The organism is Streptomyces sp. NPDC001843 (genome assembly GCF_042891955.1).
Lineage (GTDB): Bacteria > Actinomycetota > Actinomycetes > Streptomycetales > Streptomycetaceae > Streptomyces.
Genome location: NZ_JBIATQ010000011.1, coordinates 224,259 through 281,929, shown reverse-complemented (window position 1 = coordinate 281,929; position 57,671 = coordinate 224,259). Strand labels below are relative to the sequence as shown.

Below are 57,671 nucleotides of genomic sequence, written 5' to 3'. Positions count from 1 at the left end.
GGCCAAGGCACTCCTGGACGGCATGTGGAACAACTACCAGGACAGCCTCGGGATCGCGGTGCCGGAGAACCGGGCGGACTACAACCGGTTCGGTGACAGCGTCTACATCCCCAGCAGCTTCAGTGGCGCGATGCCGAACGGGGACGCGATCAACTCCTCCTCGACCTTCGCCTCGCTGCGGTCCTTCTACAAGAGCGACCCGGCCTGGTCGAAGATCGAGGCCTATCTGAAGGGCGGCGCGGTGCCGTCGTTCACGTACCACCGGTTCTGGGCCCAGGCGGACATCGCCCTGGCCATGGGTTCGTACGCGGAACTCCTCGAGTAGCCCCCCGCTGAGACCGCGTGCGCGACCCCGTCACCCGGCGACGGGGTCACCGGCCGGGCGGCCCCTCCCCCTTGGGGCCGCCCGGTGCCTGGGCCCGACATCCGTCGAGCCCCATTCCGACCCGCACCACCGACCGCTTCAGGAATCACCTCAAGACACCAGAGCCGACCTCCTTGTCAGGAACATGATCCTCTCCTACAGTCCCAGCGAGCTCGCTTTGGGAGCGCTCCCAATTCCATGCAGAAGCCCTAGCTCCCCCCAACCGCCGCGGAGGACCCGCATGCAACCGTCACGTCACCAAGTCCGCAGGATGCGCGCGCTCTGCGGTGCGCTGCTGACCACGCTCGTCGCGCTGGCCGCGCTGCTCACCGGCGCTACGGCCTCTCAGGCCGACACGACGATCTGCGAGGAGTTCGGCAGCACCACGATCCAGGGCCGTTACGTCGTACAGAACAACCGCTGGGGCACGAGCGCCTCCCAGTGCATCTCCGTCACGAACTCGGGCTTCAGGATCACCCAGGCCGACGGCTCGGTCCCGACGAACGGGGCCCCGAAGTCGTACCCGTCCGTGTACAACGGCTGCCACTACACCAACTGCTCGCCGGGCACGAACCTCCCGGCCAAGCTCAGCTCCATCGCGAGCGCGCCCTCGGGCATCTCCTACAGCTACGTGAGCGGTGCGGCCTATGACGCCGCCTACGACATCTGGCTGGACCCGACACCCCGCACCGACGGCGTGAACCGCACCGAGATCATGATCTGGTTCAACCGCGTGGGATCCGTGCAGCCGGTGGGCTCGCCCGTCGGTTCCGCCACGGTGGCCGGACGCCAGTGGCAGGTGTGGTCGGGCAACAACGGCACCAACGACGTCCTGTCCTTCGTCGCCCCGTCGGCGATCGACAGCTGGAACTTCGACGTGATGGACTTCGTCCGGCAGGCCGTCTCCCGCGGACTCGCGCAGGACAGCTGGTACCTGACGAGCGTTCAGGCGGGTTTCGAGCCCTGGCAGAACGGCGCGGGCCTGGCCGTGAACTCCTTCTCCTCCACGGTGAACCTCGGGGGCAGCACCCCTGGCGGCCCCGGCACCCCCAGCGGTCCCGCCGCATGCAAGGTGGCCTACGGCACGAGCGTCTGGCAGGACGGCTTCACTGCCGACGTCACCGTGACCAACACCGGCTCCTCCCCGGTCAACGGCTGGAACCTCGCGTTCACGCTGCCCTCCGGTCAGAGGATCACCAACGCCTGGAATGCCACTGTCTCGTCGTCGACGGGGGCCATAACGGCCACGAACGCCGCGCACAACGGGTCCATCACACCAGGCGGACAGGTCTCCTTCGGGTTCCAAGGCACCTACAGTGGCAGCTTCGTCAAGCCGGCCGCCTTCAGCCTCAACGGAACGTCCTGCACCATCGCGTAACCCACGGGAGGGTTCTTCCGTCCGGGCTCGCCCAACCGCCCACATGCCGACAGGGCGGGCCTCGCTCCTCCCCTCCCTCCCGGAGCCCCTCCCCCTCCGGAGCTCCTCCGCTCCCGGAGCTCCTCGCCGTATCCGACGAAGAGCGCAGAGCAGACACTCCGCAACAAGCAGCAACCCCACATCCCCTTGGCTGACACGGCACGGGTTCCGCGCGGAAGGCGTGTGCCCGGTTCTTCCGGCCCGTAAGATCGGCTATCTCATGGGGGAGGTGGTCATGGGCACGCGACGCCCCGGCACGCCGACGCTGGAAGAGGTGGCCGCGCACGCAGGGGTGGGCCGGGGCACCGTCTCCCGCGTCATCAACAACGCGGCAGGCGTGAAGGCATCGACGCGCCGAGCCGTGCAGCAAGCCATCGAGGAACTGGGGTACGTCCCCAATCTCGCGGCCCGCTCCCTGGCCGGCCAGCGAAGCAATGCCGTCGCTCTCGTCCTGACCGAACCCGACTGGAGAGTGTTCGCGGAGCCCTTCTTCTCCGAGATCGTCCGTTCCCTCGGCGACGCGCTGGCGGACTTCGGGATGCAGCTGATGCTGACCCTGGTCCGCTCGGACGCCGATCGGAAGCGCTTCTTGGAATACGCGCGCGGCAGCCGAGTTGACGGAGTCCTGCTGCTGTCCGTGCGCGCCGGGGACCGGCTGCCGGACATGCTTGCCGAGGCGCGGTTGCCGACGGTGATGCTGGGTCGCCGCTCGGGCGACGAGTACGTCAGTTACGTGGACGCGGACAACGTGGGGGGCGCCCGCAGCGCCGTCTCCCACCTGGTCTCGCGGGGCCGCGCGACGATCGCCACCATCACCGGCCCACTGGACATGGACGCCGCCCAGTGCCGACTCCGCGGCTATCAGGACGCTCTGGCACTGGCCGGCCTGAACAGCGAGAAGTCCCTGGTGGCCGAAGGCGACTTCACCCAGGACAGCGGACGCCGCGCCATGACCGAACTACTCGCACGGCACCCGGAGATCGACGGCGTTCTCGCCGCGTCGGACACCACGGCCGCAGGGGCTCTCCAGGCGTTGCGCGGGGCAGGACGACGCGTGCCGCGGGACGTCGCCGTGATCGGCTTCGACGACTTCCCCCTGGCCCAGCGCACAAGGCCGCGGCTCACGACGGTGCGTCAACCGCTGGAGGAGATGGGCCGGGCCATGATCCGGCTGCTCCTGGAGGACATGGAGGAGCCGTCGGTGGCCTATCGCCATGTCATTCTCCGTACGGAGCTGGTCGTCCGCGAGTCGACCTGAGCCACACAGGCTGCCTGCACCGGACTTGACCGTCCGGTCTCGGAAGCGCTCCCGGTCTTCAGGCTCCCTCCTGCGCCCGACAGACGACCCTTGGGCCACGCAAAGTCGTCGGCAACCTTTTCGCTGTGGACGGCCACTGACCAGTGCACCATCGGCTCGATCCTGAACGGACAGGTAATGGCGACAACGAGGCAGGTCGCGCGGCAGCGCAGGCACAGACGCAGACTCGTACTGGGCGCCGCGGCGGCGCTGACCGCAGCGGGCGTTCTCGCCTACCTGGTCATGGCTCTGCTCCCCGGCCACAAGGTCGATGCAGGGCCGGCCGCGGCCTCCCCCCTGGTCACCACCCAACCGAAAGCCGCCGGCACCGCCGGCACCGCGTCTCCCAGCGCGACGCCCAGCCCGTCGTCGAGCCCGAGCGCAAGCGGCTCCGCCAGCCCGAAGACCACGGCCACACCCAAGGCCGCGAAGTCCCCGTCCAAGGGCGCCCAGAAGTCCTCGCGCGGGTCCACCACACCCCCATCGGCAGGGCGAATCCGGCCCCATACCCTGTATCAGGGCGTCGCCACCGCCTACCAGGCGGGTGCCGGGGACGGGGCCTGTCTGTTCGGTCCCAGTCCGGACATGATGATCGCGGCGATGAACACCACCGACTACGAAACCTCCAGAGCCTGCGGCGCTTACGTCCTCGTCCGCGCGGCCAACGGCAAGTCCGTCACGGTGCGGATCACCAACGAATGCCCCCTGCCCTGCGCACCCGGGCAGATCGACCTCAGCCAACAGGCCTTCGCCGAACTCGCCGACCTCAAGGTCGGCCGACTCCCCATCACCTGGAGCCTGGTGAGCCCCAGCTCCCTCGGCACGATGTCGATCAGGTACAAGACCGGATCCAGCGCCTACTGGTGCGGCATCCAGGTCGTCGGCCACCGCAACCCGGTCGTAAGGCTCGAGGTCAGCACCGGGAACGGCTGGCGCCAGTTGCCCCGTACCAGCTTCAACTACTTCATCTCCGCCGACGGCAACGGCTGCGGCAAGGCGATCAGAGTCACCGACATCTACGGCGAACAACTGACCGTCAGCGGACTCGCGGTGCTGCCGAACGTCCTGCAATCGACGCGGGTCCAGTTCGCCCGGCACTGACCCGTGTGAGCACCGCCCGGCACTGAGGCAAGCGCGGGTATTGAGGCGCCGACGGCTCCAGACATCGGGCCACCCGCGTTCCTCCTAGCTGGATTCCCGGGGTTCGTCCATGTCTTGCTCTCTGCTGGACGGTGAGGACGCCCCGGGCCGGCTCACGACGGGCAGTCTCCTGATTCACCACCCTGACGAACAGGGTGCGGCGCTTCGTGAAAGGTGAGGTTCAGGCCGGAGGTCGGCCCGGCAGCGTGGTAGCCCGGCAGGCGTCGATGCCCACAACAACCCCGTCGGCCGCGCCTGAGGCCGCTGGGACATCATCGTGTCCTCACGGCGCGACTGCGTCCAAGGGCTCGCCACCCAGGGTGCGGTTCGCCGGCATCGTAAGGTTCACGGTCACGGCCGCTCCGGGCGCTCAGTGCACGTACTTTGAGGCTGCCGACATCGCTCACACCCGGCCAGCCAAGTCCGGTTCACCCGTCGGCGATCTTCGTCTCGAAGCCGAACGACCGGCCCTGGAAGCCGGAAGCCTCGGCTCGGCCGGGTTCTCCCGCGCCAGCTGTACCTGCGCCCCATCCATCTGTTCCACCACGTCGATCCAGGAGGGCGCTCGCGGGGTCGCCACCCCAACCCTTACCTCTGCGATTTCATCCGGGACGCTACCGCAGGGGTTGTTCAATCAGCCTCGCCACCCTCCCCCAACAGCGGTTACGCATGTCGTCGCACAAGCAGGACCGACTCCGGCGATATCGGCAGTCGTGCGCTCGGCCATCTCGGCAACTGAAGAGACAGTCACTGCACGGGCCTTGACACCGTCTCGCGCGGCGGCAAAGAATTCCCGCTGCAAACACCGAAATGAAACGATTCAAACTCAACGTCCCCGCGACCGCACTCTCTTCCCGGTCGTCGAAATGCTTCCTCATCCGTAGCCCCACCGCACATCGACGGCAGGAGCCCTCATGTCCTCTGTAACGCGTCGGTCCGCCTTGCGCTCGGCCATAGCCGTGGCGCTCGCGTCCACTCTCGGCTCAGCGCTCCTGCCGGGACTCGCTGCCCCGGCGTCGGCCGCCGTTTCCTGGACCGCGAGGTGGATCTGGGCTCCGTCCAGCTCGACGAACCAGTGGGTGGCGTTCCGCAGATCGTTCACTGTGAGCACCGCTCCGTCGAAGGCGGTGACGCAGATCGCGGCGGACTCCAAGTACTGGCTGTGGGTCAACGGCACGCTCGTTGTCTTCGACGGTCAGCTCAAGCGCGGCCCCAACCGGACCGGCACCTACTACGACGAGATCGACTTGGCGCCGTACCTCACGAGCGGTCGCAACACGGTGGCGCTGCTGGTGTGGTATTTCGGCAAGCAGGGCTTCTCGCACAGCAGCAGCGGCAGCGGCGGTCTGCTGTTCCAGTCCGACATCACCACCGGTTCCACCACCACCCGGGTCGTCAGCGACACCAACTGGAAGCACACCGTCCACCCGGGCTACTCCAACAACACCACCGGCACGCAGGTCAACTTCCGCCTGCCCGAGTCGAACGTTTACTACGACGCCCGCAACGCCACCGCCATGACCGCCTGGGAGTCGGCCGGCTTCGACGACAGCTCGTGGAGCGCCCCCACGGACTTCGGAGCCGCAGGTACCGCGCCCTGGAACGATCTCGTCCGGCGGCCGGTCCCGCAGTTCCGGTACTCGGGCCTGAGGTCCTACGGCAACGCGTCGTCGCTGCCGTCCACGGGTCAGGGCGCCACCGCCATCACTGCCACCTTGCCCTCGAACCTCCAGGTCACGCCGTATCTGAAGGTGGACGCTCCGGCCGGCGCGGTGATCGGCATGCAGACCGACCACTACGCCGACGGCGACGGCCTGACCGGCTTGACACCCGGGGCGGAGAACAACATCCGCGCCACCTACGTCTGCATGGGCGGAGTCCAGGAGTTCGAGGCGCTGACCTGGATGAGCGGTACGGCGGTGAAGTACACGATCCCCGCCGGCGTCACCATTCTGGATCTGAAGTACCGGGAGTCAGGCTACGACACCGACTTCGCAGGATCGTTCAGCAGCAACGAGCCCTTCTTCGACGCCCTGTGGGGCAAGGCGGCGCGCACGATGTACGTCAACATGCGCGACAACTACATGGACTGCCCCACCCGCGAGCGCGCCCAGTGGTGGGGCGATGTGGTCAACCAGCTCAAAGAGGGCTTCTACACCTTCGACACCCGCTCCCACGCCCTCGGCGCCAAGGCCATCGCCCAGCTGACCGCCTGGCAGAAGCCCAGCGGCGTGCTCTACTCGCCGGTCCCGTCCACCATCTGGACCGCTGAACTGCCCGTCCAGATGCTCGCCTCGGTGTGGGCCTTCGGTACGTACCACCTCTACACGGGCAACTCCGACGCCGTCTCCGGCACCTACCCGGCGGTGAAGGCGTACCTGAACCTGTGGAGCCTGGACTCGGCCGGGCTGGTCAGCCACCGCGCCGGGGACTGGGACTGGGAGGACTGGGGCAGCAACATCGATGCCCGCGTCCTGGACAACTGCTGGTACTACCTGGCCCTCGGCACGGCCGTCACGCTGGCCGGCCTCAGCGGCAACAGCGGCGACGTCGCCGCATGGCAGGCCAAGCGCGACAGCATCAAGGCCAGCTTCGACCGGGTCCTGTGGGACACCTCCAGGAACGAGTACCGCTCACCCGGCTACACCGGCGACACCGATGACCGCGCCAACGGCCTCGCCGTCGTCGCCGGCCTCGCGGCCGCCTCCCGCTACCGGGCGATCACCGATGTCCTGCGCACCCACCTCAACGCCAGCCCCTACATGGAGTTCTACGTCCTCGAAGCGCTCTACCTCATGGGAGCGGCCACCATCGCCGAGGAGCGGATGCGCAACCGCTACGCCGCCCAGGTCGCCGACCCCACCTGCTACACACTGTGGGAGGTATGGGACAAGTCCGGTGGCACCGACAATCACGCCTGGAACGGCGGTCCCCTGTACACCCTGTCCGCCTATGCCGCCGGCGTCCGTCCCACCAAGCCCGGCTGGGAGACGTACGACGTCATTCCGCAGACCGGCACCCTCACGAAGATCAACACCGTCACGCCGACCGTCAAGGGCGACATCCGCTTCGGCATCACGCGCGACGGCGACCAGGTCACCCTGACCCTCACCTCCCCTGGTGCGACGACCGCGCGGGTGGGTGTCCCGACGTACCGCGGCTCCTCACCGGTCATCAAGACCAGCGGAACCACGGTTTTCACAGGCGGCGCCTCCACCGGCAGCGTCTCGGGCCTCAGCTACGCGAGCAAGGACTCCTCGTACGTCTACTTCACCCTCCAACCGGGCAACTGGACGTTCACGGTCACCGGCGCCGGCCGCCTCGACAACGTCGCCCTGGGCCGGCCCGTCACCAGCAACAGCAGCCTGGAGAACAGCGACTGGGGCAAGAACCGGCTCACCGACGGCAAGCTCACCAGCATGGCCGGCACCCAGGGCTACACCAGCATCGACTTCCCCTCCCCCGACGTCAGCGCGAACCCCGTCTGGGTAGAGATCGACCTCGGCACCGACACCGACCTCGACGCCGTACGGCTCTTCCCACGTACCGACACCCCGGCTGTCGGCGGCGGCACGGCGGGCTTCCCCGTGGACTTCACGATCCAGACCCGACCCGACGGATCCAGCACCTACACCACCGTTCGCACGGTCACCGCCGAGCCCAACCCGGGCAAGCTCGTGCAGACGTACGGCTTCAAGACCACGACCGCCCGCTACGTGCGCCTGCAGGCCACCAAGCTCGGTATCCCTCCCATCGACGAGACAACCAAGTACCGCCTCCAGCTCGCCGAACTCACCGTCCCCACCGCCGCGACCGCCGTCACCGCCAACTACACCCTGGAGAACGGCGACTGGGGCAAGACACGGCTCCTGGACGGCGCCCTCACCAGCGTGACCGGTGCCAGGGGCTTCACCAGCATCGACTTTTCCTCGGCCGACGTCAGCGCCACTCCGGTGTGGATAGAGATCGACCTCGGCGCCGACCGGGCGATCAACTCCGTCACCCTCCACCCCCGCACGGACACCAGCGCAGCCGGCGGCGGCACAGCCGGCTTCCCCGTCGACTTCACCATCCAGACCCGACCCGACGGATCCAGCACCTACACCACCGCCCGCACCATCACCGCCGAACCCAACCCGGGCGGAGCCGCTCAGACCTACACCCTCACTTCCGCGACAGGCCGCTATGTGCGCCTGAAAGCCTCGAAGCTCGGCAAGCCCGCCTCGGACGAGAGCACCCGGTACCGCTTGCAGCTCGCCGAGATCCGTATCAAGTGACGTCATCCTCACCCGTGCGACAGAACGCGGGGAGAAGACGCCGGACGTCGAGACGGTCATCGACGGCGTCGTCGCCCCGCTGATGTACCGCATGCTCTTCCGCCCAGACGGGGTTCGGCGGCGTAGGCCGAGCACTGGCCGGCGTTGCTGCCGTCCGGGTCGCCGAGCAGGGCGTCACGGATGTAGGCGCGGCCGGCGGGGGAGGACATCTCGTCGAGGAACTGCTCGGCCCAGGCCGTCAGGTCGGGTGGCAGGGCACCGTGGTCCCCGGGCGCGGTCTCGGGCCGCAGACGCTCGACCGCCACGTCCGACAACAGCTCCTGCAGATCCCGCCAGCGGCGGTAGATCGTCGACGGTGTCACGCCCGCGCGCTGGGCGATCATCGGTACCGTCAGGGCGTCGCGGCCCACCTCCGAGGCGAGTTCGCGCACGGCGGCGTGCACCGATGCCTGGACCCGGGCGCTGCGCCCACCAGGGCGTACCATCTGCCTGCTCATGGGACCCGCCTCAAAGCGAAATCATTGCGTCTAGTGACCCGCTGGGCCACCGTTCGACGGCCTCTCTCGCCGCGAGTCGTGTGGTTCAGCGCCGCCTCGGTGCACGCCCGCAGGGAGGAGACCTTCATGGCGCGGGCGTGATCCGTCCCCTCGTGCGCACAAAAGACGTCGTCCAGGCGCTGGGCTGGTCGTCCTTCCGCGCTGCGGGATGCGCGGTGCGGTATGTCCGCTCCATCAGCCTCGGCGCCGTCACCGCTCGGGCGCTTTCGGGGAATGTCCGCGCAGGCTGCGTCGTCGAGAGCGGGTGAGTGTCCGACGGCTGCGGCAGAGCCGTCGGACACTCACCCTGCCCATGCGATGCTGCCGGGTCCCGCCCTTCGTTCACGCCGCGTGTGCGAGGTCGGGGGCGGGCTGGGTCTGCTCGTAGGCGTGGCCGACCCGTAGGAGCACGCTCTCCTGGAGCGGTCGCCCGAGCAGCTGCATGCCGATCGGCAGCCCGGCCGTGTCGTGGCCGACCGGCATGGACAGGGACGGTACTCCGGTGATGTTGGCGGGGGACGACAGGCGCACGTAGGCGTCGGAGACGCCCTCGACGGTGCCGTCGGCCCAGGTGATCGCCTCCTGGCCTGCCTTGACGGCCGTCGCCGGGACGGTGGGGGCGGCGATCACGTCGACCTCCGTGAGCATGCGGGCCCATTCCTGCCGCATGAGGGTGCGGGAGCGCTGGGCGCGCAGGTAGTCTCCGGCGGGCATCAGTTCGCCGGCCTCGAGGAGGACGCGGACGTCGTCCTGGTAGAGCTCGGGGACCGTGCGCAGGGTGCCCGCGTGGTAGGCGGTGGCCTCGGGCACCATCAGACCCCAATGGGTGGCCTGGATGTAGCGCGTCATGGGGATCTCCACCTCGACGAGGCGTGCGCCGAGCGCCTGAAGCTGGTCGATGGCACGCCGGACGGCGACTTCGACCTCGGGGGCGACGTGGTCGAAGTAGTAGGTGCGCGGCACGCCGACCCGCAGCCCGGTCAGGTCCGTACCCGCATCCGGCCGGTAGTCCGTGGCGGGTGTGGTCAGGGAGGCGGGGTCGCGGGGGTCTTGCCCGGCCAGGGCGGCCAGGACCAGGGCCGCGTCCTCGACCGTGCGGGCGATCGGGCCGACGTGGTCCAGTGACCAGGACAGGGACGTGACACCGTGCCGGGGGACGAGCCCGTAGGTCGGCTTGAGGCCGACGACCCCGTTGAGCGCGGCGGGCACCCTGATGGATCCGCCGGTGTCGGTGCCCAGGGCGAAGGTGGCCATGCCCGCGGCGACGGCAACGGCGGACCCGCCGCTGGATCCGCCGGCAACCCGGCCTGTGTCCCAGGCGTTGTGGGTCTGTGGGGTGGTCAGGCCATAGGCGAACTCATGCGTGTGCGTCTTGCCCAGCAGGACCGCACCGGCCTCCGCCAGGCGCGCGGCGACCGCGCTGTCGGTCTGCGCACTGTGGTCGCCGCGGACCCGGGAGCTGGCCGTTGTCGCCACGCCCGCGACGTCGATCAGATCTTTGACGCCCATGGGGATGCCGTGCAGCGGACCGAGGTAGCGGCCGGCCGCGATGTCGTGTTCGGCTGCACGCGCGGCAGTGCGGGTGCGCTCGGCGGTGACGGTGACGTAGGCCCGAAGGCGCGGCTCCGCCTGTGCGATGCGCTCAAGGACCGAGTCCGCCAGCTCGACGGGGGACAGCTGCCGTGCCCGGATCGCTTCGGCGGCTGCGGTCAGGGACAGCTCATGCGGCTGCATCGGGCTTCTCCTGTTCCGCGCGGTAGGCGGGGGCGGGCGGGGTGTCCCCGAAGTCCAGCTCCCGCAGGACCGCGACGACGGAGTGGATGTGGTGGGCGGTGGCCGCGACCGCGGCGTGGCGGTCGGCAGGCAGCGGGAGCCCGGCGCGGGCGGCCCAGCGGGCCGCTTCCGGCGGGGTGAGCTCTACGGCGTACATGGATCTCTCTCTTCTCGGGCCGAAGCGGCGAAGCGCCCACTTCAGCTACAAAAGCTAAGCATTTGCGTTAGTCCACCGTAGGGCCTACGGTCGCTTAAAGCAAACGAATTGCTTTTAGTGCATGAGGAGTCCCATGCCCACCGTCACACCCCGAGCTCCCGCGCCACGCCGTCCCTACCAAGCCGCCCGCTCCCGCACGGCCAACCGCGCGGCGCCCTTCGTCCTGAACGCCTCGGTCCTGGCCGCACTCCTCGCGGCATCCAGTGCACCCACCCCGCTCTACCCCCATTACCAGGACGCCTGGCACCTGTCCGCGCTCGCCATCACCGTGGCGTTCAGCGCCTGCGCTCTGGCCCTGCTGCTGGCCCTGCTCACCACCGGAGCACTCTCCGACCACCTGGGACGACGCCCCGTCCTGGTGGGCGCCCTGGCGGTGGAGGCCGCCTCCATGGTGCTGCTGGCCTCGGCGGACGGCGCCGGTGCGCTGATCGCCGGCCGCGTCCTGCAGGGGGCGGCCACCGGCGCGGCCGCCAGCGCCGCGGGCGCGGCCCTCCTCGACCTGGAAAACCCCCGGCGTCCGGGCCGGTCCGCCCTGACCAACAGCATCGCACCGGTGGCGGGCATGGCCGCCGGCGTCCTGACCTCCACCCTTTTCATCCGTTTCGTGCCCGCCCCCACGGTCACCGTGTATGTAGTGCTGGCGGTCCTCTTCGCCGCCCAGGCGGTCGCGGTCATGTTCACGACGGAGACGGCCCGCCCGCACCCCGGCGCCCTGGGTTCGCTGCGCCCTGAGCTCGCCGTGCCCCCGTCGGCGCGTCGCGCTCTGCTGGCGGCCGGTACCGGTGTCGTCGCCGTCTGGGCCCTGGGCGGTTTCTACTCCGCCCTCGGGCCGGCGCTCGTGCGCCTGGTGGCCCCCGGTGCCCCGCTCGCGGCCGGCGGCATGGTCTTCTTCACGCTGACCGCCGCGGCCACGCTCACCGTGTGGATTCTGCGGCGCATGGCGCCGTACGCCGCCGCCACCGGCGGGAGCCTGGCCGTCGTTCCCGCCGCGGCCCTGCCGCTGAGCGGTCTGCACGGCGCCGGCCTGCCCGCCGTCTACGGCGGCGCGGCTCTGGCCGGGATCGCCTTCGGCGCCGTCTCCCAAGGGGCGCTGCGCATGACACTCGCCTCCCTCGACGCGCAGGACCGCGCCGCGCCCCTGGCCGCCTACTACGTCCTCAGCTACCTCTCCATGAGCCTGCCCGCCATCGCCGCGGGCGCCGCCACCCAGCACTATGGGCTGCGCACCGCCGCCCATGCCTATGCCATCGCCGCCACCCTGCTCGCCGTCGCGGCCCTGGCCGCACTCACCGTGTCAAGGGGCAGGACAGTCCACCACGCGCACAACGACCTTCCGTAACAAGACCCAGAGGACAGAACGATCATGAGCACTGCCCACCACAACCACCCGGCCACCGACCTGACCGCCGCCCCCTCCTGGACCGTGGGCGACGTCACCGTCCACCGCATCGACGAGGTTCTCCTGCCGCCCACCACCGGGCCCTGGCTGCTGCCCGACGCCAGCCCGGACCTCGTCGCCGCGCAAGACTGGCTGCGCCCCCACTTCGCCGACGACGAGGGCACCCTCCGCATCGACAGCCACAGCTTCGCGTTCACCCTCGGCGGCCTGCGCATCCTGGTCGACACCGGCATCGGCAACGGCAAGGAACGGGCCAACCCCGCCTGGCACGACCTGGACACCGACTACCTTCGGGACCTCACCGCCGCCGGATTCCCCCCGGACTCGGTCGACCTGGTGATCCTCACCCACCTGCACGCCGACCACGTCGGCTGGAACACACGGGAGGTGGACGGTGATTGGGTGCCCACCTTCCCCCACGCCCGTTACCTGACCTCCCGCACCGAGCGGGAGTTCTGGGCCGGGTACGACATGGACGAGGCACGCGAGCAGATGTTCCGCGACTCCGTGATCCCGGTCGAGGAGGCGGGACTGCTCGACCTCGTCGACGTCCCCGCCGAGGGCATCGACGTCGCCCCCGGCCTGCGCCTGCTCCCCACCCCCGGCCACACCCCCGGCCACGTCGCCGTCGAGCTGACCAGCCACGGCCGGACGGCACTGATCACCGGCGACTGCATCCACCACCCCGTCCAGCTCGCCCACCCGGCCATCGGTTCCTGCGTCGACATCGACCCAGAGCAGTCCGAGACCTCGCGCCGGACACTGCTCGCCTCACTCGCCGACACGGACACCCTCGTCCTGGGCACCCACTTCGCACCGCCCACGGCCGGCCGCGTCGTTTCCCATGAGGGCGGCTACCGACTCTCGCCCGTCCCCGCCAGCTCGCACTGACCCGGCGACGGTCCGGGCGGTGTCCATCAGGGGAGCGTTATCCGCTTGTCGAGTGGCGCGTCTTCGCGGTGCCTCGGCTCGGCCGGGCAGGCGTCGAGCAGGTCGCCGGTGGCTCGACCGTCGCCCGCGCGCAGCACCACGCGGTAGGCCAGGTCACCGTCCTGGGCCTGCAGCTGCTGGTATGCGCGCTGCGCCTGCTGCTCCAGCGTCAGTACCTCGGACGGCAGGCGCCCGTTCAGGCCCAGCTCGTCCCGGTCCGCTTGCGTACGCGAGGCACCTGTCCCCGCCGCTCGTTGATATCGAGCCGGTTCGTCGGATCACGACACACGCTTGGCCTCAAGACCATCGGGGATCCTTCAACGCCCACGACAAGGATCGCTTGGAGAATTACCTGCACCGTGCCGTCTGCAGGGAGGTTGTCCACGGGCAGCTCAGGTCGCCAACACGACGAACTGGGTGAAGGCGCACTGCGAAAGGGAAGCTCGGGGAATGTCCGGCTCGCATTCAGTCGCGGCAGCTCGTGTGGCAGGTTGTGTTCAGCAGCCGGCCTCGTCCAGCCACTCAGTGACGACGCCGGCAGTCTGTCGGCTCAGCTTGGGGCCGACTGCGGCTGCGTCACGCCGCCGGGCGCGCGGATCGATGTCCGCGGCGAGGAGAGCCTCGGCGTGGCCCATGAGCCAGTGTTCGATGTCACGGGGATCGGTTTCCAGGTGGAATTGGAGCCCGAGGATATGGGCTCCAACGGCGAACGCCTGGTGCGGGCATCGCGAGGTGGCAGGCGCCGGCGGGCAGTGCGAAGCAGTCGTTGTACCAGTGCAGGACGGGAACATCGGCGAGGGGACGCAGGGCTGCAGTCATGTCTGGGCCCCGAGACAGATTCCCATCGTGGGTCTCCGCGTGGTGAGCCGTACGCGAACTCGGGGGGGGGCGGAAGCTTGGGGTTCTCGCTCATCTGGCACCGTGAAGTGGTTCAACGCGGAAAAGCGCTTCGGCTACATCGAGCAGGAGGGCGGCGGCGCTGACGTGTTCGCCCACTACTCGAACATCATCAGCAACGGAGGCTTCCGCGAGCTTCAGGAAGGCCAGAAGGTTAGCTTCGACGTCACGCAGGGCCAGAAGGGCCCGCAGGCCGAGAACATCGTTCCCGCCTGACGCTGACGCGAATCGTCGCGAGCCACTGGTTCGCGCATCATGTGGCTGGGCCCGTGCTCTTGGAGTACGGGCCCCACCTCATTGATTTTACCGTTCACGAATTTTCCGGGCCGCCGGCCGTCCCCGCTCCAGCGCCACGAGGCCCAGCCCTTTTTCTTCGGCTCGTTCTTGCGATTCCTCGTGCGGTCATCACTGCTGGACGGAATTCCCCGATACGCCGCATCGAGGCAGGTTCTTCCGGGAGTACGCCGCCGGTAAGGTGGCCGACGTACAGCTCACCGAGGCACTCACACCCCCGGCCGCGGTCTTGGCGGTTCGTCGGCGGAGGAACCCCGAGCTTCTCGGGATCCACGACGGAGTCGAGCTCAGATGTCGATCCTGGACCGGTCCAGCGTGGCAGCGGAGCCGGTGATGAACTCCTTGCGGGGAGCCACGTCGTTGCCCATCAGCAGGTCGAACACGCCTTCCGCGGCCTCCAGGTCGGAGAGGTTGATGCGGCGCAGGGTGCGGTGGCGCGGGTCCATCGTGGTCTCGGCCAGCTGGTCGGCGTCCATCTCACCCAGCCCCTTGTAGCGCTGGATCGAGTCCTTGTACCGGATGCCCTTGCTCTGGAACTCCATGAGCTTGTCGCGCAGCTCGCGGTCGGAGTAGGTGTACACGTACTTGTCCTGGCCACGCTTGGGCTGGACGAGTTCGATGCGGTGCAGCGGCGGCACCGCGGCGAAGACCCGGCCGGCCTCGACCATGGGCCGCATGTAGCGCTGGAACAGCGTGAGCAGCAGACACCGGATGTGGGAGCCGTCCACATCGGCGTCGGTCATCATGATGATCTTGCCGTACCGGGCCTGATCGATGTCGAAGGTGCGGCCCGAACCCGCTCCTACGACCTGGATGATCGCACCGCATTCGGCATTCTTCAGCATGTCGGTCACGGAGGAACGCTGCACGTTGAGGATCTTGCCTCGGATCGGCAGCAGGGCCTGGAACTCGGAGTTCCGGGCGAGCTTCGCCGTACCGAGCGCGGAGTCGCCCTCGACGATGAACAGTTCGCTGCGGTCCACGTCGTCGCTGCGGCAGTCGGCGAGCTTGGCGGGCAGCGAAGAGGACTCCAGGGCCGTCTTCCGGCGCTGGGCGTCCTTGTGCTGGCGGGCAGCGATGCGCGTACGGGCGGCGGCGACCGCCTTCTCCAGGACCACCCGGGCCTGGGCGGCGGCGTCGCGCTTGGTGGAGGTCAGGAACGCCTTGAGTTCCTTGCTGACCACGTTGTTCACGATGCGACGGGCCGCCGAGGTACCGAGGACTTCCTTGGTCTGGCCCTCGAACTGCGGTTCGGCGAGGCGGACCGTGACGACCGCGGTGAGGCCCTCGAGGGCGTCGTCTTTGGCGATGTCGTCCTCGGCGACGCGCAGCAGCTTCTTGGCGCGCAGCACCTCGTTCATCGTCTTGGTGACGGCCTGCTCGAAGCCGGCGACGTGGGTGCCCCCCTTGGGGGTGGCGATGATGTTGACGAAGGATCGCACCGTGGTGTCGTATCCGGTGCCCCAGCGCAGCGCGACGTCCACGCCGAGCTCGCGGGTGACCTCGGTGGGAGTCATCTGGCCGTGCTCGTCCAGGACCGGGACCGTCTCCTTGAAGGCGCCCTGTCCGCTGAAACGGAGGATGTCGCAGACCGGCCTGTCGTCCGCCAGGTACTCGCAGAACTCGCTGATGCCGCCGTCGAAGCGGAACGACTCCTCACCTTTGCTGCCGCCCTCACCGAGGCCGTACTCGTCGCGCACGACGATGGTCAACCCGGGGACCAGGAACGCGGTCTGGCGGGCACGCTGGTGCAGGTTCTCCAGGGAGAGCTTGGCGTCCTTGAGGAAAATCTCGCGGTCGGCCCAGTACCGCACGCGCGTGCCGGTCCGCGACTTGGGGATTTCGGTGCTCCGGTGCAGTCCCTGGGCGGGGGTGAAGGGGGCGTCGGGTCCGGGGCCGGTGTAGGTGCCGGGTGTGCCGCGGCGGAAGCTGATGGTGTGAGTGCGGCCGTGGCGGTCGACCTCGATGTCCAGCCGGGCGGACAGCGCGTTGACCACGGAGGCGCCGACGCCGTGCAGGCCACCGGAGGCGGTGTAGGAGCCGCCGCCGAATTTTCCACCGGCGTGGAGTTTGGTGTAGGCGATCTCGACTCCGGACAGGCCGGTGCGGGGTTCGGTGTCCACGGGGATGCCGCGGCCGTTGTCGGTGACTTCCACGGAGCCGTCGTCGTGGAGGATGACCTCGATGTGGTCGCAGGCGCCGGCCAGGGCCTCGTCCACGGAGTTGTCGATGATCTCCCACAGGCAGTGCATCAGACCGCGGCTGTCGCTGGATCCGATGTACATGCCCGGGCGCTTGCGCACGGCTTCGAGCCCTTCGAGCACCATCAGGTGCCTTGCGGTGTAGTCGGAGCCGTCCTGGGGGCGGCTGCCGACGGCCGGGGCGGGGAATGTACTCACGCAGTGCTCTCCTGAATAACAGAGGTAGCGATGGGGCTTTGGGTCACGCGCCCGAGAGGGGCGGGAGCAGTGCCCAGGGTCAGATGTCGAGGAAGCGGACGTCCTTGGCGTTGCGCTGGATGAAGTGACGGCGGGCTTCCACGTCCTCGCCCATCAGGACGGAGAAGAGGTCGTCGGCGAAAGCCGCGTCATCGAGGGTGACCTGTCCCAGGACCCGGTGGTCGGGGTCCATGGTGGTGACGCGCAGTTCCTCGGCGTTCATCTCGCCCAGACCCTTGAAGCGCTGGATGGAGTCGTCCCTGATCCGGCGGCCGTTCCGTCTGCCCCGTTCCAGGAGCGTGTTGCGTTCGCGGTCGGAGTAGGCGTATTCGACGTGGTCCCGACTCCACTTGATCTTGTACAGCGGCGGGCGGGAGAGGTGGACGTGCCCCTCCTCGACCAGTGGCCGCATGAAGCGGAACAGGAAGGTCAGCAGCAGGGTGTTGATGTGCTGACCGTCGACGTCCGCGTCCGCCATCAGAATGATTCTGTGGTAGCGGAGCTTGGCGATGTCGAAGTCCTCGTGCACACCCGTGCCGAACGCGGAGATGAGCGCCTGGATCTCCTGGTTCTGCAGAATTTTGTCGATCCGCGCCTTCTCGACGTTCAGAATCTTGCCGCGGATCGGGAGGATCGCCTGGTACTGCGGGTTGCGGCCGGCTTTGGCGGAGCCGCCGGCGGAGTCTCCTTCGACGATGAAGATCTCGGACATCGCCGGGTCGTTCGACTGGCAGTCGGACAGCTTGCCCGGCAGCGCCGCCGTTTCCAGCAGGCCCTTGCGACGGGTCAGGTCGCGCGCCTTGCGGGCCGCGACCCGGGCCGTGGCGGCCTGGACGGCCTTGCGCACGATGTCCGCCGCCTCGTTCGGGTTGCGGTCGAACCAGTCGGTCAGATGCTCGTGGACGATCTTCTGAACGAAGGTGCGCACCTCGGTGTTGCCGAGTTTGGTCTTGGTCTGGCCCTCGAACTGCGGTTCGCCGAGCTTGACCGAGATGATCGCGGTCAGGCCCTCGCGGATGTCCTCGCCGGAGAGGTTCGCGTCCTTCTCCCGCAGCAGCCTCTTCTCCCGCGCGTAGCGGTTGACCACAGTGGTCAGGGCCGTGCGGAAGCCCTCCTCGTGGGTGCCGCCCTCATGGGTGTGGATGGCGTTGGCGTAGGAGTACACGCTCTCGGTGTACTGGCCGTTCCACTGCAGGGCGATCTCGGCCGACAACAGCCGTTCCGTGTCCTCGGCGGCGATGGTGATGACCGAGGGATGGGTCGGCTCGCCCTTGCGGGCGTTGAGGTGGGCGACGAAGTCGGTGATGCCGCCGTCATAGCGGTAGGAGACCGTCTTCGCCGCCGGGTCCGAGTCGGCTTCGTCGGCCGCGGCCGTCGCGCGCGCGGAGGTCCGTTCGTCGGTGAGGGTCAGGGTGAGCCCACGATTGAGGAAGGCCATTTCCTGGAAACGCCTGGCCAGCGTCTCGAAGGAGTATTCAGTGGTCTCGAATATGTCGCCGTCCGCCCAGAACGTCAGCGAGGTGCCCGTCCGGGAGGTGGCCTCGTGGCGGGCCAGTGGGGTGATGGGAGCGCCGTCCCTGTAGTCCTGCGTCCACCGGTGGCCGTCGGTCCAGATCTCCGCCGACAGCCGGGTCGACAGGGCGTTGACCACCGACAGACCCACACCGTGCAGACCGCCGGAGACCGCGTACCCGCCGCCCCCGAACTTCCCGCCCGCGTGGAGCACGGTCAGCACCACCTCGACGGCCGGCCGCTTCTCCACCGGGTGCATCCCCACCGGGATGCCGCGGCCGTTGTCGACCACCCGCACCCCGCCGTCGGCGAGGACCGTCACGTCGATCCGGTCGGCCACCCCCGCGAGTGCCTCGTCCACGGAGTTGTCCACGAGCTCCTGCACCAGGTGGTGGAGCCCCCGCTCCCCCGTGGAGCCGATGTACATCCCGGGCCGCTTGCGTACGGCGTCCAGGCCGTCCAGAACAGTGATCGCGTTGGCGTCGTACGAGGCCGTCCCCACATGGCCGGGCTGCTGGGATCCGCGGGTGTCGGTGGCGGTGCGAGTGTCGTAAGTAGTCACAGACGCTCTCTTTCGGGCATAGCTGTCCGGCCGCTCCCGCACCGTGGTGCGGGAGCGGCCGGACAGCTGGGGGAGACACGGCACGGCAGCCCGAACAGGGCCCTGGGCACATCGGGCCTCGGGACGTCGCCGTTCGAGACGCTGCCGAGCGTACCGGAGACGCCCCTTGCCGACGGGATGAGAGCACCCCCGTACGCCGCCGTGCGACTCGCGCGCCACCTATGCCGATCCCCTCTGCCTTGCCCCACCGAAAATGCGGCAGAAGGTCACTCAGGTGGCTTGTTGGCGCCTTGTCGCATAGCGCCCGGGACACTATTTCCGGCTAACAGGTCCCAGGGCTTCGCCGAGCAGGAGCGTGTCCTGGTCACGGGCGGGGAGCAGCGGCGTCCCGCTGGGCTGGTCGATGGCCGACACATCGGCGAAGTGGATGCCGCGCACCACGCCGCGAACGGATACCGACGGATTGACGAGCGGGCGGAGTTTCACGACGACTGCAACTCCTTCAACTCCTGATCGGCGAGCAGGTCGAGGAGATACCGGCCGTAGCCGCTCTTCAGCAGCGGGCGGCTGAGTTCCCGCAACTGGTCGTCCCCGATGAGGCCGCAGCGCCAGGCGACCTCTTCCACGCAGCCGATCTTGAGGCCCTGCCGTTCTTCCACCACACGCACGTACTCCGATGCCTGGACCAAGGAGGTGAACGTTCCTGTGTCCAGCCAGGCGGTACCCCGCTCGAGCGCGGTGACCCGCAGCTGGCCCCACTTCAGATACGTTTCGTTGACGGCGGTGATCTCCAGTTCGCCACGCTGACTCGGCATCAGGCCGCGAGCGACCTCCAACACCCGGTTGTCGTAGAAGTACAGCCCCGGCACGGCGTACCGCGACTTGGGATGGGCCGGCTTCTCCTCTATGGAGACGGCAGTACCGGCCTCGTCGAACTCCACTACCGCGTAGGCCCTGGGGTCGGCTACGACGCAGGCGAAGATCCGTCCCCCGGCGGGATCGCTGTACTGACGCAGCCTGGCTCCCAGGCCCGCGCCATGGAAGACGTTGTCCCCGAGGACCAAGGCCACCGACTGGTCGCCGATGAACTCGGCACCCAGGACGAACGCCTGGGCGATACCCTCGGGCTTCTCCTGGACCGCGTACTCGAGACACAGGCCCAGTTGCGAGCCGTCGCCGAGGAGATGACGGAACTGACGCTGGTCCTCGGGGCGCGTGATCACCAGTATCTCCCGGATGCCGGCCATCATCAGCGTGGTCAGCGGGTAGTAGATCATCGGCTTGTCGAAGACCGGTATCAACTGCTTGGAAACGGCCCGGGTGACCGGCCACAGCCTGGAGCCGGTACCGCCCGCGAGAAGGATTCCCCTCAACCAGCCACCTCATCAGCAACCTGACAACGCCTGATCACCGTTGGTGCAGCCTTCGGTGTCACCACCCCGACTCCGCCGATATCACGCGCGGTTCGGGTATGGGAACGATGAAACGGCCGCCCTCTTCCAGAAACGCCTTCTCCTTGCTGATGATCTCCGGCGCGTAGTTCCAGGCCAACAGCAGGTAGTAGTCCGGTACATGGTCGCTTGCTTGTTCCGGCGACCAGATGGGAACTCTGGAACCCGGTAGGAACTTTCCCTGCTTCAGGGCTGTTGTGTCACTACAGAACCGGATCTCCTGATGCCCCAGCCCGCATGCGGCCAGCAGTGCGCTGCCTTTGGTCGGTGCGCCGTATCCGGCCACTGTCTTGCCCTCTGCCACCAAGCTGCGCACCAGTTCCCGGATCTGTGCGCGCACCCGTTCCGTACGCTCGGCGAATTTCTGGTAAGTACTCTCCTCTGCGATGCCCTGGCTTCGTTCTTCCGCGAGCATCTCGGCGACGGCGGGCCGCACCTGATGGTCGGCGGTGGCCGGGGCGGCGAAGACCACGATCGAGCCGCCGTGCACATCGGCTGTATGCACGTCCACGACGCGTAGCCCGTGCGACTCGAACAGCCTGCACAGCGCGCCGAGTGAGAAGTAGGAAAGATGTTCGTGGAAGATGGTGTCGAACTGATTGTTTGCGAGCAGTTCCACCAGATACGGAACTTCCACGAAGAACATGCCATCAGGCGCCAGCAGGGCAGAGACTCCGTTGAGGACTTCGTGGATGTCGTCGATGTGGGCGAAACATTGGCGACCGAACACCAGTCGCGCCGGACCATGTCCAGCCGCGATCTCCTGGCCGACTTCGGTGGTGAAGCCGACAGGAATCGTTGTGACGCCGCGGTCATTGGCGATGTCGGCGAGATTGCGCGCGGGATCAACGCCAACCACACGCATGCCGGCCTGCTGGAACAGCTCCAGGTGAGCACCGGTGTTACTGCCGAACTCCACGACGAGATCTCTGTCGGTCAGGCCGACCCACCGGATACACAGTTCGACGAGCTGCCGCATGTGCTGGATGATCGAGCCTGCGTCCGAGGCGACGTACCGGTAATGCCCGAAAAGGACATCTGGTTCGATGACATGCCGCAGTGTCATCAGCCAGCATTTACGGCACACGCCGACATCCAGCGGGAACAGAGTCTCATCCCTCGAGTCGTCTTCCGTGCCGAGCAGGTTCCCGGCCAGTGGTGTGGATCCGAACGAGACCACATCCAGCCAATCGTTGTGCCCGCACACCCGGCACTCGTTGATGGGACGCACAATGTCCTGCATGTGTTCCTCCCCCTCACGGGCATGTCCGACGTGCTGCGCCATCATGTGCTGGCGTCGGTTGGTGAACCCGTCGCTGCGTCAGGATTTTTGAGTGGTTCCCACCAACCACGGTGAGTGCGGTACCACTCCACTGTCTCCGCCAGCCCGTCCGCGAACGCGACACGAGGCGAATAACCGAGTTCCGTACGAATCTTGGTGGTGTCCAGCGAATAGCGGAGATCATGTCCCAACCTGTCCGGAACATGCCTCACCATGTCCCAGCCGGCACCACAGGCCTTGAGGATGTGTTCGGTCAGTTCGAGGTTGGTCAACTCGGTGCCGCCGCCAATGTGGTAAACCTCCCCGGGCCGACCACCGAGGAGCACGCACTGGATCGCGCGACAGTGGTCCGACACGTGCAGCCACTGTCGGCGGTTGCAGCCGTCCCCGTACACCGGAACCTGCTGCCCGTCCAGGAGATTGGTCGTGAACAGCGGGATCAGCTTCTCCGGATACTGGTACGGCCCATAGTTGTTGGTGCATCTGGTGACCACGACGTCGAGCTTCCGGGTCCGGTGCCACGCCAGCGCCAGCAGGTCTCCCGCCGCCTTGGCTGCCGCGTACGGTGCGTTCGGGGCCACCGGGGACTCCTCGGTCCAGGCGCCCTCGGCAATCGATCCGTACACCTCGTCGGTCGAGATGTGAACGAACCGTCCCAGTCGGTGACGGGAGGCCGCTTCCAGCAGCACCTGCGTACCCAGTGCGTTCGTACGGACGAACGAAGCGGCACCTTCGATCGAGCGATCCACATGTGTCTCGGCAGCGAAGTGCACGATCGCGTCGTGTCCGGCGACCACATCGTCCACCAGATGCCGATCACAGATGTCGCCTTGCACGAACCGGTAATTCGGCAGGTCCGCGATCGGTGCCAGATTGAGCTCGTTGCCAGAATATGTCAGTTTGTCCAGAACGGTGATGTGGGTTCCCGATGAGCCCGGCAGAACGCCACGCAAGGTGGCCCGGACGAACTCCGAGCCAATGAAGCCGGCACCGCCCGTCACCAGAAGTCGCATCCGCGGAACCTCCTTTCTCTTACTCGAGGAGGGTTACCATTCATCGTCAGCCAGAAGGGAAAACGACTGCTCCAGAGCGGCAGACCAGTGCCGAATCGGCGTCAGCCCGGCCTCGCGCCAGGCGGCATGCCCCAACACCGTGTATCGGGGACGCAGTTCGCCGCCGGCGACCTGGTCGCTGCGCACCGGGCGGATTCGTCCGGGATCCGCACCGAGCAACCGGAAGATCATTTGGGCGAAGTCGTACCACGTGGTCTCGCCTGAGCTTGTCCCGTGGAACACGCCGGACGCACCGCGCCGAACGAGTGCCACGATCTGTTGTGCCAAATCCACGGTCCACGTTGGCTGGCCCCACTGGTCGTCCACCACGTCCACCGTCTTGCGCGTCTGCTCCAGCCGGACCATCTTGCGAATGAAGTTCGTGCCATGTCGACCGTACAGCCAGGCGGTTCTCACGATCGTCCCGTGGTCCGGCAGCAACTCGAGAACAGCCTGCTCGCCGGCCAGCTTCGTCCGACCGTATGCGTTGATCGGACTGGTGGTCGCACTTTCGGCATAGGGTCGGCAACTCGCGCCGTCGAAAACGTAATCGGTGGAGAGATGGACCAACCGTATCGATCGATCGCCGCATATCGTAGCGAGCTCCCTCACCCCTCTTCCGTTGACAAGAAGGGCCTCAGCTTCATTGGTCTCCGCTTCATGAAATCGCGTCCATGCTGCGCAATTGACGATCATCGTCGGTCGATACCTGGAGACAACGGCTCGGATCGATAAGCGGTCAGTGATGTCGAGATCCTGTCGAGTGGCAGCCAGCACTGGTTCGTTCAGCGCCTCCAAAACCGCCACCAAATCCCTCCCGAGCATTCCTCCCGCACCAGTAACTAACCACCGATTCACCATGCGAGCTTCCAGCCCCGCCGCCATAGTTGTCAAGGCGAATGAGTCGGTGGGTGGTTATTGCGTGGTCGTGGGCCGGCCAGTGGACTGGTTGATCCAGACCGCTTGAGAAACAGAAACACCGTTCACGGGATGGACCCGGCGCGGCGGGCCAGGAACACCGGTCGTCAGACGGTCCCGGCCTGGGCGACGGTGAGCAGGTTGAGCACGACGGCACGGCGTGCGGGATCGGGTAGCGCGAGTGCGGTGGGCACGAGGACCGGTGGGACGGGCGGAACGAGGGCGACAGCGGCGGGGACGTGGTGGAGGAAGTCTGCGGCGAGCAAGGCCCAGCAGTCTCCGGCGGAAACGGGTCCGCTGAGGAGGTCCTGGGCTCGGGTGAGGGTGGGGCCCTTCCGGGGGGTGAACCCGGCCGCCTGGCAGGCGGCGGTGATCAGGTCGTCGGTACCGGGGCTGTCCGCGCGAACGTATCGGGCCAGAGGGAGATCAGCGAGAGTGGCGAGGTCGCCGGCGGAGCCGGCGCGTGCAGCGGGGACGGCCAGGAGCAACGGCTCGTCCCAGAGGTGATGAACCCGGACGCCCGGGGTGGCCTGTGGTGCGGCCACGAAGGCGGCATCGAGATCGTGGTCGGCGACGGCGGCGAGATGACCGGTTGTCGACGCAGAGGTCGTCACCTGGAGCGTGAGGCCGGGGTACGCACCGCGGACGGCCGCGAGTGCGGCATCGACGCGGGGGCCGAGTCCAATGCTGCTACCGATGCGCAGCAAGCCTGTGTTACCGGCGGCCAGGTCGGCGGCCGCGGCGGCGGCGCGGTCGATGCCGCGTAGCGCGCGGCGTGCGTGGGCCAGGAAGGCATGGCCGTCCGGGGTGAGTCGGACCCGGCGGTGGGACCGGTCGAACAACGTGAGTCCGAGTTCGCGTTCCAGCCGCGCGACTTGCTTGCTCACCGCAGCTTGAACGATGTGCAGGGTCTCGGCCGCCCGGCCGAAGTGTTCACACTCGGCGACGGCGACGAAGTAGCGCAACTGCCGAACCTCCATCTTCACCGCCCTCCGCACCTCGATCGATTCCTATTGGTGATTGTTCCATGACCATGTTGGTCATTGATCGGCTTTGGTGAGACCGGCTGAAGTGAAGTCAGCGAGTAGACGTCATGAGGCAGGACGGAAGGGCCGGTATGAGAGAAACCGACGTGGCCGAACCGATGCAGGCAGGGCGCTGGGCAGCGTACTCGGTGTGCCTGCTGGCAGGATTCGTAACGCTGCTGGACGTGAGCGTCATCAACGTCGCGGTCCCCTCGATGCAGGCCGGGCTGCACTTGTCGGCCGGGCAGATGCTGTGGGCGGCGTTCGGCTACACACTGACCTTCGGGGTGGTGCTGGTGCCCGCCGGGGCGCTGGGTGATCAGATCGGCAGGCGGCGCACGCTGCTGGTTGGGCTGGCCTTCTTCGCGTTCGGCAGCCTGGCCTGTGGGCTGGCGGCCTCCGGGTGGTGGCTCGTGGTCGCCAGGCTGCTGCAGGGCCTCGCCGCAGGGGTGGTGACGCCGCAGGTGGTCGGGCTGATGCGGCAGCTGTTCGCACGGGGCCCGGAACTGGGCAAGGCAAGCGGGGCGTACAGCGGGATGATCGCCGCGACCACGGCCATTGGTCCGCTGGTCGGCGGTCTGCTGATCCAGGCCGGCGGCCCTGACGACGGATGGCGGTGGGTGTTCCTGGTGAACGTGCCCATCGCGGCACTGTCGCTACCCTTGGGCCTGCGGTGGCTCCCCCGCGATCGGCAGCAGGTACGAGGAGTCCGACTCGACCTGCTCGGGATAGCACTGCTCGGATCCGGTGTCGCCGCGCTTATCCTGCCGCTGATCGCGGCTGAGCAGCGACAGCCGTCGGTGCCCTGGTACCTGCTCGGGCTGTCGGCCCTGCTGCTGGCGTGTTTCATCGCCTGGGAGCAGCACTGCACGCGTTCCGGCCGGGCACGGCTGGTCAACCTCGCGATGTTGCGCCAGCGCGACTATGCGATAAGCGCGTTCGTCGGCATGGGCTACTTCGCCGGCTATGTCGGTATCCCGTTCGTGGTGTCGCTGTACTTCCAACAGGGGCTGGGTTACTCGGCACTGGCCGCCGGCGCCGTCGGGACCCCCACTGCGCTCGGCGCGGCGATCAGCGCCCCGCTGGCCGGCCGCGTGGTCCACCGGGTCGGACGCCGGTTGGTCGTCATCGGACTGGCCGCCGTCGCACTGGGATCCGCCGGGCTGCTCGCCCTGATCGGCCACCGCGCGGGCGGCCTTGTGTGGCTGCTCGTGGCCGGGCCGCTGCTGCTCGTCGGCGTGGGCAGCGGGCTGGTGATCGGCCCGAACCTGACGCTTGCCCTGCAAACGGTGCCCCTGACCGAGGGAAGTGCCGCCGGCGCCGTCCTGCAAACCGGGCAGCGCATCGGATCGACGATCGGGATTGCTGTCATCGGAGCGCTGTACTTCGGCTCCCTGACCGACCACCGCGGCGACCATCTCCGCGCCGCCACCGACGGGTTCCTCGGCTCCACCGTGGCGATCACGATCACACTGCTGATCACCGTCATCGCCCTGCTGGCCACGCGGGGCCGGCGACCGTCCAAGCAGCCCGGCGCCCCAGCCACCGTTGGCGACCGGCCCGACTGAACCCAAGTCCGGCACCGTTCGGTGGGCCGGCGCGATCACACCATCCCCGGTGGCACCGACGGTGCTACCGGGGGATGAGCCAGTCCCGGCCGAGATCGGCGACGTCCGAGCAGCCCATGAGCGCCAGGGTGCGGTCGATTTCCTCGCGCAGGATGTTGAGCACGTGTTCGACCCCGGACTCGCCACCCACGGCAAGTCCGTAGAGCGCCGGGCGACCGATCAGGCAGCCATCCGCACCGAGGCACAGAGCCTTCACCACGTCGGTGCCTCTGCGGATCCCGCCGTCGACGAGCACCGTAGCGCGGTGGGCCAGCCGGTCGGCGATCACGGGCAGCGCGTCCAGTGTGGCCGGGGCGCCGTCCAGCTGCCGGCCGCCGTGATTGGACACGATGACCCCGTCCGCACCGAGCGAGACAGCGCGCTCTGCGTCATCTGCGTCCAGGATTCCCTTGACGTAACAGAGTCCCTGCCACTGCGCGCGGACCCTGGCGAAGTCGTCCCAGTCGAGTTCGCCGGCCATCATCCGTTCCCGGCGCACCTTCGCCGCGAGCGCACCGGCCCCCACTCCGCTCATCCCGACCAGGTTGCCCATGTACACCCGTTGGTGGCGCAGGACTTTGTACGCCCACCGAGGGTGCAGCGCGGCGTCCAACGCGTGCCTGGGGGTCAGCACGGGCGGGATGCTCATGCCCTGCAGCCGTTCCGGTTCGCGATTTCCGAACACCGGTGTGTCGACCGTGACCACCAGCGTCGGGCAATCGGCTCGTCGGCCGCGCTCGAGCAGCCAGTCCATGAGTTCTCGATCGCGCCACGGATAGACCTGTAGCCAGTGTCCGACCGGACTCGCCTCGGCGACCTCTTCGACAGAATAGGACGCTGCCGTGCTCAAAACGATCCTGGTACCGGCCGCGGCCGCACCGCATGCGGTGGCCAACTCGCCGCGCCAGTGCACCAGTCCGTTGATCCCGGTCGGCGCAATCATGACCGGGATCGCCAGCTCGGTGTTTCCGAACCGGGCAGCCATTTTCCGCCCGGCGGAACTCCGCAGTACTCGTTGGCGCAGGGACCAGCGGGCGAACGCGGACCGGTTGGCCGCCAACGTGACGGAATCGTCTGCGCCGTTCTCCACGTACGCCCACACCAGGTCGGGAAGGACCCGCCGGGCGGCCGTCCGGTACCCGGCAATGCTGATCGGCCGGCCCTGCTTCGGCAGGGCGAACCTGATTGCACCCACTGACACCCCCGGGGAATGCACCGGCCAAAAGGGAATCGACTCACTCGTTCGCCGTCAGCGAGTGTGCAGTTCAGTCAAGTCGGGTGCCGTCCGCAGCGTCGGGACCACCGAGTTGAGCAGGAACAGTTCGCAGTCGGCGGCGACTGTTCTCAGCGCCGCGTTGGCCGCGCGGATCCCCTCCACCTCATGCTGGTCGAACAGCAGTGCCAGAGTGGTCCCGCTGTGTGCGACCGAGACTCCGTAACTGCCACAGGCCTCAGCCACTTCTCTGGCAATCTCGAAGTTCCGCTTGTACACCCGCCGCTGGTTGACCTCGGCGCTGATCATCGCGGCCCGGCCGATCAACGCGAGATCACCCAGCCGGAAGCCCCGGTCCACCAAGTCGAACGCCAAGGCCAACCGCTCGCTCTCGGCCTCGGTACAGGGCAGCCGCCGCATGGTCACGGTGTCCACCGTCCCGCCCTCGTCCAGCACCAACGCAGCCATCGGCGGCGGGTCGTCGTAGCGCAACAGCACCTCGCCGCGGATGAAGTCGAACAGTGTGGGGACCGGACGGCACACCGCATCGGACGGCTCCAGTTCGCAGCACAGCCGCATGATGTCGTCGTCAGCGAGCGGCACGCCGAGCCACCGCGCCATCGCCCGGCACAGCGCCGTCAGATCCGCGGAGCTGCTCGCGTGGCCGCGGCCCTCCGGGATCATCGAGCTGACCAGCACGTCCAGCCCGACATCGGCGGAACTGGCCCCGACCAGCCGGTCGAGCAGCAAATCGCACATCCGGCGGACCTTGACCTTCGACCGTGGCCACACCCGGACGCCGGGCAAGTAGGAGCCACGCACGACCACGTCGCTGTACCAGTCGACGGGAAAGGTCACCATCAACTCGCGGCCGTCAACCGTGCCTTGAACGAGCTCGCCGCAGGTACCGACCGCTCGTCCGCGTCCGCTCTCAACAGGTTGCATCGACCTTCCAGTTCTCGCTTCCAGTTCTCGACGGCCGCCTGCCGTTCACACGACGGGCAGTTCGGACCTGGCCCGCAAGCCTCGGCAGTGCGTGCGGAACCGAGCCGCGTATCCGGCCAGGCGGCCCTCGATCCGGCCGGGGACGTTCTGGCCGTCCGGCGCGACCGGGAGGCGCAACAGATGCGGTCGGGTGAGCTCGCCGGCGAGGAGGCCGGCCACCACGGAGCCGACGCCGTCGGCCGGTGGTGGGGACAACACCAGATAGCCGAGCGAGGCCGCCCAGGACTCGATGTCCCCGACCGCTGGGGTGGGCTGGGCGCCTGTGGAACTGTACGCGCGGTCATCCAACACGATGTGGATCAGCGGCAACGCGTTGAACTCGGCGGCCAGCAACAGCGCGCCGGGATTCATCGCCAACGCGCCGTCCCCGTCGACGACGATCACCGGCTGGGACAGCCCGGCCGCGACGCCCACCGCGACACAGCCGGCCAGCCCCATGGAGCCGACCATGTAGAAGTGGCCGGGCTTGTCCTGGATGCCGTTGGCGATACGGCAGGCATAGCCGGTGGTGAACACGATCGGCGTGTTCCCGGACGCGCCGATGATCTCGGCGATGGCTGCCACCTTGGTCTGCGGCGAGTGCGTCGTCATGCGGATCGTCACGCGCGCCAACCGAAAAGACCGGGGGCGATGAGCAGGAACCGCGGTTGGTCCACCTTGGCGGCGAGCCAGTCGGCTGTGGCCTCGGTCAGGTCGGCGCCCTCGGCGAGCCAGCGGACGTCCGCATCCAGACCGGCCAGGATCGTCGGAGTGAGCGTGCCCATAGCGCTGTTCTCCTCAGTGTTGTCCGGGGCCATGCCCCGGACGCTGATGACCGTGACCACGTCGAGCCGGCAGGGCATGATCAACGACGCGAATGCGTTGACCGACTGGCCGAACCCGGAGTTCTGCATCAAGACCACCGGCTGCCGGCCGGCCAGTGCCGCGCCGGCCGCGACCCCGACCGCGGAGTCCTCCCGCGCGATGGTCCGCATCCCGCGCGCGGCGTCGAGCTCGCGGTACAGCTGGGCGAGCACGCCGCACGGGGTGCCCAGGAACGGACCGGACCGACCGGTCGTCAGGATCCGCGCGAGCCGACCGGCCACGTCATCAACGGGCTTGACCACCGATGTACCCATCAACCGCCCTCGCCGTCCGCCTGGATCGCACCGCTGATGAGCGCGCGTACCTCGTCCGGGGTGTTCACCTCGATCAGCCGACTCCGGTCGATCTGGTTGAACTCACCTTCGGAATACGCGCCCGAGCCATGGATGACCACGTCGGCACCGGCGGGGATCAGGTCACGGTCGATCGCGTTGAGGCAGCCGACGGCGGACATCACCATGGCCCACTCCCGCAGCTGGCGGGGGTCCTCCGGCAGCCGGTGGAAGTCGGCGCCGCGCAACAGATCTCGGACGAAGGCATAGCGGTTGACGCACTCCGGCAGGGAAACCACGATCCCATCGCCACCGTGGTCGGCCACCAGTTGCCGGACCGCTGTCGTCGTCGGCGGGTTGCGCGTGTAGAAGGTCCGTTCCAGGCGCTCGCCGGTTGAATAGCAGTACTCGGGCAACCGGGGATCGGCGTCCGCGGGCCTGGTCAGCAAGCCGTCTCCGGTGGCCCGGTAAAGATCCCGGACCACGGTCTCGACGTCGATGCCGGTGACGGCGCTGACAAGATCCGGCGTCTCCAGATGCTGCACCAGCAAGTAGCGCTGCGGCACGTCGAACCGGACACCGTCCTCGGCCGCCATCTGCCGGCCCAGGTCGTGTCCGAGGAAACCGTAGGCGCTGGAGACGGCGTGGGTGTGCCACCGCTCGCCGACAGGCGGGAAGTACTCGTACTCGAACAGTGTCCGAATGAAGTCGGCCACCATGTAGTTCTTCGGGTTCAGCGTGTACCAGACTCGAAATCCACGCAGGACAGGATCGCTGGCGACCAGATCATCGACGGCGGCCGTCGTGATCTTCTTGACGTGTTCACGTTCGGGGCCGGAGTAGACGCCCATCGGGTTGGCCGCGTGCAGCGCCGGATCGGCATCGAGGTCGGAGGCCCACAGTTTGGGCAGTGAACTGTCCGGCACCACGGTGACCACGCGCAGCCTGCCCGGGTCCGACAGGCCGACCCGGTAGGCGCGTAGCACCGCGTTACGCAGCGCCACCGCCTTGTTGGCCGCCGACGGGGTCACCAGCAGTACCGGCTCGCCGGTCAGCTCGGTATGCCGCACCGCGCGGGCCACGATCACCGAGGAGCCGAACGTCTTCGTCGTGTGTGTGCCCGGGTTCTCGGTCAAGTCGAGGAAGTGAAGCCGACGCCCCTGGTATTCGCCGAGTTCGCTGGCGGAGATCGCGCTGACCGAGAAGAACTCGTCCAGCTCGGGGCCGAGTTTGGGAAGTTGCCAGCTCGGTTCGAACCAGGAACCGGTACTGGCCCAAGTGGCATCGATCCGCTCACTGGCCACGAGCAGATGCTGATAGTAGAAGCTGAGAGAGTTAGGGACTCGATGCAATACCCCCGTGGCTGAAGAGCCCTGCACGGACCGATGTTCTGAGTGAGTACACATTACGGGTCACCGCATTCTGATCCGGGTCCGCGATTGGTGTTCTTGCGCCCTCCGCCCGGGTGGTCCACATACCCGAGGCGTCGAGTCGCCGTGGAACTACTTGGTGCGCTGCCAGTAGACACCGTCGCGGTCGATCCTGATCAGTTCGTCGGTGATGTCGAACCGCGCTCGGTATTCGTCCACCGCGACTTTGCACGGCGGGCACATCAGGTAGTCGTCCACGATGACGTAGCCACCGACGGACACCTTCGGGTAGAGGTTGGTCAGGGTGTCCCAGGTGGATTCATACAGGTCCCCGTCCATCCGCAATACGGCGAGCGCGTCGATCGGCGCGGTGGGCAGCGTGTCCTTGAACCAGCCGGGGAGGAACCGGACCTGATCGTCGAGCAGATCGTAGTTGCGGAAGTTGCGCCGAACCTCGTCCTCGGACACCGCGAGCACCGAATTTCGCCGATGCAGCGCCATCTTCCGGTCGCCGGCATGGCCGTCCTCACCGACGTCAGGAATGCCCTGGAAGGAGTCAGCGACCCACACGGTCCGGTCGCGCACGTCGTGGGCGCGCAGTATTCCCCGCATGAAGATGCACGCTCCCCCACGCCACACCCCGGTTTCCACGAGGTCACCGGGGACGTCGTTGTCGAGAACATCCTCGACACACTGCCGAATGTTTTCGAGGCGTTTGATTCCGATCATCGTGTGCGCGTTCGCCGGCCAGTCGCGTCCCTCGTTGCGAACCTCTTCCCGGTACGTTGAATCGCGATGGGAGAAGTTTTCCCGGTGCGCGGGATCCTCGTACACCGTCCCGGCTAACACCTTGATCATGAGGTCCAGATACAGCGATGAGTGGCTGCCTGCGCCTTGGGGGGTTTCTTCGGGCTGAGATTGGAGTATGTGTGCCACGCTGCCTACGATAGGTGCCACCACCAGCCGGGTCCAGGTGCCTCGGCTCAGTATTTTCCACCCACCGTGCTCACGCCGTGAGTTCGTTGAATCCGCAGCTGACGACTCGATGCCATAATTCTTTATGTATCCGCCGTCTTCGAGTTCTTCCCGGACGCCGATCTCCTCGAATGCGTTGGTGCGGCGGGACTGCACTGCCGGGGCCGGCCGCGGTGCGGCCGGCCCCGGCAGTCCGGTGGCACCTTCGATGTCGTGGCGGGCGATCCAGTGCTGAGCAGCAGGACCGAACCGCCACTCAGGCGGCGGCCCGACGGGCAAAGCACTTGACCGTGGGAACGCCGTAGCCCCGGTCATCGACCCAGATTCTCTGCTCGGACACCGGCGTCTGACCGGCCGCCTGAGCCAGGGCGTCCCGGTAGTCCTGGAGCCGGGGCGCGTAATAGTGAGCCAGCGCCCAGGCGGCCTGCATCTCCGGGGCCCAGGGCCGCTCCTTCAGAAACTGAACCCACGTTAGGAACCCGGGCTCGTCGAAGTCGCTGACATGCAGGAAGGAGACGTTGAGGATGGCTCCCCCTGGCTTGACCAGGCGCAACATGGTGTCGAACCCCGCCGGGAGCCGGGTGAGCCGGTGGAACGCGTGCCTCGAGACCACCAGATCCGCCTTCCCGAGCAGATCTTCCATGCCATCCGGGGACTGCGCGTCCCCGTGACGGAATTCCAGCTCCTTGCCCTGCTCGGCGGCATACTCCCGGGCGATGCGGACCATGTCCTCCGAGAGGTCGACACCGACCAGGTTCAGCGATGGGAACCGGGAGGTGAGGATGATCTCCAACTCCCCGGAACCGCAACACAGATCCACCACGGTCTGGCCGTCGGCGATGCCGGCGCCGACCAGCAGATCCACGAACTCGTTGTACCTTTCGAACGCCCGGGAGCCCATCCGGTGAAAGGCTTCGGCCTGGGATCCCGTAATCGGTTCGATCTTCATCTCGATCCCCCTAATGCTGCGTCAGTGAACTGATCTCAACGATTGGCGGGGTTAGCGGCTCGATGCACTGAGCCTACATGCCACTTCGGTGCTCTGATGCCGGTCGGTCCCGGATTCTAAGAACCGTTGTGCGAGCGCGCTTTCGTGAACACCTCGAACAGCAACTGGGCGAAGGGCTCCGAATCGGTCAGGAAGCCGGTGTGGTCGCCGGGAAAGTCGACGATTTCGGTGCCGAGTTGATCGGCGAGTGCGACCGCGGTGCGGTGGAAGAGCGCCCCCTGGGCCTTGGATCCGCCGGCGATGACGATTCGGTCGGCAATGGATCGCAGCGCGTCGATGTCAGGCCGGTAGCGGGTGGTCGGGCGAAGGGTGAAATGGAAGAGCCGGTCGAGGATGGTCCACACGTCCCACGGGGCGGTGAACGAATTCGGTCCGGGCGGCTCCGGGGTCGGCCGGTGCAGGCGGATGTCGGCCAGGGCGAGGTACTTCTGCAACGCCGCGGGGCGGTCCTCACGGTACATGTCGCATATCTCGTCGATGGCGGCGCGCACCTCTGCGCGGTCGGTCAACAGCTCCAGCAGCGGGGGCTCGTGGGCGACCAGCATCCTGACCTGGTCAGGGTGCTGGGCAGCCAGCGCGAGCGCGGTCACACCGCCTCCGCTGCTGGCGAACAAGTACGCCGGCCCGGCGTCGAGCGCCGAAATGAGCCGGTGCACGTCGTCGGCCATCAACTCGGGGACGGCGTCCTGGTTCGGGTCATCCGCAGGGCTGCTGTGGACCCCACGGGGGTCGAAGGTCACGACCGTGAAGTGCTCGGCCAGCGGCCGCGAGATCGGCGCGAACCCTTTGCAGCCCATGGGCAGACCGACCACGACGAGCAGGGGACCTGCTCCTTGGATCTCGTAGTGCAAGCGCGCGCCAGGCACTTTCAGGCTATACACCACCGGTCCGTGGTTCGCCATGGTCAGTCGGTCCTTCCTGCTGTTGAGAAGTGTGCCGTCTCCGTGGGGTCACGGGGTCGTCGAGAGCTCGCGGATCAACTCCTGCGGCACCGTGACGTCGTCGAACCAGCGGCCGCCGAAGGGGCGGGGTATCGGCAGGATCTGGTCGCTGGAATAAGCGAGGATCTTGCGGTTGTAAGCGCGCATTTCGTCCCGCAGGGTCGCGGGGAGCCGGCCGTCCAGGGACAGAGCGTGATCCATCTCCGCGAGGAGCCGCTTGGTCTGTTCAATCGTCTTCAGCACCGCTTCGCAGAACACGCTGGACAAGACACCGTGCTCACCCTTGATGCTCACCAGCCGCTCGATCGCCTCGTAGGAGACATCCTGAATGTCGCGTCGGCTCAGCCACTGGGTCTCGTAATTCAGCCGACGGTACCAGAGCGGTTCGACCATGGCCTGCCGATGTTGCTCCAGCGTACGGTGGTGAATTCGATAGCCGTACTTGGCGGGCTCCTCGAAGAATCGGCAGCCAGGGTCCAGGAAGGGCACCATGGGACAGATGAGCGGAAGGACCGACGACCCCGCGAACTTGCTGATCAGGCGCTCCGAGTAGGCAACCGTGTCGCGTACGGACTGGCTGTCTTGATATGGCATGCCGATGAAAAACCAAATCATCACGCCCTTGACCCCGGCGTCCAACGCGCGTGGAATCCATTCCTCCATCTCGGCCATCGTGTATGTGCCGCGGCCGGCGGCCTTGCTGATCTTCGGGTCGTGCGACTCGGGGGAGAGCATGATGTACGAATCCGTGGAAGTGCCCATCTTCTTCAGCGTGTCGTCCGGCGTCAGGTTGAACTGCTCGAAGAAGACACTCCGGTACCCGAGGTCGCGCACGGCATCGAGGTATGCGTGCATCCTCGTCCTGCCTTCCGAGTAGCACTGGAGGGCGTAGATGGAGGTGTGTCTGGCCGCCTCCCCCATCGTCTTGAGCTCCTCGACGATCAGGTCGTTGTCCTTTCGCACGAGGGTCCTGTCCACCTCCATGATGTTGCGATAGGCGAAGCGAGAGCCACCGCACCAGCCGCAGTCGTGGGCGCACCCGGTGTTCGGCAGCGTCATGATCAGCTTGCTCGAAAGCGGCGTCACCGGCGTGTTCCGGTAGTAGGACCAGTCATTCCTGACGTTGTTGTAGTCCGTGGTGGGTTTGTGACTGAATCCTGTGGTCTCGACCCGATCATCACCCTTGTAGAGGAGGTTGGGTATCGAGCTGAAGTCCCGGCCACCCCGGACCACGGCCTCGACCAGCTGGGTGATGGGGGCGAGTGTGTCGTAGCCCTGCACAACGACGTCCACTTGCGGGTACCGGATGAGTTCCCGGGCAAAGTAGGTGGCCGAGATGCCACCGAAGACGATCAGCGACTCCGGATGAATCCGCTTCACCGCCTTGGCCAGCTCGATTGCACCGTTGCACTGGGTCATCCAGTGCAGGTCGAAGCCGAAGACCGGCGCTTCCAACCGCCCGATCAGTCGCTCGACGTCGAGATTCGGGTGCGTCAACATCAGGGAGGCGATGTTGACGATCTGGCAGTCGAAGTCGTGGTCGGCCAGCTGTTGCTTGATCGAGAACCAGCCGATGGGGTACATCTCGTACACGGACGTGACGTTGACACTGTCGCTGTCACTCAGGTAGGCGAACAGGATGTCGTCACGGTCCCGGAAGTCGTACACGCTGGGCGCATGTAGCAGGAACATGTCCGCGTTTAATTTCAATTGGACATCCAGACTACTTGTTGGCGGGAACGACGGTCTTCACTTCTGCGACAGACTCTCGTGCACCAGCTCACTCAGGGTGCGCACGGACTTGAAGGTGGTGGCGGTGACGTCGATCAACGGCACGTGGACGCCATACTCCTCCCCGAGGTGTGCGACCAGAATGGCGGTGTTCAGGGAGTTGAGTATCCCGAGCTCGAGCAACGGGGTATCCGCGTCGAGCTCGCCCTCCGGATCCCCGGCCAGGAAGCTCTCACGGATGTAGGTGAGCAGCTCGGACGAAATGTCTTCTCGGGTCTGGGTCGTCATTTCTCACCCTTGAACTTTCTGTGCGCCGTGGAGTGGTTTCTGCAGAGCCGCGAGGTCGAGCTTCCCTCGATCGTTGTGGGGCAGCCGGTCCACGAAGCGGATGTCACCGGGAATCATGTGCGGTGCGAGTCTGTCGGCCAGGTGTCGACGCAGCGCGACGTTCCCGAAACTGCTTCCCTGGCTTCGGACCACGAACGCGGACAGAACCCGGTCCAACCCCTCGCCCACCGCGACGACAGCGGCCTCGGCGACCCCCGGATGGGAGTACAGCGCCGCGACGACGTCTCCGAGTTCGATCCGGTGTCCGCGGATCTTCACCATGCCGTCGCGGCGCCCGAGGTAATCGAACGAACCATCTGGCCGGACCTTGACTCGATCGCCGGTCGCGTAAGGGCCCTCCTGCGGCTGCCGGCCCCAGTAACCAGCAAAAACTGTCGGCCCGCTGACGACCAGCTCGCCCTCCTCACCGGGTTCCGCTTCCGAACCGTCGGCGCGGCGAGCCCAGACCCGGTCGCCGCTGCACGGCCTGCCGATCGGGACCGGCAGGTCGCGGGCAAGGTCCGCGGGGCGGACCTCGTGATAGGTGCACACGTTGGTCTCGGTGGGTCCGTACAGATTGAGCAGCCGGGCGTCGGACCAGGCGGCGAGGGCTCGCAGATGGCCGATCGGAAACGGCTCGCCGGCGAACAGCAGCGCGCGGAGCGTCTCGGGCGCGGGCCGATCGAGCAGACCGCCGTCACGCAGCATGAGAATCAGAGCGGAAGGCACGGAGTACCACACACTGATCCGCTCACGGTGCAGGAACTCGACCAGCCGTTCCGGGGCGTACGCGAATTCGGCGTCTATCAGACACACGGCCGCCCCCACGGTGAAGGCGGCATAGAGGTCGAGTACGGACAGGTCGAACGAGAGCCCCGAATGGTTGGCAAAGCGGTCCCACGGGCCGGGGGCGAGTTCCGCAACGGCCCAATCGATGAAGGCCAGGGCGCTGCGGTGGCTGATGCAGACACCCTTCGGCGTCCCGGTCGAACCCGAGGTGTAGAGGATGTAGGCGAGATCGTCCGGTTCGACGCGCGTGTTCACCGGTGTACGCGGGAGAGCGTCGGACGCCGGCGCGGCGTCGAGGTCGACGCACGCGAGGCAGTCGCGCAGCGGGCTCGGCACCCGTGCGGACAGGTCCTGCGGAGCGCACAGGGCGAGCGCCCCGGACTCGCGCGCGATCGCCACGAACCGCTCGGGGGGAGTGAGGGGATCGACCGGGATGTAGATCGCGCCGAGGCGCAGGACCGCCTGCATGGCGGCGATCGCGTCGGCGGACTTGGGGGACCAGATCAGGACTCGATCCCCCTTTCCGATTCCCTGGCCGGCCAGCCTGCCGGCCAGGGAATCGGCTCGTTCGTCGAGTTCCCCGTAGCTCGTCGAACCGGCGGGCCCGACGACCGCGGGAGCGTCGGGTGTGCGAGCTGCGGAGGCGGACAGCAGGTCGTGGAGGCCGCGCCGATCACTCATGCTTCGGCTCCTGGGTGCAGTAGGAAAGGTTGGTTGGTCATGTGGAACGTCTGACGGCACGAAAGGCTCTGGTTCTGCCGTCAGGGGTCATTTGCTGAACCTGTTTTCGACCGACCGCTCATAACCCCATGCTCTTTGCGACAACCTCCCGTTGAATCTCCGTCGTCCCCGAGAAGATGTTCAGCGGTACGGCGTTCTGCAGCTGCTGGCCGATTCCGTCTGCTGCCAGATACCCTCGCGCGCCGAACACCTGTACCGCGTCCAGCGCGTTGGCCACGGCGGCCTCGGCGACTGCCGTCTTGGCCAATGCGGCCGCCTCCACGGCCGGCCGGCCTTGGTCGAGGTACCAGCACGCGCGGTACAGAAGCAGGCGGCTGGTCTCCAGCCTCAGTTTCATGGTGGCGAGCCGGTGGGAGATCGCCTGGAAGTTCCCGATGCTGCGGCCGAACTGCTTGCGGCTCTTGGCATGGTCCACGCACTGGGCCAGTTGGACCTCCATCGCACCCAGGTAGATCGCGGGCAGACAGGCGCGTTCCCAGGTCATGGAGCGTTGGAAGACGCTGTTCCCCTGGTTCTCGGAGCCCAGCAGACAGCGGCCGGGAACCCTGCAGTCAGTGAACTCGACCTGAGCGGCGGCACAGCCGTTCAACCCCATCTTGGCCAGCAGGGAATCGACCCGCAGGCCGAGCAGGGTTCGCGGCACCGCGAACGCCGACATCCCCAGGTAACCGGCGCTCGGTGCGGTGGCCGCGTAGGTGATGAAGACGTCGGCCAGCGGGGCGTTGCTGACGAAGGACTTCTTTCCGTTCAGGACGTAGCTGTCACTGTCCGCCACGGCTGTCGTGGTGAGTCTGCTCAGGTCCGATCCCGCATCGTCCTCCGTCATCGCGTTCGCCGCGATCACGGTTCCCGAGGCCATTCCCTGCAGCAGCTCGGCCCGCACCGGTTCGCCCGCGTGATCGGCCAGGACGGTACCGCAGGCAAGCAGGTGTGCCGCGATCCCGAAGGCGAGGCCGGTGTCCGCGCCACCGGCGCAGAACGCTTCGAGGCACAGCGCCGTGTCCAGAGCACCGAGCCCGCCGCCGCCGTGTTCCGTGGGCAGGCACAGGCCGGTCATGCCGAGTTCGGCCGCGGCCAGCCAACTGTCCCTGCCGGCGGTGCCGTCGGGTTCCGTGGCCGGCAGCTTGCCGGCGCCTGCGCGAATGTGGTCGACGCGCTGTTGCTGCTGTGGGCTGAGGTCAAAGTCCATCGGGCCGAGCCTCCTGGTTCCGAAAGGCGGCGGTGTCGAGGATTCGGATGACGGCCGCCTTGTACGTGACACCAGGCGAGGAACCGCACAGCAGCAGGTTGTCGCCGGGGCCGACCTCGCCCGTCGACAACAGGTGGTGCAGGGCGGCGAGATGGTCGCCGGCCCCGAGGTGGCCGGTTGTGCGGCTGAACTCCCAGGTCGAGCGTTCCAGCGAGAAACCGAGGATCTTCAAGTAGGAGGCGGCCGCCTGACGCGGCATGCTGTGGATCACGACGGTCTTGATGTCGCGGGCGTCAACACCGGCCTCGTGGAGCGCCTGGCCCACGCACTCCACACTGTGCTTCTGGTGGCCTAGGAGGAACTGTACCCAAGTGCCGTCATCGGTCGCCCTCTGCTGGAATCGTGCGGCTCTGGCACCGTAGTCCAGGAAGGTACCGGTGGTGGCGCCGGGCGGGAAGAGCGGCTCGCCTGCCCGGTGGACCTCCTCCATCCCGGAAAAGGTGGTGGTGCATATGGACAACAGCTCCGCGAACCCCGGGGAAGAACCCAGCACCACCGCGCCCGCGCCGTCACCCAGGTAGGCCAGCCCTTCGCCGGGGTTCCATCGGTCGATCAGCGGGGTGCCGAAGTTGTCACTGGCGGTGATCAGCACCCCGGCGGCATGAGCTGCGCATTTCACGTAGGGGACGGCCAACTCCAGCGCGCTGAAAGTCCCGTTGCAGCCATGCCTGAGTTCCACAGCGAGCAGATCGTCACCGAGCAGGTGCCGCTGGAGATAGTACTGCGGTCCCCATCCGTCGGGTCCCTGGTGCCAAACCCCGGTGTGGAGCAGCAGTCCGATGTCATCGGCGCTCAGTCCACTGCTGTTGAGGGCCTGGTGCGCGGCGATCAACGCGATTTCGGCAGGAGAGACGTCACCGGCGACGGACACGCCAGTGATCCCGGAGGCGTCAGCGGACTCCTTCGAGACGAGCCCCTGCCGGACTGCGGCATCGACGCTTTCCGTCTTGGGCCGGAAGACTCCGATCCCGGCCATGTACGTACCCGCTGTCCGCATGTGCCGCGCCCTATGCCTCGGCAGCGGCGGCGCCGCCGTCCCGTCGCAGGACAAGATCCGCGATGGAACGTAGCGAGATGGCTCCGCCCAGACGGGTGCCGGCCGTCCAGTCGATGTGGAATTCCCTGCCCACGTTCTCGAGCAGCAGCGCAAGCGTGAGCGAGTCCACCCCGAGGCTCGCCAGCGGGGCGGTGGCAGACACCGCCACACCCGCCGGCCGCTGATCCCAGACGTTGTTCAGCAGCGTTTCCAGGCGAGTAAGGACGTGCTCGGGCTCGGTGTGTCCAGTGACCATGTCGCGTAGTTCCCGTCGCTTGTGATGCCGAGGAGAAGAGTCAACTCTGCGACGCGTGCTGCGGTCGCAGGACATTCGGGGTGTGCTCGCGGACCAGGGCCATCAGGTCCTGGGCCACCTCTGTCGGTTTCGGTCGGCTCGCGTTCTCTTCGGCGAGTTGCGCTGAGATCGCCCGGTGCGGGCCGTCTTCGGTGAGCAGCGCGCAGGCTGCTGTGATCCGCGCCAGGTCATCGGTGTCGTGCGGCAGGCTCGTGCCCGCGCCGACCGCGGTGATCCGCTCCGCATTGGCGAAGTGGTCGGCGAAGTGCGGGACGACCAGTTGCGGCACGCCGAACGCCGCCGCCGCCATGGTGCTCCCGGAGCCACCGTGGTGCACGATCGCGGTGCAGGTCGGCAGCAAGTCGCACAGTGGGATCCTCGCGGCCCGCACGCCGCCCGGCAAGTGACCCAACAGCGACCGGTGGCTGTCGTCGATGGCGATGACCACCTCCTGGCCCAGCGCCACCAGTTCGTCCAGCAGCAGCCGCCACAGCGGTGCGACCCGCGGATCGCGCCGGGGCAGGGACGTGCCCAGGGTCAGGCATACCCGGGGCCGTGGCGGCGGCCCGGCCAGTAGCCAGTCGGGCACGACGGCGGGGCCGTTGTAGGGCACGTACCCCATGGGCGTGGTCGCCACCGCAGCCGAAGGCTGGAGACTGTCGGGGCACACGTCGATCGTCCTGGCCGGCTCTGCCAACGGGGGCAGCCCGAGTACCGCCAGTTCTGCGTCCAGGGCCGCGCCCGCGGCGCCCAGCAGTCGCTCCGGCGGGATCAGGCCGTAGGAATGCCGCACCCAGGGCACGCCGGCGATCGTCGCCGCGGCCGGCCCGGCCAGCTCCATGGGTTCGGCAACCACCAGGTCCGGGTGCCACGCGTCGACGAGTGCACGGACGGCGGGCAGCGCTCGGACACCGATCTGGGCGCACCGGTGGCCGGTCCTCTCAGCCGGGCTCACCGGACCGCCGGAGAGGCCGGACAGGCCGGAGAGGCCGGAGAGGCCGACCGGTTTGAACAGCTCGACCGGGTCAACAGGGTCCCGTACGGCCGCGGCAGGCAGTCCGGCTCCGGTCACCACTGGGAGAAACTCACGGTCGGTGGCGACCAGCACGGTGTGCCCGGCCGCCTGTAGCGCCCAGGCGAGCGGCACCATGGGAAACAGGTGGCCGATACCGGGCAGGCTCGTGAACAGCACTCTCATCGAATGACTCACCTCACCTGTCCACCAGCACGTCCGGGCCCTCACCGCGAGCCTCGGCGCTGACCTCGCGGATCCGCAGCCGATCCGTCTTCCCGGTGTTGTTGATCGGGAACTGCCGCCAGCGCACGAACCGGACCGGAGCGTGCGTCGGGGTCATGGCCTGCGCGACGTGGTCGCGCAGAGCGGCGAAACTCGGGCCGTCCTCGTTACTGAGCACGACAGCGGCGTGCAGCTCCTCGATCAGGTCCGGCCCGCGGTGGCCGTACACGCACGCATCCACCACGCCGGGACAGCCGACGAGCACCTTCTCCACCTCGGTCGGACTGACTCGCGTGTCCTGCACTTTGACCATCTCGTGCATCCGGCCGAACAGCCGCACGTACCCGCGTTCGTCGACGGAGCCCATGTCTCCGGTATGCACCCAGCCGTCCCGGACCACCCGCGCGGTGCCCTCGGGATCGCCGATGTAGCCGGCCATATTGTTCGGGCTGCGCACCACCACCTCGCCGATCTGGTTGACCGGCAGGTCTCGTCCTGTTTCCGGGTCGCGGATCGCGATGGTGATCCCCGGCATCGGCCGGCCCACGGTGGCCAGCAGTTCAGGATGGTCGTGGTCGTCCTCACGGAGCATCGCGATCCGGCCGGTCTCGGTGGAACCGTAGGACTGGCACAGCACACCGGGAAACACAGTGGCCGCCTCCCGCAGGCGTTCCGGCGATGCGGGACAGCCGACATACACCAGGTGTTGCAGCGAAGACAGGTCCGTGGTGCGAACATCGGGATGGTTGAGGATCGCGTACAACTGCGGCACACCCATGAATGTGTCGGTGACCTTGTGCGTCACGACATCTCGCAGGAAGTCGGCGGGGTCGAACCTCTCACGCAGCAGCACGCCGCCGCCGGCGGCCAGCGCTATGTCGACGACCATACCTACTGTGTGGCTCACGGCGGTCATCGCCAGATAGGTCTGCCGCGGCCGGGGCTGCCCGGCCAGGCCGACCACGGTCGCGTTCCACGACCCGAACGGTTTGCACACGCCCTTGGGCTGGCCGGTGGTGCCGCTGGTGTAGAGCACCATTGCCAGCTCGGGTGTTTCGGCCGGGAATTCCACCGCCACGTCCTCGACCGGCCGGCCGTCGGCGGTCACCGTGCCGGACGCCGGATGACCGAGGCCGCACAGCACGAGCTTGTCCGGAACCGTCTCGCGGATGGTCTCGGCGAGCTGAGCGTTACGCTCGTCGAAAACCAGTACAGATGCGCCTGCTTCACGCATCATTCGGACCCGGGTGGTGACCGGCAGGTCGTGGGTCACGGTGCCGTGGTTGGCGCCGGTTATGTACACGACCGATGCGCCCAGCAGGTGTGCGGCATAGCGGACGATCAGCATCCATGGGCTGTTCACCTGGGTAAGGATGGCCACCGCGTGGTCGCGTGCCACACCTGCCTCGCGCAGTGCCGTCGCCACCCGCCGTACCGATCGGTGGAGCTCCGTGCCGGTGATGACCGTGTCCCGCCACCGGACAACCGGTCGCGCGCCGTTCCGGGCCGCCTCATCGAGGATGCGGGTGACGTAGTGCTCCGGTCCGTGGTCCCTGTTCGCCACCAGTGACTACCTTTCGCGAAGTAGAGGTACTCCCGCTTGGGCAGCGGCGAGGTAGATCTCCTGTCCGGTGATTCCGACAGCCTGCTCGTCGACCAGGAACTCCGTCACGTGCGCGACCCCCTCCGCGTAGGAGCCCGTGCTGTCGTTGACCGCCGGTTGGTGCGCCGGGGCCCGGCTGTCGACCGCGCTGTGGGCCGGCGCGATGAGGTTCACGGTGATACCGGACCTCGTCAGCTCCAGCGCCGCGGACCGGGTGAAGCCGATCAACCCGGCCAGCACCGGCTGGGAGGTGCGCCAGGCGTTTTCGCCCACGTCGACCGGCTCGGTGACGATGATGATCCGTCCCCGCCGGTGGCGCAGGAGTTGGCCGGCCCCGGCCTGGGAACATACAAAGGCCGAGCGCAGCGCCCGTCGTACCACGCCATAGCGCTCTTCGTCCGCGAGTTCGTCCTCTGGCAACCCGTCCGGCACCGGACCCGGTTCGACGCAGGTGACCAGCACGGCGGGGCTGCTCAGCGTGGAGCGCACCTGACCGAAAGCGGCACCGACCGACCTGGCGTCGGTCAACTCGGCCTCCACCGTGACGCACCGCCTGCCGGACTCCTCGATCCGCCTGACGGTTTTGTCGGCCGCCGTGAACTCGGTGTCCAGCAGGGCGACGTCGAAGCCCCGCGCCGCCAGCCTGAGCGCGACCGCGAGCCCCGTGTGCTCGCTGCCGCCGGCCACGACCGCGACTCCTGTCATCGCCGACCGCCTTCGACGTGGATGGTCTCTCCGGTGAGGTAGCCCGATTCCGGCCGGGTGACGAATGCCACCACCGCGGCGATTTCCTCAGGCGTCCCGATCCGGCCCACGGCCGAGGACATCGCCGCCTCCAGCAGGACGGTGTCCCGATCCACACCGAGCCGTTCGGTCAGCTCGTCCACCATCGGCGTGGCCACGAAGCCCGGTGCGATCGAGTTGACCGTCACCCCGTGAGGACCGAATTCGGCCGCGAGCGTGCGGGTGAATCCGGCAATCGCGCCCTTCGCGGTCGCATAGTTGGTCTGACCGGCGTTGCCGCGCGCGGCAACAGAGCTGAAGTTGATGATCCGGCCGTGCCCCTGCCGGCGCATGTGCCTGCCGACCGCGAACGAACATCGCATGGTGCCGCCGAGGTTGACGTCCAGGACCCTGTCCCACTCCTGGTCGCTCATGGTGAGCAGCAGCCGGTCCTGGGTGACCCCGGCGCAGTTCACCAGCACGTCGAGGTGACCGAACTCCTCGACGGCCGAGGCGACGGTGGCCGTCACCGCGTGAGCTACGGTGACGTCGCAGCCGAGCCCGCTGGCCCGTCCGCCGGCCGCGCGGATGGCCGAGACGGTGGCTGTGGTGTCCTGTTCCACGCGGTCCACGACGATCACCGTCATGCCCTCCGAGGCAAGGCGCTCGGCCGTGGCCGCGCCGATGCCCCGGCCGGCTCCGGTGACCATCGCGACCGGCTCGCAAGCCACCGCTGATGCGGCGGGCCCGGTCGTCGGGTCGCGCTCCGCGGTCGGCGCGCCGACCGATTCCCCTCGATGTACGCAAGGGCAGGCTGCCGGGCGATCTGAGCAGAACTCGGCGCCTCGCCCCTCCTCGAATGCGTCGGCCGCGTAGACAGTGCTCATCAGGTGCACGTCCCCCCGGGGGCTTCAGGCCGTGATCTCGATCGGCAGTGAGCTCATGCCGTGCAAGATGCTGGAGTAGATCCACCGCTCTTCGCCGATCTGCTCCAAGCCGCCCACCAGCCGGCGTAACCCGTCGAGCACGGCGTAGACCTCCATCCGGCCGAGGTAGTGGCCGAGGCAGTAGTGCGAGCCGTAGGCGAAGGTGAAGTGCTTGTTCGGGGTGCGGGCGAGCTTGAACTCGTCCGGCGCGTCGAAGACGGTCTCGTCCCGGTTGGCTGAGGAGATCCACACGCTGACCACATCGCCGGCCCTGATCTGCTGGCCGTTGATCACAACGTCTCCGGTTGCCTTCCGACCACCGTGCAGCGACGGCACGGTCCACCGCAGTGCCTCTTCGGTCGCCGTCTTCAGATCGACATCGCCATTCTTCAGGGCTCGCCACTGGTCGGGATTCTCGATCAGCGCGAGGACCGTGCCGGTGATGGCGTGTCTGCCGGTCTCGTCGCCGCCGATCATCAGCCCGTAGCAGTTGGATATCTGCTCGGCTGCATTGAGCGGATCGCCGTCGATCCGGCAATTCGCCAACAGGCTGACCATGTCGTCCCGGTCACCACCACGACGCTCCTTGAGCAGTTTGCTGAAATACAGGAGGATCTCGTTCTTGGCGACCCAACTCTCCGCGGGAGGTTCGTCCGCGTAGTCCGTGCTCCACGCGTGCGCGGTCAAGCCGAGCAAGTATTCCCGGTCGGCCTGGGGAATTGCCAACAGGTCGCAGATGGCTCCCAGCGGCACTTTCGCCGAGAGGTCCCGCGCGGCATCGCATTCGCCTCGATCCAGCGCTGCCAGCAGCAGCCCGTCAACGGTTTCCCGCAGCGAGTTGGCGATCAGGTCGAGCATCTGCGGTGAAAAGCCCTTGGACAACACGTTGCGCACCTGGTGGTGGCGCACACCGTCGGTGACCGCGAGCATGGCACCCGAGGCCGAGTCACCGCCGGTGAGCAGGGTGGCCAGCGCGTTACCGTTCTCCGTGGTGAAGTGCGCCTTGTCCTTGTACACCTCGTTCACGTCGTCATACCGGCTGATCACCCAGAAGCCGGGCTGCTCACCCCGTGGCTGCTGCCAGTACATCGGCCGATTGGCCCGCAGGTGGCGGAAGACCTCATCGAGCTCGTACTCGGCGTGCAGAATGGGCGAGGCCAGGTCGATCTCCTCGAGCTCGTCGGGGGACACCGTGGGACGGGTGCTCATCTCTCACTCCTCGAGGGTCGCTATCGCGGCCAACTGCTCGATGGTCGGATGGTCGATCACGGACCTCGGCAAGAGCACCAGGCCGGCTTCCTGCGCTCGCTGAATGAGGTCGACAGCCTGGATGCTGTTCCCGCCCAGTTCGAAGAAGTTACTGCGCACGTCGATTTCGCCGGAGCCGAACAGGTCCCGGAAGATATCGAAGAGGATCTTCTCGGCAGAAGTGCGCGGTTCCTGACCGGCGGGCCGGGTGGTCTTGATCGGCGGCAGCGTGGCTCGGTCTGTCTTTCCGCTGGGAGTCAGAGGAATGGCGTCGACGGTCGCGTAGATCGACGGCACCATGTAGTCGGGCAGGAAGCGGCCGGCGTGCTCACGCAGTTCGTCCGCTGCGGGCGTGGTGCCGTGCGTCGGCACCACATAGGCCAGCAGTTGCGGCCCCTCGTCTTCCCCGGCCCGCAGCACGGCCACCGCCTGCCCCACATCCGGATGTTGGCTGAGCACGGACTCCACCTCTCCGAGCTCGATGCGGAATCCGCGCAGTTCGACCTGGTCGTCCCTCCGGCCGTGGAACAGGATGTCGCCGTCGGCCCGCATGGAGGCCAGATCACCGGTGCGGTACATCCGTTCGCCGTCGGCGGCGAAGGGATTGGCCACGAACGCCTGCGCGGTCAAATCAGGGCGGTTGAGGTAGCCTCGCGCGAGCCCGGCACCGCTGAGGTACAACTCGCCGATTTCTCCGACCGCGACCGGTAGTAGTGCGGCGTCGAGGATGTGCACGGACACGCCCGGAATCGGCCGGCCGATAGTGACCTCGTCCGTCGGGGTCAGCGGGCCGGTCATGGTCGCGCACACGGTGCACTCGGTCGGACCGTAGGCGTTGACCAAGAGGCGGCCTGGTGCCCACTGGTCCACCAGTCCGGCCGGGCACGCCTCGCCGGCCACCACCAGCACGCGTAGGTCCGGCGCCGCGTCCGGGGACATGGTCGCGACTGCGGCAGGCGGCAGCACCGCGTGGCTGACCTGGCCCTCCTGCAGGGCCTTTTCCAGCGGGTCACCGGCCAGTGTGTCCGATCGCGGTACCACCAAAGTGGCACCGGAGGTGAAAGCGGCCAGCAGCTCGGTCAAATAGGCGTCAAAGCTCGGCGAGGCGAACTGGAGCACCCGGCTGTCCTCGGTGACCTGCATCGTGGCGACCTTGGCCGCGGCCAAGGCGGGCAACCCGGCACCGGTCAGAGCGACACCTTTCGGTCGACCAGTCGAGCCCGAGGTGTAGATCACGTACGCCAGGTTTGTCGCGGCGAGTGGGCCACCACGTTCGTCCTCAGTCACGTCGGTCTCGGGCAGTGCGTCGAGCGTGGCGGTCTGCTTTTGCGAGTCCAGCACAAGCTGCGGCACCCCGATGTCAGCAGGCAGCTTCGGGAGAGCGGTACCGATGGTGCACAGCAATGCGGGCTCGGCATCAGCGAGCACGTAGGAAATCCGCTGCTGCGGGTGGTTGACGTCCACCGGCAGGAACGCCGCCCCGGCCTTGGCCACGGCGAGCACGCTGATCACCATTCGACTGGATCGGGGCAGCGCCAGTGCCACCACACGGCCCGGGCCCACCCCCTCGCTGAGCAGCAGTCGGGCCAGCTGGTTCGCCCTGGCGTTGACCTCGTCGTAGGACAGGATCTCGCTGTCCGAGACAATCGCCGGACTGCTCGGCCGACTGCGTACCGTCCGCTCCCACAGTTCGGCCAGCGTGGCCGATGCCGTCCTGGTTGTCGCCGACCGATCAGAAGCCTTGTTCAGACCCTTGGAGAACAAACCGCCCCCTGTTGAATGTCAGCATGGGTGTACCACCGTCAAGCCTCCATGCCATCGGAACATAATCCCCAGACAGCCGAAAGGAATTGCTGCACGAACAGGTGACTTCCGAGATAGCTTACCGATATCTATCTCGACGACACTCCAAGCGCTGGGAAGGCATGCATCGAATGCTTCGCGTCCCTGTCCGGAGGCCCGGCCGAGCACGACCGGCGGTCGCAGTTCGACTCTTGCACGAGCGGTGCCTACTCGTCACCCATCGCCGGCTGCAGGCTCAACGGTCGCATGTCTGTCCAATGCTGATTGACGTAATCGAGGCACTCTTGCCGCGACGCCTCATCGAGAATGACGGTCCACCCCTTGGGAAGAGCAGCGAACGAAGGCCACAGAGAATGCTGCCCCTCATCATTGACCAGGACCAGGTAGACGCCGTTCTCGTCCTCGAACGGGTTCGTCGCCATTACATGCGCCTCCATAGATATCATGTCGGTCCGGCAGGCAGGCGTATCGGACTGCCGCAACCTCGAAAAGGGCGTTGCGGAGAATACTCATCTGCCTTCTCGAACACCACCGCCACGGCACGTTCACGTACCTCACGAGAGCGTCTCGGGGACCGAGCCGTCTCTCCGTCGTCTTCATTGTGTGGTGGTGTTCAACCGTATGGTTCGAGCAGTTGAACGTCCCGCAGCCACCGGATCAGACCGCGTTTCTCCATCAGGCGGTGTCTCGGCCCGCGAGCTGGTCGGCCAGATGTTGCCATGCGGCGGCGCACTCGCGGGCCATGTCGATCACCATGACACGACAGTGTTCCGGCACGCTGTCCGCGATCTGGGCGATCTGCTCGACGCTGCCCGGGGCGGCGCCGCCGAGCAAGCGGAGCAAGCGTCGGCCGACGTCGGTGAACCGCAGTGATGGGTTGTTGCGCAGGCTCTGCAGCACGCGGCTGTAGTCCGGACTGGTGCGCTGCGTCACCGCGACCGGGCGTGGTTTCATGGCTGCCTGCTGCAGGGCGGTCATTGCCGGCTCGCCTCGCCGCAATCTGGCGCGCACTTTGCTGGCGGTGCCCACCGAGATCCGCGCTGCTTTGGCCAGTTCGCGAACCGACACGTTCGGGTTCTGGGCCAGCAGATCACTCGCACGCCGGCGTCCTTCCGTGCCGTCCTTGGGTCGAGTCCGGCCATCCTGCCCGATTCTACGCTCGAGCGTGCCGGCGATGGATGGCGATCTCAAAGACGCGACAGTGCTGGCCGCCAATCCAGTGGTCCGTGCGATCTTGCGGTCGGACCAGTGCGGGTGCAGATCCATGATCCGCGCGGCGGCAGATTTGCGCTCAGCCATCGTCAACGGCAGGCCGTGCGCACGGTTCAACTCAACCGCGAGGACAAACACATCGGCTGAGGAACCATCGACGAAAACGGCCTCGATCCATTCGTCGCCACGGAAATGAGCTGCCCGCAGTCTGTGCATCCCATCGATGACCCGCCGTGTCTCACGGTGTACGACGATCGGCGGCAGGACCTCCTCCGTTTCGACCAGTGCACGAACGTGTTCGGCACTTTCGTCGGACCGCAGTAGTTCAGACGGCGGCAATAACGAACCGATCGGAACCCGTTCCCCTTTTCCGATTGCTTCAGGTGAAATCGCCGCCATCTCCTCATCACCGCTGTTACTCACATGACCCCCGCAGGACATAATGATCTGGCCAGACGCAGATCTTGACCAGGCTCAGCAGCATCAAAGCACGTTCATCGCTCATTTCAACGACTACCCGATTTGCTCGATTCGGTCCGCGTCCGGATCGATCACGGCCATGCCTGACGTATGCGCATGCGCACGGTGTGCGGATCGTCGGCTCTACCCGGCGCGGCCTGTGGGTGGTCGACGGCGAGACCATCGCCGACCGTCCCCGTTCGCCGATTCTAAGTCACGGACATCGGCGCCCTGAAGTTCATCGGCGCCGTGCAACTCGAGTTCTTCGCGCACCGGTGTTGCGCGAGTGCTCACCGAGAGGGGTGTGCCGCGTGGTGAACGGAAGGCCGGATTCGAGGAATTCGCCCCTCGACTGGTGAGGCGTGACCACCGAAGGGCCCACCACTTCCGCAAAGCCCACCACTTCCGCCGGTCCACCGCTTCCGGCGGTTCCTCGGCCGTCCCATCAAATCGCCTCGTCGACGACGAGCAAGATCCAGTCCGTCAGAGTCAGATTGCTCCCCCGCGCCGCCTCTCTCCACCGTTCGAGACGTAACTCGTCCAATTGAAGGCTGAGCTGAACCTGGCGCCGGAGATCATCTTCTTCGCCCGATATACTGGCCCGGATCTGTTTGCGCAGCTGGTTCCTCGACCAGTTCAGTCGGACTGCGAAGTCGAGCCAGTGATCCTGTTCGGCTTCCGAGAGAGATGCTACTTCCATGTGATGTTGGAACGTGAGGCTGTCTCGCCGGCGGGACGGCTCGAATTTTCTCGCCACCCAGGCATAATTTCGCAGCGTTTGGTAGTCGAGCTTGGTCTTCTCCATCGCCCGGCGGTATCGGTCACCATACTGGTTCTGCCCGAACACCAACCAATCACCGATCCACCAGGCCGACGAGTCGCACACCGCGAGGATCCTTCCGCCGAGGCGGCACCATGCCTCCAGGGAGATGTCTTGCGGGATCTGAAGCCTGGTCTTCTCGGCCGAAACCTCAAGACCGAGATACGAGGCGTGGCTTGATTGCCTGCTGTCAACGGGGGTCGCTTCCCCTGCGGTCGGTCTCCTCGGAGTGGCCCCGCACCCCTCAGCCTTCGAAGCTGTCTGACCAGACGCGACCACGTTGCCTCCCGTTTCCGTCGTCAGGACAAGCAAGTCGGCGCAGCCTGGTCCATCTCAGACATGCTGCTTCGACCGACCGGACGTCAGATTACTGACTTTTGCCCATTCATGAGGAGCCATCAGCTCGCCGACGCGAGTTCGGCCACCATCGGACCTGCCCGTCCTCCCCTCCCCTCCCCCGGCGGCCCGCCGATCAGGACTTGGAGGACATCGCGCGCCCCGAGCCTGGGCCGGGAAGGGATCGACAGTGGTGGCCTGGATGCAGGAAACCGAGCTCCACATGTTCGACTCGGCCTGCCTATCTGACGGCGTGTCAGACAGCACCTCACGTGTCGATTCAGCGACCGGCCGGCTCCGGCTTCGAGGTCCGGATGGACGGGAACCGGTCATGGGATCACAGGTGACGTGGACGGCGTGTGATGTGGCCAGGCCCAGAGCCTGCTTCGAACCGAGAGTGCGGAGCACGCATACTTTCAGCCATGACAGCTGCCGCCGCCCTTCTCGTGGGACGTCCGCACGTCGACCTGTGCCGTCAGTCCAGCGCCGTCTGTTGCCGCTGACCGTCCGCCATTCGGTGTCCGACCCGTCAGAGCGAGGAACCCCGTACGGAAAACGGTAGTTGATGCGTCCTGGCGGCGAGTTCGGGTGTCACCTGGTGACCACCAGGTGACCGCTGTCCGCCGGACGATTTGTCGCCTCGCCCGACAGGGGTGACTGGCTGGAGGCGGACAGCGGGATGGGCGAGGACTGCCTCAACCTGAACGTGTGGGCCCCCGAGCGGCCGGCCGGCGAGGCACTGCCGGTGGCCGTGTACATCCACGGCGGCTGATTCGAGTACGGCGCGAACACACAGATCACCTCGAACGCCTCCGGTCTCGCCGCGTCGGGGCGTGCGGTGGGCGTGTCGGTCAACTACCGGCTCGGCGCCCTGGGCGCGGTCTCGCTGTCGCAGTACGGCGGCGCTCTCACCGAGGCCAGCAACCTCTGTCTGCAGGACGTTATCGCCGCGCTGACCTGGATCAAGCAGAATATCGCCTACTTCGGCGGCGACCCCGACAACGTCACCGTCTACGGCCACAGCGCCGGCGCCTTTTCCGCCTTCGGGCTGCTCGGTGCCCCCGCCGCCAACGGCCTGTACCGGCGCCTGGCCGGTTTCTCCGGAGGCCCCTCGCGTATCCAGCCGGTCTGGTGGGTCGAGGAACTCGCGCACCGGTTCGTCACCGAACTCGGTGTCGCGGACAGCCCGGACAAGCTCCTCGACCTCGACACGTCCGCGCTGGTGGCCGCCCTGCACAAGGTCACCCCGACAGACATCGGCGTCCGCGGCGGGATGTTGGGCACAAGCATCGCGGTCGGCGCCGCGGCGGTGACCACCAGCCTCGTCTCCGCCCCGGCGATGGACCGTTGGGCATGGCGTCTTCCCTACGTCCTCGGCGCGCTGCTCGCCACCGCGACACTGCTGGCCCGGCACTCGATGGAGGAGTCCCCTGACTTCGAACAGCGCGCCAAGACCGGGGACCACGACGGCACCGTCGAGGTGACCGCTCTCGGCCGCCTCCTGCACACCGGCTGGAAACCCATCAGCCGGGCCTTCCTCATCTCCGCGGTCGGCTCGATCACGTACTACGGCGGCGTCACCTACGTGACCACCTTCCTCACCGAGGACGCCGGATTCAGCGAACGCAGCTCCCTGTGGCTGTCCACCGGCGCCTCCGTCGTCGTCATCGCGGTCAGCCCGCTGGCCGGTCACCTCTCCGACCAGTGGCGGCGACGCGGGCTGCTGCGCGGCCTGTGCGTGACCTCGCTGGTGCTGTCGGTCGCAATGTTCGCGCTCATGCACCACCACGGCACCGCCCTCGCCCTGACCGGCGCCTGCGTACTCGCGGCGATCGCCGGCGCCTACAGCGCGGTCGCCGCCTCGGCCAGCCCCGAACTGTTCGCACCGCGCGACCGCATGACCAGACTGGCCCTCGGCAACGCCACCGCCACCGCGGTCTTCGGCGGACTCGCCCCCTACACCGCCCAGCAACTGATCCAGGCCACCGGCTGGAACCTGGCGCCCGGCGCGCTCACCGCCGCCGTCGCCCTCGTCGCGCTGCCGGTCATCTGGACGATGCGCGAGACCGCGCCGATGTTGCCGCGGCGACAGGACACAGCAGATCTGCGGGCACCGGTCGGCTGAGCCATCGAACTGTCTTCGGGGAGCAGCACGCTGCCCTCGCCCGCCACACGGCCGGCGCGCGCGGACCACCACTGACCCGACCGAGTGGCCGATCGTCTTTCAGGCTCGGTGCCCGGCAGCGGAATTGGCCGGGGCGTCCAGGAGAGCGATGCGGGCGGTGATGCGTTTGCCGAGCGGTTCCCGGCGGGCTTCGAATCCCTGGGCGACTGCCATCACGATCTCCAGACCGTGCTGCCCCACCCGCCCGGCATCGGCGGCCCGGGCCACCGGCAGCACCGGATCGCAATCCCACACCTGGACCTCCACGGCATCGCCGTCGATGCGCAGCTCCATCAGCACCGGGCCGGGCGCGTACTTGAGGGCGTTGGTGACCAGCTCGCTCACCACCAACTGGGTCAGGTCCGTCGCACGGGCCGAGACCGGCACACCGTGCTCGGCCCGGACGCGGGTGAGGAAGTCGACGGACAGGTGGCGGGCCTGGGCGATGTCGGTGCCGTCCCCGTCCAGCGCCACCGTGGTCCGCAGCGCGCACTCCTGCGGCGCGGGGCCGTCTTCCCCTGCGGGCACTGGGTTCATCACCGTCGCCTTCGCTCCCCGTTCACACCCCCGTGCGTACCCGCGCACGCGCAGGTGACGCCCCTCTGCCGGCTCCATCGCAAAAAGGCATCACCCGCCTCATGCGGGGCAGCACTCCGGGCGAAGGTCCAGTGTGCCAGTATCACCCACATGGCAGAGGGAGAAACGACGGACACGGAAACAGCCGCGCAGTCCGGTGGGCTGTCGGTCTTGTCCACCGCCACCGACGGCATCTGTGTCGTCACCCCCGCCGGGGAGATCGACCATCACACCGGCGACACACTGCGTGAGGCCCTCGACATCCCCGACGGCGCCCAGCCGCGCATTGTGATCGACATGGGGCAGGTCACCTTCATGGACTCCAGCGGCATCAACATCCTCATCTCCGCCCACCGCCGGCTGACCGAAGCCGGCGGCTGGCTGCGCCTGGCCGCACCCACCGAAACCGTGCTGCGCACCCTGCAGATCGTCGGCATCGACACTGTCATCGACTGCCGGGAAACCCTCCGCCACGCCCTCAGCATCTGAGGAGCAGGTACGCCGTCGGATGATCATGCGTTGACGAGCCGTGGGCCGGGCACGCAGCCCCATGGCCGAGGTGTGGCGGGGGCGGATGGCCATTCCGGCCGGTCGGGATTGCGGGCTCGTGTGCTGTTGCCGCACGGCGGGGCTCAGACGAGTGTGACGGTCAGCGGGTGGTGAGCATGCCTTCCCGCAGCCGGGCGAGGCAGCGCGAAAGCAGACGGGAGACGTGCATCTGGGAGACACCCAGGCGTTCGCCGATCTGTGCCTGGGTGAGTTCCTCCACGAACCGCATGTGAATGATCTGCCGGTCGCGTTCATCAAGGGCGGCGATCATCGGGGCGAGGGAGTGGAAGTCCTCCACGAGCTCCAGAGCCCGGTCGTCAGTGCCGATGAAGTCCTGCAGGGCGCTTTCGCCGTCCTCGCTGCCGTTGATCGTGGCGTCCAGGGAGGAGGAGTTGTAGCCGTTGGAAGCCAGGCGGGCCTCGCGTACCTCGTCCTCCGGCAGGCTCATCAGCTCGGACAGTTCCTTCACCGTCGGTGTGCGCCCCAGACGGCTGCGGAGCTCTTCGGTGGCGCGGGCCAGCTGGACGCGCGCCTCCTGCAGGCGGCGCGGCACGTGCACGGCCCAGGTGGTGTCGCGGAAGAACCGCTTGATCTCGCCGACGATGTACGGGATGGCGAAGGAGGTGAACTCCACCTCGCGGGTCAGCTCGAACCGGTCGATGGCCTTGATCAGGCCGATCATGCCGACCTGGACGATGTCCTCCATCTCCTCCGGGCCGCGGCTGCGGAAGCGGCCGGCCGCGAATCGGACGAGGGACATGTTCATCTCGATCAGCGTGTTCCGCGCGTACTGGTACTCGGGGGTGCCCTCCTCGAGGACCGCGAGCTGGTCGAAGAACAGGCGCGTCAGCTGCCGGGCGTCTTTCGGCGCCACCTGGGAGGGGTCGGCGACCTCCGGCAGACCACTTACGTTCGTGTCCGTTTTCGCCGCAGTCACTGTTGTCATGATGCTTCCCTCCCCTATCGCTGCACGCTGCCGGCCTGTCACGGGCCGACGACCGCGCGCCTACCCCGGCGTCTGCAGGTCATGCACACTGCGGGAAACGAGCGCCTCGCCACCCGCAGGGCGGCTGTCGCCTCGACGAGGCAACAGTTGCCCAGGAAGTCGGCCATCCCGCACCGGACACGGGCCGGGAGGGATACTCGAGGCAGGCGACGGGAGCGGCTTCGGACCGGGCCCCCGTACACCGCCGCGCAGGGGGCCCGGGAGCGCGCCACCTCCCGTGTCCCCCGTGTCAGCGGGCGCTCGAACGGGCATATTCGCCCGAACCCTCACTGTCTATTCTTGAATGCCGAGGAACCGGATGCGTCACCGGGCAAGAAAACTCTTTCCAGCCTCAGCGCACTCCGACCTGCGACCGCCGTCGGCAGCCGGCCGGTGCTGTCCCAGGGCGATGGCCCAGCCGCTTCCGGGTTGTCACGCCTACCGGTCGAGTACCGGCACTCACCCGCCCGCCAGGCGTTCGCACCACACCGCGCAGCGACCAGACCGCACCATCTGCGGCCGACGCCGCCTGTCCTGCCATGCGGGAGAAGCCGGCCATTCATGCCGTACATGAGGCTGAGCGGCACGTTCAGTGAAGCCGGCAGCAGCTCCAAGGATCGCCGATGCAGCACCTCCGACTTGATCAAAGCATGTTCACAGCGGCGCGCTGACCCGCCTCGGCGGGCGGGGACGTATCGAGCGCTCGTTGGATCACACACGCAACGGATCACCTGTCCCGCTCTCCGGGTACCGTCGGGGTATGAGTCATCCGCACCCCGAGCTGAAAGCCGCACCGCCCCTTCCCGAAGGAGGGCTGCGGGTCATCGCCCTGGGCGGCCTTGGTGAGATCGGCCGCAACATGACCGTCTTCGAGCACGCGGGCAAGCTGCTCATCGTCGACTGCGGCGTGCTGTTCCCCGAGGAGACCCAGCCCGGCGTGGACGTGATCCTGCCGGATTTCACCTCGATCCGGGACCGGCTGGACGACATCGTGGCCGTGGTGCTCACCCACGGCCACGAGGACCACATCGGCGGCGTGCCCTACCTGCTGCGCGAGCGGTCCGACATTCCCGTCGTCGGCTCCAAGCTGACGCTGGCGTTCCTGGAGGCCAAGCTCAAGGAACACGGCATCCGGCCGCGCACGGTGCGGGTGCGGGAGGGCGACCGGCGTGGCTTCGGGCCCTTCGACTGCGAGTTCGTGGCCGTCAACCACTCCATCCCGGACAGCCTCGCGGTAGCGATCCGCACCCGGGCCGGGATGGTGCTGCACACCGGCGACTTCAAGATGGACCAGTTCCCTCTGGACGACCGCATCACCGATCTGCGCGCCTTCGCCCGCCTCGGCGAGGAGGGCGTGGACCTGTTCCTCACCGACTCCACCAACGCCGAAGTCCCTGGCTTCACCACCTCCGAGCGAGAGCTGAACCCGGCGATCGAGCAGGTGATGCGCACCGCGCCGCGCCGGGTCATCGTCTCCAGCTTCGCCAGTCACGTGCACCGCATCCAGCAGGTCCTGGACGCCGCCCACCAGCATGGCCGCAAGGTCGCCTTCGTCGGCCGGTCGATGGTCCGCAACATGGGCATCGCCCGTGACCTGGGCTACCTGAAGGTCCCCTCCGGTCTGGTGGTGAGCACGAAGGAACTGGAGAAGCTCCCGGACCACAAGATCACTCTGGTGTGCACCGGCTCCCAGGGCGAACCGATGGCCGCGCTGTCACGGATGGCCAACCGCGACCATGTGATCCGCATCGGCAAGGGCGACACCGTCCTGCTCGCCAGCTCCCTCATCCCCGGCAACGAGAACGCCATCTACCGGGTGATCAACGGACTCACCCGGTGGGGCGCCCACGTGGTTCACAAGGGCAACGCCAAGGTGCATGTCTCCGGGCACGCCAGTGCCGGCGAACTCGTCTACTGCTACAACATCGTCAAACCCCGCAACGTCATGCCCGTGCACGGCGAATGGCGCCACCTGCGGGCCAACGCCGACCTCGCCATCCGCACCGGTGTCGACCCCGACCGGGTCGTCATCGCCGAGGACGGCGTCGTCGTCGACCTGGTCGACGGACGCGCGTCCATCACCGGCAAGGTCGCCGCCGGCAACGTCTACGTGGACGGCATGGAAGTCGGCGGTGCCACCGAAGCGTCCCTCAAGGACCGCCTCACCCTCGCCGCCGAAGGCGTGGTCACGGTGGTGGCGATCGTCGACGCGGACACCGGCGCCCTCGCCGAGGCCCCGGACTTCCTGGCCCGGGGCTTCGTCCACGACGACGCCACCTTCGAGCCGGTCATCCCCGTCATCGAGAAGACCCTGGCCACCGCAGCCGAGGAAGGCGTCGGGGACGCGCGCCAACTCGAACAACTCCTCGCCCGCGCCGTGGCGAACTGGGCGTTCCGCACCCACCGGCGCAAGCCCCTGATCATCCCCGTCATCATCGACGCCTGAGCCACGGCCCGGCAGCGCGGTCCCCGTTGCGGCCGCGGCACCGTCCGCGACGGACTCCCCGGGCGGTGCCGCCTCAACGGAGGCCAGGATCTACTTCGGTCCCAGAGCCCCGCCCCCGGGCAACCTCCTATGGTTGCCGCTCCTTCTACCGCGGGTTCGCCCCTCGGCACCCCGTACATGCGTCCCGCCCGCTCGTGGTTGTCTCTTCCGTCGAGTCCGGTTGACGCGTTGAGCCCGCGCGAGCTGCGGAACGGCGGTGCGGTCCCTCAGCGGGCTCATCCGCCGGCAGTGCATCGGTTGCCTCGGGTTCGGGCGTTCTGATCAGGCTGATGTCTTCGGCTGAGGCTTGACACCCTCAGCGCGCAGTTGCTCGTTGATG

Annotated in this window: 48 protein-coding genes and 4 pseudogenes (2 of these 52 cut by a window edge); 15 read left to right on the top strand and 37 right to left on the bottom strand. The window is 67.4% G+C overall.

Features of this window, described 5'->3' with window-relative positions; genetic code table 11:
* From ACFYZQ_RS27445 to ACFYZQ_RS27420, 6 genes and pseudogenes are all read left to right on the top strand, one after another.
* A pseudogene (locus ACFYZQ_RS27445) lies at positions 1-325 on the top strand (glycoside hydrolase family 48 protein) (it extends 2,592 nt beyond the left edge of the window).
* 280 nt (positions 326-605) lie between these two features.
* Positions 606-1,742: a cellulose binding domain-containing protein gene (locus tag ACFYZQ_RS27440; RefSeq protein WP_389152925.1), complete on the top strand. Its 1,137-nt coding sequence runs from the start codon at positions 606-608 to the stop codon at positions 1,740-1,742.
* 274 nt (positions 1,743-2,016) lie between these two features.
* Positions 2,017-3,039 (top strand): LacI family DNA-binding transcriptional regulator, encoded by a 1,023-nt coding sequence (locus tag ACFYZQ_RS27435; protein ID WP_389152922.1) that lies wholly within the window; start codon positions 2,017-2,019, stop codon positions 3,037-3,039.
* A gap of 177 nt (positions 3,040-3,216) precedes the next feature.
* Complete coding sequence (locus ACFYZQ_RS27430) at positions 3,217-4,179, top strand: expansin EXLX1 family cellulose-binding protein (RefSeq protein ID WP_389152919.1); 963 nt, start codon at positions 3,217-3,219, stop codon at positions 4,177-4,179.
* A 953-nt stretch (positions 4,180-5,132) separates the two neighbouring features.
* Positions 5,133-8,495 carry a discoidin domain-containing protein gene (locus tag ACFYZQ_RS27425; RefSeq protein ID WP_389152916.1) on the top strand — a complete coding sequence of 1,121 codons (3,363 nt, stop codon included), beginning with the start codon at positions 5,133-5,135 and terminating at the stop codon, positions 8,493-8,495.
* Positions 8,494-8,610, top strand: a pseudogene (locus ACFYZQ_RS27420) (TetR/AcrR family transcriptional regulator C-terminal ligand-binding domain-containing protein); the annotation flags it as partial. The gene ACFYZQ_RS27425 and the pseudogene ACFYZQ_RS27420, both read left to right, overlap by 2 nt.
* Here the strand turns inward: ACFYZQ_RS27420 and ACFYZQ_RS27415 are convergent.
* The 3 genes and pseudogenes from ACFYZQ_RS27415 to ACFYZQ_RS27405 all read right to left on the bottom strand — a co-directional run.
* Positions 8,609-8,980, bottom strand: a pseudogene (locus ACFYZQ_RS27415) (helix-turn-helix domain-containing protein); the annotation flags it as partial. The pseudogenes ACFYZQ_RS27420 and ACFYZQ_RS27415 sit on opposite strands and share 2 nt — an antisense overlap.
* Before the next feature lie 393 nt (positions 8,981-9,373).
* The gene (locus ACFYZQ_RS27410) at positions 9,374-10,765 is read right to left on the bottom strand and encodes an amidase (protein WP_389152913.1); all 1,392 of its coding nucleotides are present in this window, start codon (positions 10,763-10,765) and stop codon (positions 9,374-9,376) included.
* Positions 10,752-10,961, bottom strand: a complete 210-nt coding sequence (locus ACFYZQ_RS27405; protein ID WP_389152910.1) for a hypothetical protein — start codon at positions 10,959-10,961, stop codon at positions 10,752-10,754. The genes ACFYZQ_RS27410 and ACFYZQ_RS27405 overlap by 14 nt, the downstream gene beginning before the upstream one ends.
* A gap of 133 nt (positions 10,962-11,094) precedes the next feature.
* On the opposite strand from ACFYZQ_RS27405, the gene ACFYZQ_RS27400 reads away from it, so the two are divergent.
* From ACFYZQ_RS27400 to ACFYZQ_RS27390, 3 genes are all read left to right on the top strand, one after another.
* The gene (locus ACFYZQ_RS27400; RefSeq protein WP_389152907.1) at positions 11,095-12,360 is read left to right on the top strand and encodes an MFS transporter; all 1,266 of its coding nucleotides are present in this window, start codon (positions 11,095-11,097) and stop codon (positions 12,358-12,360) included.
* 24 nt (positions 12,361-12,384) lie between these two features.
* A complete protein-coding gene (locus ACFYZQ_RS27395; RefSeq protein ID WP_389152904.1) occupies positions 12,385-13,311 on the top strand; it encodes an MBL fold metallo-hydrolase in 927 nt (308 codons plus the stop codon).
* Positions 13,312-14,211: 900 nt separating this feature from the next.
* The gene (locus tag ACFYZQ_RS27390) at positions 14,212-14,463 is read left to right on the top strand and encodes a cold shock domain-containing protein (RefSeq protein WP_389153113.1); all 252 of its coding nucleotides are present in this window, start codon (positions 14,212-14,214) and stop codon (positions 14,461-14,463) included.
* Between the two features lie 365 nt (positions 14,464-14,828).
* Here the strand turns inward: ACFYZQ_RS27390 and ACFYZQ_RS27385 are convergent, their stop codons facing one another.
* The 8 genes from ACFYZQ_RS27385 to ACFYZQ_RS27350 form a co-directional block, all read right to left on the bottom strand.
* Positions 14,829-16,940, bottom strand: a complete 2,112-nt coding sequence (locus ACFYZQ_RS27385) for a type IIA DNA topoisomerase subunit B (RefSeq protein ID WP_389152901.1) — start codon at positions 16,938-16,940, stop codon at positions 14,829-14,831.
* 79 nt (positions 16,941-17,019) lie between these two features.
* A complete protein-coding gene (gene gyrB / locus ACFYZQ_RS27380) occupies positions 17,020-19,053 on the bottom strand; it encodes a novobiocin-resistant DNA topoisomerase (ATP-hydrolyzing) subunit B (RefSeq protein WP_389152898.1) in 2,034 nt (677 codons plus the stop codon).
* Positions 19,054-19,365: 312 nt separating this feature from the next.
* Positions 19,366-19,539 (bottom strand): hypothetical protein, encoded by a 174-nt coding sequence (locus tag ACFYZQ_RS27375; RefSeq protein ID WP_389152895.1) that lies wholly within the window; start codon positions 19,537-19,539, stop codon positions 19,366-19,368.
* Positions 19,536-20,426, bottom strand: a complete 891-nt coding sequence (gene rfbA / locus ACFYZQ_RS27370; protein ID WP_389152892.1) for a glucose-1-phosphate thymidylyltransferase RfbA — start codon at positions 20,424-20,426, stop codon at positions 19,536-19,538. Before rfbA ends, ACFYZQ_RS27375 begins: the two co-directional genes overlap by 4 nt.
* A 58-nt stretch (positions 20,427-20,484) precedes the next feature.
* On the bottom strand, positions 20,485-21,747 hold the full coding sequence (locus ACFYZQ_RS27365) for a class I SAM-dependent methyltransferase (RefSeq protein ID WP_389152889.1): 1,263 nt from the start codon (positions 21,745-21,747) through the stop codon (positions 20,485-20,487).
* 41 nt (positions 21,748-21,788) lie between these two features.
* A complete protein-coding gene (rfbB, locus tag ACFYZQ_RS27360) occupies positions 21,789-22,799 on the bottom strand; it encodes a dTDP-glucose 4,6-dehydratase (protein ID WP_389152886.1) in 1,011 nt (336 codons plus the stop codon).
* Between the two features lie 33 nt (positions 22,800-22,832).
* Positions 22,833-23,699: a dTDP-4-dehydrorhamnose reductase gene (rfbD, locus tag ACFYZQ_RS27355; RefSeq protein ID WP_389153111.1), complete on the bottom strand. Its 867-nt coding sequence runs from the start codon at positions 23,697-23,699 to the stop codon at positions 22,833-22,835.
* Between the two features lie 164 nt (positions 23,700-23,863).
* Positions 23,864-24,736 (bottom strand): LysR family transcriptional regulator, encoded by an 873-nt coding sequence (locus ACFYZQ_RS27350; protein WP_389153109.1) that lies wholly within the window; start codon positions 24,734-24,736, stop codon positions 23,864-23,866.
* 152 nt (positions 24,737-24,888) lie between these two features.
* On the opposite strand from ACFYZQ_RS27350, the gene ACFYZQ_RS27345 reads away from it, so the two are divergent.
* Positions 24,889-26,349, top strand: a complete 1,461-nt coding sequence (locus tag ACFYZQ_RS27345) for an MFS transporter (protein ID WP_389152883.1) — start codon at positions 24,889-24,891, stop codon at positions 26,347-26,349.
* Between the two features lie 64 nt (positions 26,350-26,413).
* On the opposite strand, the gene ACFYZQ_RS27340 is transcribed toward ACFYZQ_RS27345, so the two are convergent.
* From ACFYZQ_RS27340 to ACFYZQ_RS27230, 23 genes are all read right to left on the bottom strand, one after another.
* A complete protein-coding gene (locus tag ACFYZQ_RS27340) occupies positions 26,414-27,583 on the bottom strand; it encodes an alpha-hydroxy acid oxidase (RefSeq protein WP_389152880.1) in 1,170 nt (389 codons plus the stop codon).
* A 54-nt stretch (positions 27,584-27,637) separates the two neighbouring features.
* Positions 27,638-28,546, bottom strand: coding sequence for a hypothetical protein (locus ACFYZQ_RS27335; protein WP_389152877.1), 909 nt, complete (start codon positions 28,544-28,546; stop codon positions 27,638-27,640).
* 45 nt (positions 28,547-28,591) lie between these two features.
* Positions 28,592-29,197, bottom strand: coding sequence for a thiamine pyrophosphate-dependent enzyme (locus tag ACFYZQ_RS27330; RefSeq protein WP_389152874.1), 606 nt, complete (start codon positions 29,195-29,197; stop codon positions 28,592-28,594).
* Between the two features lie 8 nt (positions 29,198-29,205).
* The gene (locus ACFYZQ_RS27325; protein ID WP_389152871.1) at positions 29,206-29,724 is read right to left on the bottom strand and encodes a hypothetical protein; all 519 of its coding nucleotides are present in this window, start codon (positions 29,722-29,724) and stop codon (positions 29,206-29,208) included.
* A complete protein-coding gene (locus ACFYZQ_RS27320; protein WP_389152868.1) occupies positions 29,724-31,121 on the bottom strand; it encodes a DUF6002 family protein in 1,398 nt (465 codons plus the stop codon). The genes ACFYZQ_RS27325 and ACFYZQ_RS27320 overlap by 1 nt, the downstream gene beginning before the upstream one ends.
* Positions 31,122-31,244: 123 nt before the next feature.
* Entirely contained in the window at positions 31,245-31,970 is a 726-nt protein-coding gene (gene novP, locus ACFYZQ_RS27315; RefSeq protein ID WP_389153106.1) for a demethyldecarbamoylnovobiocin O-methyltransferase, read from the bottom strand.
* Positions 31,971-32,343: 373 nt separating this feature from the next.
* Complete coding sequence (locus ACFYZQ_RS27310; RefSeq protein ID WP_389152865.1) at positions 32,344-33,036, bottom strand: class I SAM-dependent methyltransferase; 693 nt, start codon at positions 33,034-33,036, stop codon at positions 32,344-32,346.
* Between the two features lie 116 nt (positions 33,037-33,152).
* Positions 33,153-33,998: an alpha/beta fold hydrolase gene (locus tag ACFYZQ_RS27305; RefSeq protein ID WP_389152862.1), complete on the bottom strand. Its 846-nt coding sequence runs from the start codon at positions 33,996-33,998 to the stop codon at positions 33,153-33,155.
* 48 nt (positions 33,999-34,046) lie between these two features.
* Positions 34,047-35,705, bottom strand: a complete 1,659-nt coding sequence (locus ACFYZQ_RS27300) for a cobalamin-dependent protein (protein WP_389152859.1) — start codon at positions 35,703-35,705, stop codon at positions 34,047-34,049.
* A gap of 81 nt (positions 35,706-35,786) precedes the next feature.
* Complete coding sequence (locus ACFYZQ_RS27295) at positions 35,787-36,056, bottom strand: acyl carrier protein (protein WP_389152856.1); 270 nt, start codon at positions 36,054-36,056, stop codon at positions 35,787-35,789.
* A 3-nt stretch (positions 36,057-36,059) separates the two neighbouring features.
* Positions 36,060-37,565 carry an amino acid adenylation domain-containing protein gene (locus ACFYZQ_RS27290; protein ID WP_389152853.1) on the bottom strand — a complete coding sequence of 502 codons (1,506 nt, stop codon included), beginning with the start codon at positions 37,563-37,565 and terminating at the stop codon, positions 36,060-36,062.
* A gap of 118 nt (positions 37,566-37,683) precedes the next feature.
* Positions 37,684-38,814, bottom strand: a complete 1,131-nt coding sequence (locus ACFYZQ_RS27285) for an acyl-CoA dehydrogenase family protein (RefSeq protein WP_389152851.1) — start codon at positions 38,812-38,814, stop codon at positions 37,684-37,686.
* Positions 38,804-39,850, bottom strand: a complete 1,047-nt coding sequence (locus ACFYZQ_RS27280) for a ketoacyl-ACP synthase III family protein (protein WP_389152848.1) — start codon at positions 39,848-39,850, stop codon at positions 38,804-38,806. The genes ACFYZQ_RS27285 and ACFYZQ_RS27280 overlap by 11 nt, the downstream gene beginning before the upstream one ends.
* A 31-nt stretch (positions 39,851-39,881) precedes the next feature.
* Positions 39,882-40,166: a phosphopantetheine-binding protein gene (locus ACFYZQ_RS27275; protein WP_389152845.1), complete on the bottom strand. Its 285-nt coding sequence runs from the start codon at positions 40,164-40,166 to the stop codon at positions 39,882-39,884.
* A gap of 40 nt (positions 40,167-40,206) precedes the next feature.
* Positions 40,207-41,403: a nucleotide disphospho-sugar-binding domain-containing protein gene (locus tag ACFYZQ_RS27270; protein WP_389152842.1), complete on the bottom strand. Its 1,197-nt coding sequence runs from the start codon at positions 41,401-41,403 to the stop codon at positions 40,207-40,209.
* Positions 41,404-41,416: 13 nt separating this feature from the next.
* Positions 41,417-43,006 (bottom strand): class I adenylate-forming enzyme family protein, encoded by a 1,590-nt coding sequence (locus ACFYZQ_RS27265; protein ID WP_389152839.1) that lies wholly within the window; start codon positions 43,004-43,006, stop codon positions 41,417-41,419.
* Between the two features lie 6 nt (positions 43,007-43,012).
* Complete coding sequence (locus tag ACFYZQ_RS27260) at positions 43,013-43,750, bottom strand: SDR family NAD(P)-dependent oxidoreductase (protein WP_389152837.1); 738 nt, start codon at positions 43,748-43,750, stop codon at positions 43,013-43,015.
* Positions 43,747-44,478: a 3-oxoacyl-ACP reductase FabG gene (gene fabG / locus ACFYZQ_RS27255; protein ID WP_389153103.1), complete on the bottom strand. Its 732-nt coding sequence runs from the start codon at positions 44,476-44,478 to the stop codon at positions 43,747-43,749. Before fabG ends, ACFYZQ_RS27260 begins: the two co-directional genes overlap by 4 nt.
* A gap of 201 nt (positions 44,479-44,679) precedes the next feature.
* A complete protein-coding gene (locus ACFYZQ_RS27250; RefSeq protein WP_389152834.1) occupies positions 44,680-45,903 on the bottom strand; it encodes a cytochrome P450 in 1,224 nt (407 codons plus the stop codon).
* 3 nt (positions 45,904-45,906) lie between these two features.
* Entirely contained in the window at positions 45,907-47,706 is a 1,800-nt protein-coding gene (locus tag ACFYZQ_RS27245) for an amino acid adenylation domain-containing protein (RefSeq protein ID WP_389152831.1), read from the bottom strand.
* A 245-nt stretch (positions 47,707-47,951) separates the two neighbouring features.
* Positions 47,952-48,167, bottom strand: coding sequence for an MbtH family protein (locus tag ACFYZQ_RS27240; RefSeq protein ID WP_389152828.1), 216 nt, complete (start codon positions 48,165-48,167; stop codon positions 47,952-47,954).
* 253 nt (positions 48,168-48,420) lie between these two features.
* Complete coding sequence (locus ACFYZQ_RS27235; RefSeq protein WP_389152825.1) at positions 48,421-49,380, bottom strand: ParB N-terminal domain-containing protein; 960 nt, start codon at positions 49,378-49,380, stop codon at positions 48,421-48,423.
* Positions 49,381-49,861: 481 nt separating this feature from the next.
* Positions 49,862-50,515 carry an LmbU family transcriptional regulator gene (locus ACFYZQ_RS27230; protein ID WP_389153101.1) on the bottom strand — a complete coding sequence of 218 codons (654 nt, stop codon included), beginning with the start codon at positions 50,513-50,515 and terminating at the stop codon, positions 49,862-49,864.
* Between the two features lie 419 nt (positions 50,516-50,934).
* Between ACFYZQ_RS27230 and ACFYZQ_RS27225 the strand changes: the two genes are divergently transcribed.
* The 3 genes and pseudogenes from ACFYZQ_RS27225 to ACFYZQ_RS27215 all read left to right on the top strand — a co-directional run bounded on the left by ACFYZQ_RS27225 (position 50,935) and on the right by ACFYZQ_RS27215 (position 52,697).
* The gene (locus tag ACFYZQ_RS27225) at positions 50,935-51,075 is read left to right on the top strand and encodes a putative leader peptide (protein WP_389153098.1); all 141 of its coding nucleotides are present in this window, start codon (positions 50,935-50,937) and stop codon (positions 51,073-51,075) included.
* 176 nt (positions 51,076-51,251) lie between these two features.
* Positions 51,252-51,734: pseudogene (locus ACFYZQ_RS27220) on the top strand (carboxylesterase family protein); the annotation flags it as partial.
* A 111-nt stretch (positions 51,735-51,845) separates the two neighbouring features.
* Entirely contained in the window at positions 51,846-52,697 is an 852-nt protein-coding gene (locus tag ACFYZQ_RS27215) for an MFS transporter (RefSeq protein ID WP_389153095.1), read from the top strand.
* A 99-nt stretch (positions 52,698-52,796) separates the two neighbouring features.
* Here the strand turns inward: ACFYZQ_RS27215 and ACFYZQ_RS27210 are convergent, their stop codons facing one another.
* A complete protein-coding gene (locus tag ACFYZQ_RS27210; protein WP_389152822.1) occupies positions 52,797-53,273 on the bottom strand; it encodes an ATP-binding protein in 477 nt (158 codons plus the stop codon).
* Between the two features lie 150 nt (positions 53,274-53,423).
* Here ACFYZQ_RS27210 and ACFYZQ_RS27205 point away from each other — a divergent pair, with 150 nt between their 5' ends.
* Entirely contained in the window at positions 53,424-53,801 is a 378-nt protein-coding gene (locus ACFYZQ_RS27205; protein WP_389152819.1) for an STAS domain-containing protein, read from the top strand.
* Positions 53,802-53,961: 160 nt separating this feature from the next.
* On the opposite strand, the gene ACFYZQ_RS27200 is transcribed toward ACFYZQ_RS27205, so the two are convergent.
* Positions 53,962-54,807, bottom strand: coding sequence for an RNA polymerase sigma factor SigF (locus ACFYZQ_RS27200; protein WP_389152816.1), 846 nt, complete (start codon positions 54,805-54,807; stop codon positions 53,962-53,964).
* Between the two features lie 799 nt (positions 54,808-55,606).
* On the opposite strand from ACFYZQ_RS27200, the gene ACFYZQ_RS27195 reads away from it, so the two are divergent.
* Positions 55,607-57,292, top strand: coding sequence for a ribonuclease J (locus tag ACFYZQ_RS27195; RefSeq protein WP_389152813.1), 1,686 nt, complete (start codon positions 55,607-55,609; stop codon positions 57,290-57,292).
* 321 nt (positions 57,293-57,613) lie between these two features.
* On the opposite strand, the gene ACFYZQ_RS27190 is transcribed toward ACFYZQ_RS27195, so the two are convergent.
* Positions 57,614-57,671 carry the end of a MerR family transcriptional regulator gene (locus ACFYZQ_RS27190; protein ID WP_389152810.1) on the bottom strand. 287 nt of this gene lie beyond the right edge of the window, so the window shows 58 of its 345 coding nt (coding positions 288-345); the start codon falls outside the window, past its right edge; the stop codon is at positions 57,614-57,616.

Coding starts and splice junctions, on each gene's coding strand:
- ACFYZQ_RS27440 (WP_389152925.1), top strand. CDS start 606: ATGCAACCGTCACGTCACCAAGTCCGCAGGATGCGCGCGCTCTGCGGT.
- ACFYZQ_RS27435 (WP_389152922.1), top strand. CDS start 2,017: ATGGGCACGCGACGCCCCGGCACGCCGACGCTGGAAGAGGTGGCCGCG.
- ACFYZQ_RS27430 (WP_389152919.1), top strand. CDS start 3,217: ATGGCGACAACGAGGCAGGTCGCGCGGCAGCGCAGGCACAGACGCAGA.
- ACFYZQ_RS27425 (WP_389152916.1), top strand. CDS start 5,133: ATGTCCTCTGTAACGCGTCGGTCCGCCTTGCGCTCGGCCATAGCCGTG.
- ACFYZQ_RS27410 (WP_389152913.1), bottom strand. CDS start 10,765: ATGCAGCCGCATGAGCTGTCCCTGACCGCAGCCGCCGAAGCGATCCGG.
- ACFYZQ_RS27405 (WP_389152910.1), bottom strand. CDS start 10,961: ATGTACGCCGTAGAGCTCACCCCGCCGGAAGCGGCCCGCTGGGCCGCC.
- ACFYZQ_RS27400 (WP_389152907.1), top strand. CDS start 11,095: ATGCCCACCGTCACACCCCGAGCTCCCGCGCCACGCCGTCCCTACCAA.
- ACFYZQ_RS27395 (WP_389152904.1), top strand. CDS start 12,385: ATGAGCACTGCCCACCACAACCACCCGGCCACCGACCTGACCGCCGCC.
- ACFYZQ_RS27365 (WP_389152889.1), bottom strand. CDS start 21,747: ATGCAGGACATTGTGCGTCCCATCAACGAGTGCCGGGTGTGCGGGCAC.
- rfbB (WP_389152886.1), bottom strand. CDS start 22,799: ATGCGACTTCTGGTGACGGGCGGTGCCGGCTTCATTGGCTCGGAGTTC.
- rfbD (WP_389153111.1), bottom strand. CDS start 23,699: ATGGTGAATCGGTGGTTAGTTACTGGTGCGGGAGGAATGCTCGGGAGG.
- ACFYZQ_RS27350 (WP_389153109.1), bottom strand. CDS start 24,736: ATGGAGGTTCGGCAGTTGCGCTACTTCGTCGCCGTCGCCGAGTGTGAA.
- ACFYZQ_RS27335 (WP_389152877.1), bottom strand. CDS start 28,546: ATGCAACCTGTTGAGAGCGGACGCGGACGAGCGGTCGGTACCTGCGGC.
- ACFYZQ_RS27330 (WP_389152874.1), bottom strand. CDS start 29,197: ATGACGACGCACTCGCCGCAGACCAAGGTGGCAGCCATCGCCGAGATC.
- ACFYZQ_RS27325 (WP_389152871.1), bottom strand. CDS start 29,724: ATGGGTACATCGGTGGTCAAGCCCGTTGATGACGTGGCCGGTCGGCTC.
- novP (WP_389153106.1), bottom strand. CDS start 31,970: ATGATCAAGGTGTTAGCCGGGACGGTGTACGAGGATCCCGCGCACCGG.
- ACFYZQ_RS27310 (WP_389152865.1), bottom strand. CDS start 33,036: ATGAAGATCGAACCGATTACGGGATCCCAGGCCGAAGCCTTTCACCGG.
- ACFYZQ_RS27305 (WP_389152862.1), bottom strand. CDS start 33,998: ATGGCGAACCACGGACCGGTGGTGTATAGCCTGAAAGTGCCTGGCGCG.
- ACFYZQ_RS27295 (WP_389152856.1), bottom strand. CDS start 36,056: ATGACGACCCAGACCCGAGAAGACATTTCGTCCGAGCTGCTCACCTAC.
- ACFYZQ_RS27290 (WP_389152853.1), bottom strand. CDS start 37,565: ATGAGTGATCGGCGCGGCCTCCACGACCTGCTGTCCGCCTCCGCAGCT.
- ACFYZQ_RS27285 (WP_389152851.1), bottom strand. CDS start 38,814: ATGGACTTTGACCTCAGCCCACAGCAGCAACAGCGCGTCGACCACATT.
- ACFYZQ_RS27280 (WP_389152848.1), bottom strand. CDS start 39,850: ATGGCCGGGATCGGAGTCTTCCGGCCCAAGACGGAAAGCGTCGATGCC.
- ACFYZQ_RS27275 (WP_389152845.1), bottom strand. CDS start 40,166: ATGGTCACTGGACACACCGAGCCCGAGCACGTCCTTACTCGCCTGGAA.
- ACFYZQ_RS27270 (WP_389152842.1), bottom strand. CDS start 41,403: ATGAGAGTGCTGTTCACGAGCCTGCCCGGTATCGGCCACCTGTTTCCC.
- ACFYZQ_RS27260 (WP_389152837.1), bottom strand. CDS start 43,750: ATGACAGGAGTCGCGGTCGTGGCCGGCGGCAGCGAGCACACGGGGCTC.
- fabG (WP_389153103.1), bottom strand. CDS start 44,478: ATGGTCACCGGAGCCGGCCGGGGCATCGGCGCGGCCACGGCCGAGCGC.
- ACFYZQ_RS27250 (WP_389152834.1), bottom strand. CDS start 45,903: ATGAGCACCCGTCCCACGGTGTCCCCCGACGAGCTCGAGGAGATCGAC.
- ACFYZQ_RS27240 (WP_389152828.1), bottom strand. CDS start 48,167: ATGGCGACGAACCCGTTCGAGGACGAGAACGGCGTCTACCTGGTCCTG.
- ACFYZQ_RS27225 (WP_389153098.1), top strand. CDS start 50,935: ATGTGGCCAGGCCCAGAGCCTGCTTCGAACCGAGAGTGCGGAGCACGC.
- ACFYZQ_RS27215 (WP_389153095.1), top strand. CDS start 51,846: ATGTTGGGCACAAGCATCGCGGTCGGCGCCGCGGCGGTGACCACCAGC.
- ACFYZQ_RS27210 (WP_389152822.1), bottom strand. CDS start 53,273: ATGAACCCAGTGCCCGCAGGGGAAGACGGCCCCGCGCCGCAGGAGTGC.
- ACFYZQ_RS27205 (WP_389152819.1), top strand. CDS start 53,424: ATGGCAGAGGGAGAAACGACGGACACGGAAACAGCCGCGCAGTCCGGT.
- ACFYZQ_RS27200 (WP_389152816.1), bottom strand. CDS start 54,807: ATGACAACAGTGACTGCGGCGAAAACGGACACGAACGTAAGTGGTCTG.
- ACFYZQ_RS27195 (WP_389152813.1), top strand. CDS start 55,607: ATGAGTCATCCGCACCCCGAGCTGAAAGCCGCACCGCCCCTTCCCGAA.